This is a genomic window from Selenomonadales bacterium 4137-cl (assembly GCA_032334055.1).
In the GTDB taxonomy this organism is placed as follows: Bacteria; Bacillota; Negativicutes; order Sporomusales; family UBA7701; genus Anaeroselena; species Anaeroselena agilis.
Window position 1 is genome coordinate 799,441 of the sequence record JAUOZS010000001.1, and the last position, 40,560, is coordinate 840,000.

The following is a 40,560-nucleotide window of genomic DNA, read 5'->3' on the forward strand; positions in this document are numbered from 1 at the left end:
GATGAAAAAGCAAACTCTCTTTGTGATAAACCAAAGAGAGTTTTTTTGGCATAAGCCCTTCCGTTGGTTGCTATATCTCGATCTTGGCACCGAGAATTTTGGTCAGCGTGCTCAGCCATTGGGGGTGGTCCCACCAGCCTCTGTGCTTCCGTGTTCTGTTTGAAGGTCAGGAAATGCGGCGACACCATATGGTTCTGCCATATCTGCCTGCTCTCCCGGCTTTCGTAAATCAGGAAGGGGCGGAATCATCGATGGAGGTGTGCAGCCGGTACTCCAGGCAACCTTCCTCGGCACGTGTGGCGTCCACCAGGCCGACGAGTTCCCGCTGCACCTTTTTCTCCGCTCCGGGCAGGCTTTTAACCGTTGCTACGATCGTAAGCTTAGACAAAGTAAACACCCCCAATCCGGTCAATTACCATGTGTCGTAATGGACCCGGCTTCGGTCATACCGGTTGCCGGCTTCGGGAAATTCGTCGGGATAACCGATGGAGACGACGGAAAACGGCGTGATCGCCGCCGGCAGCTTCAGCAGTTGCTTAATCTCCTGCACGTTCTGCCGGGGATGGACACCCAGCCACACCCCGCCCAATCCATTAGCGACGGCGGCGGTAAGGATATTTTCTGTCGCTGCCGCGCAGTCTTGCACCCAGTAGTGTTTGAAATCTCCCAATTCCTCGGTTGCACAAACCACGATAGCCAGCGGAGCTTGGTTCAACATGAAAGCGTAAGGATGAACTTCGGCGATAGACGCCAGGATGTTCCGGTCCCTCACGACTACGAAATGCCACGGCTGCTGGTTGGCTGCGCTGGGGGCGGACATTGCCGCGTGCAGCAGGTCGCGGACGATTTCGTCGGCTACCGGTTGCGACGTGTATTTGCGGATACTCTTTCTCTTTAACAGTGATTCCATACGTTTCTCCTTTTTGATTTGATTAACAAAGCGCTTTGTTAATGCTATAATATTACTGTATTATTCCAGCGGCAAGTATGCACTAATTTGTGCAGTAGTATTATTATGGGAACCATGGAAAGCGGGGCTAGCGATGATAAAGCACCTAAAGGCAAAGTACGACGAGGGGAAGTTCGCCTGCGAAGTGGAACTGGTCCTGTCTGTCATGGGCGGCAAGTGGAAACCAATAATACTGTGGCATCTGGGGCAGAGCGGCACTCTTCGCTATGGGCAGCTGAAAAGATGCATAAAAAAAATAACTCCCAAAATACTGATTCAACAGCTCCGGGAACTGGAACAAGACGGCATAGTGGCTAGAAAAGAATATCACCAGATTCCGCCGAAGGTTGAGTACTCCCTCACATCCGAGGGGGAGGAACTGATTCCGATCCTCACGGTGCTGTGCGAGTGGGGTAAAAAGCGCATCCTCGGCGAGGAACCGGCTTCGTCATGCAATGCGATAGTGTGAGCGAGGATACAGATAACAAACTGACTTTGCGAGGGTTATGGCCGCAAACTGTAGATTATTTTCTTCACCCGTTCGCGCTCCTCGAAGAACATTGAGTGCGTGGCGTTGATAGAACGGGAGTGGTTGGCTTCGAAAGGTTTGCGGGCATTTAGGAAATTTGAAGAGTGCTCCGTCCCGTGAGATATGGGGACGAAGCACTCTTTAGTTTGGCTGCGAGCCTCTCGCCGGAGGCGGGGCTGACGGAGAAGCCGGAGCGGCTAGGCGCATTGGCACGACTAGGCGCTTGGTTTCATATTATAATAAAAGCGGATTTGGCCTCGTAAGGAGGAAAAATGAAAGTAATTGCTTTTAACGGCAGCCCCCGCAAGGAGGGCAATACCTATTACGCGATGAGCCTTGTCGGCGAAGAGTTGCTGCGGGAAGGAATCGGATTTGAGGTCGTTCAGGTCGGCGATCAGTGTGTGAGAGGCTGCATGGCTTGCAAAAGGTGCATAGTGAATCAAAACGAACGCTGTGTTATTTGTTCCGACGATGTAAATGACTGGATTCAAAGGATGAAAAGAGCCGACGGCGTACTGCTAGGATCGCCGACATATTACGGCGGCGTTGCGGGACCGATGAAGTGCTTTCTGGACAGAGCCTTTTACGTTATCGGCGCCAATCAGTCGCTGACTCTGCTTATGTGGTATAAAGTCTGGGCGGCGGTGGCGGCTATGGGACGGGCCGGAGGGGTTGCGGTCTATGACAATCTTAGCCGCTACTTTAGCGGTTACAAATGGGTTTGCCCAATGCCAACTGGTTTTCCTGTGATTTTTGGCGATGAGCCTGGTGACGCTAAAAAAGACGCTCGTGGAATCCAAGTCATGCGGATATTGGGTAAAAGCATGGCTTGCCTGCTAAAAGAAGTATCAGCAGCGGTGGAAGGACGGCCAGGATAGCAGACCCAGTTGATAAGGCTATAAGCAAGCGGGAATGCGCTTGGGCCGATGTGTCGCTGCTTCCGGAGTTGTCGCGAATATTTGGTGTCGACATTGAAGAAATACTGTCCGGGGAAATGACAGTAAACGCCCCATTAGGTGTATGTATTACTTACCCTTTAGGCTAAGCTGGAACCCCCTGATGGTTGAAAAAACGGCCGCCGCCCCATAGAACGCAGCCAACATGTTCCACCTCTGGGAGCGCTTTAAAGCCATGTTCAGACCCTCTTCTCATTAGGAATCTCTCGTTTTGTATATTATGCTATGCTAAACAGGATAAGTCGGTAACTCATATCAGAATAAGAAGGGAGAGACCGGTTAACGGTCTCTCCCTTCTTCCATTTCCGCTGCTTCTTTCTCGTTCCGGGGGCTACGGGTATGGCCGGTGTCGTCCGGGATGGAATCCGCCAGATCCACGATACCCTCGTGCTCGTTGCTATTGGGCCAAAGCGCCTTGTAATTGTAAGTGCCCGGGATGTCCTGGGGAGTGTCCGAGCTTCCCCATCTAAGGACTGCCTGAAGAGCGTCCTCGCCGTCGAAACCGACGAAATCCGACTGCACAGTATCCAGGAATGTCCGATGAAAAGGGGGCGCAAGGATTTCTTCTTCCAAAGGGCGGGGAGTGGGGTCGCCGTTACCGTCGGTTTCCTGCTGACAACAAATGCAAAGGGAAGCCCACGGGACCGCGTCCAGCCGTTCCCGGCCGATGGCGCGGCCACATTTCTCGCAGGTCCCGTAAGTGCCGGCGGCCATTTTGTCGAGCGCCGTTTCGACCCGCTCTAGAAGGATATGCTCGTTGTCGCGGAGGGCCACGTCCTTGCTGCGTTCGAACATAACGTCGCCGAGATCGGCGGGATGGTTGTCATACATTGACAGTTCTCCCACCGAGTCGGACATCGTATCGCCGATGCCTGTTTCTTCCAGGCGGCTTATCATATGCGTCAGCTTATCCTTTTCGGCAAGAAGTTTTTCCCTGGTTTTTTCCATGCTGTTTTCCACAAAAGCATCCCTCCCCGAGGTTAGCATGCTTAAAAAGCTGCCGCGCAATAAGTGGCATTTTCTATCAGGCATGTCTTGTATGCGGCCGCAGAAACTAGGCTTAGAAAAGGGGGGACGACAATGACAGACGAAAAGCGCATCGCCGATGCCAGAGTAAACTATCCGGTAAAACAGGGGACGAAGGTCACGGCGACGCCCGGGCTGCCGAGCGAGAGGCCAAAGCCGAAGTAGTTATCTGTAGGCAAAAAGAACAGGATTTTCAACGCATTATCAAAGAAGCGGATGACCAAGCTATAATCAGGTTCAATTATGTATCACGAGGAGGGCGAAGCGATGTCTAGAAGCCGTCAGGTTGTGAATCCTGCCGCCGAACAGGCGCTCGACCGTCTCAAAGAGGAAACGGCAGCCGAATTGGGGCTGCAAGATTACGGCAACCGTTACAAAGGCGCCATCACTTCAGCCGACAACGGCCGGGTCGGGGGGCATATGGTACGGAAGATGATCGAGTCGTATGAGAATACCTTGTCGAGCGGTACAACCAAGTAATTGAAGTAGGCGTAATATCCGGAGGGGGTCTGAAACGTAGGGGTTCAGACCCCCTCCGGATATTACGGACTAAGAGGAGGCCGGACTGCCGCCTCAGTCTACACTGTATTTCGGGCGTTCTTCATAGTAACGAAGCAGTTCGCTGACGGTCAAAAACTCGTAGCCCTGCTCCTTCAGCCGGTCGATTATGAGGGGGAGGACTTTACTCGTGGGCAGGGGCCCAATTCCGTCATGGAAGAGAATTATGCCGCCCGGTCTGGTGTTTCTGAGCACGGACCTGACGATTCCCTCGCCCGAGGAGTACCAATCGTGGGAATCCACCGACCACAAAACGATGGTGTAATCTCGTCGCGAGGCCTCGTCGAGAAGGGTGTGGTCGTAGCCCCCTCCGGGCGGCCGGAACAGCGTGCACTTGATCCCCAGAGTTTTCGCAAGCAGTCTGTCGGTTCGGTCGAGTTCATTCAAAAGTTTTTCTTTGTTTATATGGCTGAGTCTGACATGGGTAAAGGTGTGGTTGCCGACTTCGTGGCCTCCGGCGAACTCGTCCCGAACATATTGCGGATATTTCTCCACCATTTCGCCGACGACAAAAAAGGTGGCCCGCACGTTCCTGGCCCTTAGAATCGAGAGAATTTCCGGTGTCTTTTTGCCTGGTCCATCATCGAAGGTGAGGGCGACAATTTTGTGGGTGGTTGGTATGTATTTTACGACCCGGGCGTTGTCGGCCAGCGTTTTTTCTACTTCGCTTCCCAGTAAGGCGAGTGCCGCCAGCCCGATGCCCAATAGAAGCTTCTTCTTTACTATTGTTATTACCATTACCCGCTTGCCCCCCGGTAAGAGATTCTAATATATATGATTACGGAGGGCAGATGATACGCTGAGCGGCAGTATGAGCCGGTCTCGCTTTTTTGGCATAGCGGTAAAGTGATTTGGAAAAACTTATCTTACCAAAAGCGAGGGGATGAGCATATGTCAGGGCCTATTGGGTTGGATATGCAAAGAAAAGAAGCCTGGGATAAGGTGACGGGTGCAGCCAAGTACACGAACGATTACGTTGTGCCGGGGATGCTTCACGCCAAGCTTGTCACCAGTCCGCATGCCCATGCCAAAATTGTCGCGCTGCATTCCGATGAGGCTCTGAGGGCTCCGGGTGTCGTGGCCGTCCTGACCGGTGAGACCTATCCGGTCTTATGCGGTTCGGTACTCGCCGACCGACCTCCGATTGCCAGGGGCAAAGTCCGCTATTTCGGCGAACCGGTGGCCATGGTGGTGGCGACCGGTGAACCTGAAGCCATCAGGGCGGCGAAGCTGGTCAAGGTCGAGTACGAGTGTCTTCCGGTGATCAATTCCGTGCAAGCTGCGGTGGCGGAGGGTGCCCCGCTCGTGCACGAGGACCTCGCCGGCTACGAGCACGTTATCAAAGAGGTTTACCCCAAGCCGGGCAGCAACATCTGTCATCACGTTCAGATCCGCAAGGGGGATTTTGCCCAGGGATTTGCTGAGAGCGACGCGATTGTGGAGGCGTCCTATTTCCTCCCGCAGTCAGACCATGTCGCCATGGAGACCAGAACCGCGCGGGCGGAAATTCTGCCGAGCGGCCAGGTCGTGATAACGACGTCTACCCAGGCTCCCTTCTCGGTTGTGAAGATGATCAGCAAGAATTTCCAGCTCGGCGAGCAGGAAATCACGGTCAAGACGCCGCTGGTGGGCGGAGGGTTCGGGGGCAAAGCATCCGTGCAGTTGGAGATTCTGGCTTATATGGCTTCGCGGGCCGCCGGCGGGAGACTTGTCAAAATCGCCAACACCAGGGAAGAAGACTTCGTAACTTCTCCTTGCAAGCTTGGGTGTGAAGGACGCGTCAAGCTGGGCGCGACCAAAGACGGGCTGTTCAAGGCCGTGGAGCTGGAGTTTCTCGTCGACGTGGGCGCGTACGCGGACACCGGCCCGCGAATGACGGAGGCCGCCCTGGTCGACGGAACGGGCCCGTACAAAATAGAAAATGTATGGGGTGATGGGTACTCCGTCTATACGAATCATCCCTATGCGACTTCTTACCGGGGGTTTGGGCACATCGCCGCGGCGTTCTGCATCGAGCGGACGATTGATAAGCTGGCGAAAACCCTTGGCCTCGATCCTTTGGTTATCCGGGCTAAGAATGCCATCATACCCGGCGAGACCACGTCCACCCAAGTCGAGGTTACGGCGAGCAACGCGGGCAATTTGGCCGAGTGCCTGGAAAAGCTTGGACAGGCGGTCAACTGGCAGGAAGGGACCCGGATCGACGTCGGCAACGGGAAGATAAGGGCGAGAGGCATAAGCTGCTTCTGGAAGACCTCCAGCAGTCCGTCAAACGCGTCCGCCGGCGTGATACTGACGTTCAACAATGACGGCAGCCTAAACTTAAACACCGGGGCCGTCGAGTTCGGGCCGGCGACCAAGACGACCGCGGCCCTTATTCTCGCCGAGAAGCTTAAGATGGATGTCAGCCGCATCCGTATTTTCACGGAGGTCGACACGTGTGTGTGCCCTCATTATTGGAAGACGGTCGCCAGCAAGTCGACGTTCATGATCGGCAACGCCGTGCTGGCGGCTGCCGACGATTTGATCAGGCAGGTCTGCGACACTGCGGCGGTAGTGATCGGCTGCACGCCGGAGGAGCTCGATGTGGCCGAGGAATGGGTGTTCATGAAGAACGACCGGCAAAAGTACCTTGCCGTTAAAGATGTCGTTCACGGCTATAAATTTCCGAACGGGAATGCCATCGGAGCACAGGCGATCGGCAGGGGCAGCTACATCATGCCTGAGCTCACGCCGCTGGACCCCATAACCGGCAAGGGGAAACCCGGCCCGTATTGGACGCCTGGCGCCCAGGCGGTGGTGATCGAGTATGACCCCAAGGACAATACCTACCGCTTTATAAAGGCGGCCACCGTTATCGACGCCGGCCGGGTGATTACGCCGAAAACGGCCCGGGGCCTTGTCATGGGAGGGATGAGTATGGGGCTGAGTCTGGCCAGCCGGGAGGAGTTCATCTTCGCGGACGACGGAACCGTCACTGATACGAGTCTGCGTACTTACAAGACAATCCGCTTCGGCGAAACGCCTGAATACATCGTCGATTTCGTGGAGACTCCATGCCTTGACGGGCCTTACGGTGCGCGCGGCTTGGCCGAGCACGGGATAATCGGTATGCCGGCTGCCCTGGCGAACGCCCTGTCGATGGCGGCGGAGGTCGAACTCGATTATCTTCCGTTAGTGCCGGAGTATATTTGGCAGTCCAAAACCGGGGGACAGGTGTAACGGCCAGAGCCGCAGTTGCCGATAGCAGTTGGAGTATGGCTTGCACTTAGCGATAAGGATCTATGACAGGGAGGTGTGAATTTGTTCGATCGAACTGAAATTTCATATTACATTATGGCCGCGTGGATCATCGGCTTGGCTGCGATGACGGTGTTATTTAATTTTGCCATTCCCCACCGGGAAATGAACAACAGAATCGATGCCTTGACCAGCCAAATCGAGGTCGGCGAATGGCAAACCGCCGCCAATGAAGTGGAAGTTATCAAGATGCTGTGGGAGAGGAATAGGTTTATTATTCAACTGGCCAACGCCAGTGAAGAGATGGTGGTCTTTGAAGAGCGCCTGGGGGAACTGGGGCAGGCTGTAAAACATAGAAATTCGGCAACTCTGCCGTCGGCAGGGGCGCTGAAAAAAATGGCTGCATCGGTAACGGACCCCTTTCCGGGGCCGTAGAAAGAGAGGGAATTTTGGACGATTTTCTATCCTACACCGTCAGAGTCATTTTGATATTTGCTTTTACCTATTTCGCCGGCAGGATATTGCCTAAAAAGGCTATTGCCCAAATGACCGCTTATGAGTTCACGGGCGTGATGCTGTTCACAACCGTGGCCGCCGAACCGCTGGTCACGAAGGTGACTGTCAAAGCGGTGTACGGGCTCGGGTTGATAATTACGTTGATGTTGTTGGCGGCGCGGCTTTCGTTATGCAATAAACTGGTCCGCATAATGGAGCACCAGCCGTCGGTAATCATAAATAACGGGCAGATAGACGCTCGGGCGATGAAAGAAACCAGTATGTCGATGAACCAGTTGATGGGCTTGCTTCGCCAAAAGGGTTACGATAATGTGCAGAACATCGCGGCTGCGGTGATTGAACCGCAAGGCAATCTGTCCGTCATTCCCAAAGCCGGATTCAGGCCGGTCCAGCCTGACGACCTAAATCTTACCCCACAGCCTGCAGGGATGTGTCTGCCGCTGATTATGGACGGGCAAATAATCCAACCTAACCTGAAGTATAGCGATCTCACGGAAGACTGGCTGGTCCAACAGCTCGCCAGACAGGGGGTTGTGGATTTTAAAAGCCTTCCGCTCGTGCAGTTAGATCCTTCGGGCAAAGTGCTGGTCATTAGGTCCGATGCCGTTGAAAGGCAATAGCAGGACTAACCTCCTCGATGCCGCCTTCTTGAAAAAAACATTTCGGCACGCGTTAAAAATACAAGGACCGACTGGCTTCAGTCGGTCCTTGTTTTCTGCCTGCCCGTTAAGCTTGCGTTTCCGTTCGGAGGACGGATAAGAATTTCTGGCTGTACGGTATAGGGGCAAACGGGCAGATACGAGGCAGGGCAGGTTTTTGCAATGCATGCAGCGCCGGGGAATAACGATGCGGGGAATTTTGCTGGTAGCCGATCCTCCTTGTTGCCGCCGCTGGCGGCCTTATCCGCGAAGTGGTATAATGAGTCTAGCTTTTGGCTTAAGGAGAAAACGCACCTTGATGAAAAACGTCTATGACGAGGTAAAGCACTTTTTTGAGGAGGAAATGGCCAACAGTCCGGCGGTAAGACGCGACTGGGTCGAGGGCTTTCTGCGCCAAAAGGCGTGGGGGGGCGCCGGGGAAGACGGGCTTAGGGATAATTGGACCAACCTCCGGATGTTTTTTCTTTACCTGGACCATACCGGGGCCGTCGACATCGAGGATATTCCCCGCAGGGAATATAGTCGGGTGATAAAGTGGCTGGCGGTCCACGTAAAGGGATTCAAGGCCACTCTGAAACCTGTGCGGCGCTTCTTCAGCGTGCTGATCGATTTCTATCGTTATCTGGCTTTGAAGAAGCATGTGACCGATACGAGCGGGCTGGAGCAGGCGGCCGAGGAAATTGCCGGCGGCAAGAGGATTAAACTGGAGGACCGGAATACGGTCATGCGCAAAGCCGTCGATACTCTTGGCGAAGAGCTCGACCAGGTTGTTAACGATATCGTAGAGGGACTGATGCTCAAGCTGGGCGCGTTTTTCCAGCAAAAGGAGTTTAACGACGACTTTCAGCGGGCGCTGTTCTTGTTTGCCGGGCCTTTGAGCACCCTGCCGGACACGGAACCGGGGGAATTCAATCTTTTTTGGCAGGAGTTCTGGGACTTTTTCCTGTTCGATTACCGTCTTCTGGCGAGCGACGAGACGCCGATCAGGCATTTTGCCGCTGCCCACCGGGATGTGTTCAGCGGTGAAGAACGACAGATAATGGACGAATTGCTGAACGCCCGTTTTACCGTTTTTACCGTGCATCGCGTTCTGTCGCCCGAATGGGTCGAGTGTGTCAATATTTTTACCGGCGATAAGTTCCGACTGCCTCACCCCGAGTTCGACTATAAGACGATGAAAAGACTGCTTTTCTTCGGGCATGTTTTTGCGCGTGACACCGTTATGGTAAACTACATCACCAGTGTCGAGCTTAGCGCTAATCTCCTCCGCCGCATCAAGGGGGAAGCGGAGCAACAGAAGGCGATCTTCGATATCCAGCAGCCTGGGGCGAACTGGGAGGACTTTTTCGACCGCCACGCCCTTGCTTTTCGCCACACGGTCGACTCGCTCATTACGTTGGCCAGGGTTAATGTCACCCCTTTTTCCCAACTGGAACGCAAGTTTCCGCAGATCATAGCCAAGCGGGAGCCTGATGCGCGTGTGAGCCGCCTGTTTGCGAAGCTAATGCCGGAATACGGTTTTTCGAAACACGACCGTGATCTCGCCCAGCGACTTTGGCACGACTATAGTCAGCTGGCGGTTAACGTGATCCGCAAGCCCGGTGCATGGGCGGCCGCCGTAGTGTATGCGTACGCCCAAATCAATTCTCCCCAGGGAATAGCGGCCGAGCAGCTTGCCGCCGACTTCGGCGTGTCGACCTCCAGCGTCTACGCTAATCGGGACAAGATTTTCCGGGTGCTGGAACTGGCGAAGTTCGATCCCCGTTACCTCAATGAAGAAGGGTTCGTATATTCCTTATTCATGTCCTGACGGGAGGGATTAAGATGAAATGTTCGATCTGCGGCCGGGATATTGCGCCGGACGAAAGCGCGTGCCCGTATTGCCGGGAAAGTGACGGGCAGGTCAAGGTGCTAACCTCGGCCGAGCGGGAGAGCTTTCAGGGGGTCACCCTGGACGACGGCCCGTCGGAGGAGGAGCGCCGGTACCAATACGAGCGCGGCGGCCAGCGAATACATGTCCGTCAGTTTTCCTTTGGCGGCAAGTCGAGTTTACTGACCAAGCTAATCATTCTCGCCGTCATCGGTGTAGTTGTTTTTGTCGTTTTGCCGGTGTTTTTCCTCTTTTTCGCCGCCGCAGGCTTGCTCTGGTTCATCGTCAGCCTGTTGCGCCGTTAGGGAATCGTATAGGGACCTGAAACAAAAGCCGCCCGGAGGGCGGCTTTTATGTCGGGTCAGAACGAGCCTGTATTGTTGTAGGTGGGGGTCGTTTTATTCTTGAAAACCTCGAGCACTTCGTCGATGTCGGTTAGAAGCTGGGCTTTGTCGTGGGGCAGCGTCCCGGCCAGGGGCAGGAAGTTCGATACATGATTGCTGCGGAAGATGCAGGGGCCGGTGACGTCGATATGCTCCATCATCAGCTTTAGTTCCTGCAGCAGGCCGTAAGGGGAGAGGGGCCGGAAATCGCCCCGGTCGGCCGCCGCTCGCAGGGGGGTTCCGTCATGGAGCATAAGGGTGAGGGCGCTGAGCATCGTGGGGCTGATGGCGCTTGCCACCCGGGCGGTGCCGAGGGCGTGTTCACGGGTGCGCTCTTCGCCGCCCAGGCCGAGGATGACCATGACCGACAGCTTGATACCGGCCTCGAGAACCCGGCGTCCGGCGGCGATCATTTCAGCGGCGGTGCCGCCCTTGCTGACTTTCTTGAGTACTTCGTCGTCGCCGCTTTCGACGCCCAGATAGATGATTTGCAGGCCGGCCGCCTTGAGGGCCGCCAGTTCGTCGGGCTTTTTGCGCAGGATATCCTGCGGCCCGCCGTAGCAGGTTACGCGGGAGAGTTTGGGGAAGGCGGCGCGCAGTTTGGCAAGGATGGCGAGCAGGCGGTCGGTTTTGAGGACTAACGCGTTGCCGTCGGCGAGGAAGATACGCCTTGTCTCCGGCCAGTAGCGTGACGCTTTGTCGATGAGGGACGCAACTTCTTCGTCGGGGCGGGCCCGGAATTGCACCTCACGGTACATGCCGCAGAAGGAGCAGGCGTTATGGGAACAGCCGATGGTTACTCTCAGGATGAGGCTGTTGGCTTCGGAAGGGGGGCGAAATACCATGCCTTCGGCGTTGTCGAAATACATTGGTTTATTATCCTCCGGAATTTGTTTACATTCTTAGCGGGTGGCGCCGAGGAGTTTTTCCTTAAGTTTGTGGTAGGCGGCCGTGAAGTGCGGCCCGTTCTGGGCTTCGCGGTGGTCGAAGCCGTAAGCTCGACGGCTTACTGCGAGCACCGGCGGCGCCTGGATGCGCTTGGCAACCGCCAGGCCGGTGTAAAGCCGCCACCACTTTTCGAGGTCGGCGATGAATTCAGCCGCCGATGGGAAAAGGCGGGCCACCAGGCCGTTTTCGCAGCCGAGTTTCGCTTCAAGTTCGCCGGCTGCATACCAGGCGAGGATGTCTTCGGGAGTCGCCCTGTCCCACCATTCCATGAACGACCGGAAAAGATAGTCATGGTAGGGGTATACCAGCGGGTCGCCCTTGCCCTCGTCCACCGCCTGTTCGGGGGATAGCTCGGCGCTGGGGACAAGGCGGAACACCGACGCCGGGATAACTTCGCAGCCGTAGACGACATCGTTGATGTATCCGGCGACGGCGTAAACCTGATGCTTCCAGAGATCGGCGAGCGCGGCCAGGAAGCCTGCCTGGTCGCCGTAGAGAGTGGCGTAGCCGACGGTAAGCTCGCTCTTGTTGGCGTTGCAGGTGAACCCGCCACCGAAAGCCGCCGCCAGGCCGGCCAGGACACGGGCTGAACGGTCTCGGGCCTGAATGTTCTCGGTCATAAAAGGAGTGACGGTCAGACGGGAACTGCTGCCATCCCGCATGTTTACGATTTCCGTTTGCCTGAACTGATTTACGGTGAAATCGACCGCGTCCTGGATGGGCACTACGGCGTACAGGCAGCCGAGGTTCTTCGCGAGTTCTTCGGCAAGGTTTTTGGTGGTGGCGGAGTTGTAGACGCTGGGAAGATTGACGAGCAGTACATTGCTCGGACCAAGAATGTTGGTGTAGAGAGCGGCGGCAAGGGCCGAGTCGATGCCGCCCGATACGCCGATTACGACCTTTTTCAGCCCGACCTGGTCCAGGAACTTTGCGGTGCCGTAACGGAGCGTCTGGAAGACGATAGGGATCCCCTGGTCGTCGGGAACCGTTGTCACCGGCGCCAGGTTTTCGCCACTTATGTCGAGGTCGAGGTCGACCGTCATCATGGCGGGAGCAAAAGGCGGACAAAAGGCGACGATCCGGCCGCAACCATCGTAGACGGTACTGAAGCCGTCGAAGGTGTACACCGTTTTGCCGTTGTTCTGGAGGCCGACATTGTTAACATAAGCCAAGGGGATGCCGTTTTCCTGCGCTTCTTTCGAAAAGACGCGGTTGCGCTTATTGTTTTTGCCGAGAGTGAAGGGTGAACTGGAAATGTTGACGATCAGTTCGGCACCATTATTTTTTAGGGCTGAGACCGGCTTGAGGCCGTAGTCGTCACTCCAGCCGTCCTCGCAGAGGATACAGCCGATATTGACTTTTCGGCCGCCGATGGTTACGGCGACCGGCCGGAGAAGTTCGGCAGGCTGCCGCCCGAGGTCCAGGGCCAGTTTGCGCAGGCTGTAGAAATGGCGAGAGTCGTCGAATTCCCGGTAATTTGGCTGGAGGGATTTGATGCGAAAAGGATAGGGAAAGTGATCGCCGCCGAGCAGTTCGCCGTCCTGGGCGACGAAAAAGGCGTTGTATTTTCGCACCCGGCCGTCGTCGCCGCGTTTAGCCCAGTCGAGGCCGACGTTGCCGAACATGACGCACAGACCGCGGGAGGCGGCGACGATGCGGCGGCCGTATTCCTCGCAATCGCGGAGAAAGGCCTGCTGCTCCCAAGTATCGCCGAGAAGGTAGCCGGGCACGGCCATTTCCGGGAAAACTACTATTTCGACTTTTTTTGCGCGGGCCTCGTCGATCATCGCCAGCATCGCCGCGCTATTCAGGTCCGGCCGTCCCGGGACTACTTCCATTTGGGCCAGGGCTATTCTAATCAAAAAAGGTCACCTCACGTGTTGACGATCAGGAATTTTCCGCCGGGATAGTAAAAGACAGGAATGTTGGCTGCCGTTGTGGAAATGCTTTTATTATCATTCTCTGCCGGCAGGTTTATTCCTTTCGCCCCGGGCAAAATGCGCCCGGAGTCTGCCTGCGGGATACAGTGAAGGGTCGGGGTCCGGCCCAAAGGAGATGACAAGATGTTTGAAAAAGTGCTGGCCGCGGCCGGGCGGATCGATGGAGTGGCCCACCGTACACCGGTTATGACATCGAGGCTTTTGAACGAGGTTGCCGGCAACGCCGTCTTTCTTAAGTGCGAGAACTTTCAGCGGATGGGCGCCTTCAAGTTCAGGGGCGCGTACAACGCGGTGACGGCTTTACCGTCCGACGAACGTGCACGGGGCATCGTAACTTATTCCTCCGGCAACCACGCTCAGGCGATAGCCCTTACCGGCAGCTTGCTGGGGATTGCCACCACCGTCATCATGCCTTCGGACGCGCCGGCGGTCAAGTTCGCCGCCACAGAGGGGTATGGGGCGAAAATCGTTAAGTACGATAAGGAAAGTACGACGCGGGAAAAGGTGGCTGACGAATTGATGGCCCAATACGGGTATACGCTGATCCCGCCTTTCGATCACGAGGATGTCGTGGCCGGACAGGGAACGTCCGCCAAAGAACTTATCGAGGACGTCGGCGGCCTGGATTATGTTTTCTCCCCGTGCGGCGGCGGCGGATTGCTTTCCGGCACTGCCGTCAGCGCCAAGCATCTTCTGCCCGGATGCCGGGTTATCGGTGTCGAGCCGGAGTTGGCCGACGATGCCGTTCGCTCGTTCAAGACAGGCGAACTGCATTCGGTTAAGAACCCGCCCACGATCGCCGACGGGCTGCGCACGCCGTCGCTGGGGAAAATCACTTTCCCGCTCGTGCGCAAGTACGTGGACGATATGGTAACAGTCAGCGAGGAAGAGATAATCAGCACGATGTACTACCTGTGGACCCGCCTTAAGATCGTCGTAGAACCCTCCGGGGCCGTAGGCCTCGCGCCGCTTTTCCACCGTAAACTGCCCTTTACCGGCAAACGGGTCGGCGTTATTCTCAGCGGCGGCAACGTCGATGTGCGGGAGGCCGGCAAGTTGTTTGCCGCGGTGCGCGACTGACGAGGAAAAATTTGTGGTCATTGGGAAGAATTACAGGGAAAAGCTTTATGGCGGCGAACAATAATGTTGTGGCGGATTGATAAGGCAACGCCATGTCCAAAGGGGAGATTTCTTCGCATGCGACGTTTTTTGCTCGCTCTTGTGGTTGTTTCGGTCTTGAACCTCTTGTCCGCGCCGCCGGCGGTCTATGCGGAAGAGGGGGTAATTTTCCACAGACCGACGGTTGCTATGCTGCCGGTAATCAACAACTCCGGCCAAAAACGGACCGAGTACATTACTGAGATCGTCACCGAAGCTTTGTACGCCAAGTTCGGCTCCGGTCGTTACCTGTTGGTGGACGGCCAGACGCTGGATGATGCCCTGCGTCGTCAAGGCATCGACGATATTCATGCGGCAAGCGACGCCGCTCTCTTTGGTGCCTTGAGGAACCTGGGAATCGATTACGCCGCCAGGGCTGAGATTCACCCGCTCATCGTCCGGCAACGGGTTCACTTTCCCGATGTTTTCTTGCTTATGAAGGCCTGGTCGGCTTCGGTGCCGGTAACTTTCGCGGTCACTAACGTCCGTACAGGCGGCTATGCGTACGAGGCATATTTCAACGAATATGCCAAACACGATTTCTTTATCGGCTTTGCCGACCGCCACCAGGCGATTCGCCTCGCTCTCGACAAGGTTGTGGAGAAGTTCGCCCAGGAGCAGATCAGCCTAGAATAAGGATATGAGGACGGATTCCCCTGGGTAAGATTTGACTGAAACGACGGACGGTTGGTATAATAACACAGAATATTATACGGTTGAGGTGCCCCCGTGCTCAGCGGGGGATAATAGGGAAGTCGGAGCATGTCTCATGTTGCCGCGCGGTCCCGCCACTGTACCGGGGAGAGCCTGCATTGCCACTCGCTGAGGGGAAGGCGCAGGATCCAGGAACCGGGAGCCAGGAGACCTGCCTTTGCCGTCGGTACGAACCTTCGAGGAAAGGTGAGTAATCTCCCGGTCGTTTTCGGCTTTTTGGGGGTTATTCACCCCTGAGAAGCCTTTTGCATTTTAAGGAGGTATTTCATGAAGTTGCTTGAGGAAACATTGGCGGCGATCGCGCCACCAGACGCCGGGGTGATGGCCAAGGTTCAGGCGAGGCTGGACAGTCTGACAAAACCGCCGGGCAGTCTCGGCAGGCTTGAGGATATCGTGCGCCAATACGCCGGCGTCACCGGCGAGGAGCGGCCGGCCATACCCAGGAAATGCATGGTGCTGGCGGCCGCTGACCACGGCGTCGCCCGGTTGGGGCTCAGCGCTTACCCGATAGAGACCACCATTCACATGACCAGGAACTATCTTGTTTCCCGGGGGGCCGGCGCCAACGCACTGGCTAAATTCAGCGGCGCCGACCTGGTCGTCGTTGATGTGGGGATAGCGGGCGATATGTCCGATGTTCCGGGGCTGTGGCATCGCAAGATTGCTTACGGAACGGCCGATTTTACCCAGGGGCCGGCCATGACGGGGGATCAGGCGGTCGCAGCGCTCGAAGCCGGTATCGAAATCGTTGCTGATCGGGTCGGTAAAGGTTATCGCTGCTTCAGTATCGGCGAGATGGGTATTGGCAACACGACCTCAAGCGCAGCCATAGTAGCCGCTTTCACCGGGATAACCCCCGAACAGGCCACTGGCCGGGGCACGGGAATCTCGGACAGTCGCCTGGCCACCAAAATAGACGCTGTCCGTAAAGGGCTGGCAGTCAATAAACCCGACCCAACCGACGGTCTCGATGTCCTGGCCAAGGTGGGGGGGTTCGAAATCGGCGCCCTGGCGGGCGCGATCCTCGGCGCGGCCGCCAAACGCTGCCTGGTCGTGATCGACGGCTTTAACGCCAGCGCCGCTGCGCTTATTGCCACTTCGCTATCGCCCGTCGCCCGCGAGTACCTCCTGGCGTCCCATCTCTCGGCCGAGCCGGCCCACACGAAAATGCTTGAGCGTCTCGGCCTTGAGGCATACATCGATATGGGTCTCCGCCTTGGCGAGGCGACCGGAGCGTCATTGGCCATGGATCTTCTCGATGCGGCGATCATGATGCTGGCCGGGATGGCTACTTTCGCCGAGGCGGGCGTCTGCGGCGACAGTCGGGAGGTCTGTAAATCATGCTAAAAGATACGATTGCTGCGATAGGCCCTCTGGATGAGACGGCGATGGCTGACTGCCAACTGCGGATCGACAACCTGACCAAGCCCTTGGGAAGTTTACACGGCTTAGAGCGTCTCGCGGTCCTGATGGCCGGCATCACCGGACGGGCGAGGCCGCGGGACCTTGTGAAGCACATAATCCTCATGGCTGCCGACCACGGGGTGGCCGCCGAAGGCGTCAGCGCTTATCCGCGGGAAGTGACCCCTCAGATGGTGATGAATTTCTGCAACGGCGGCGCGGCCATCAATGCGTTCGCCCGCCATGCCGGGGCGCAACTGATACTTGTGGATATCGGCGTTGCCGTCGAACTCCCACCGATGCCCGGTCTTTACCGCGAGAAGGTCGCTCCCGGCACTGCCAATATCGCCCTTGGCCCGGCAATGACCCGCGAGCAGGCGCTAAGGGCGATCGACGTAGGCATAAGGATGGCCCGGGTTGCCGTGAGCAAGGGAGCGGGAGTCATCGGCCTGGGCGAAATGGGGATCGGCAACACTACTCCCAGCACGGCGATAATTGCCAGCTACAGCGAAAGACAACATACCGAGCTTACCGGCCGCGGCACCGGGTTGTCGGCCGCCGCTATCGCTCACAAGGCTGACATCATCGCCCGCGCCCTGGCCGTGAACAGGCCCGACCCCGCCGATCCGCTCGATGTGCTCGCCAAGGTGGGCGGCTTCGAGATTGCCGGACTGGTGGGCGTTATCCTCGGCGCCGCCGCCGGCCGGGCGGCGGTGGTTATCGATGGCATAATCACGAGCGCGGCGGCTCTACTGGCGGTGAAGCTGGCCCCCGCCGCCGGGCGGTACCTGGTCGGCTCGCATTTTTCCTGTGAACCCGCCCATCGAGAAGCCCTGAAGCTTATCGGTCTTGATGCTTACCTCCATCTCAACATGCGGCTGGGGGAGGGGACGGGGGCGGCTCTCGGCATGAGGCTGATCGACGCCGGGCTGCATGTGCTCAACGACATGAAGACGTTCGGCGAGGCGGCGGTAGCGGTCGCCCAGGACGGCCCCGGGGCGCTCAGGCAGAGCGCTGATATCGTATAACTAAATAACAAAAAAAAACGCTCGTCTGGCGACGGGCGTTTTTGGTTACGTTACGGCAGTACGACCTCTGTAAGGGCGCACAGATTGCTCCAGACGCGGAAGGTGCCGCCGAGCACAGTGAAACCGCCGGGGAAGACCGGGCCGAAGACGGTGACGAAGCCGAGGAAGTAGAAAGGCGGGAAGAAGGTGGTGGCGGTGCTGATGACCGAGATGAAGTGACGGCTGACTTCGCCCAGCTGGCCGGCGATGATCCAGCCGCCGAGGGTGGCGATGGCGACGTTCTGACCCTCGAGTTCCTCGAGTTCGCAGAACAGTTCACGCTGCGGGCGTTCGCCGGCTTCGTCCGCACGGACGCTCATGGCTAGAGGCGGGCCGGGGGGGACGGCTGCGTCGAGAACACCCTGCGGGGGGAAGGGAGCGGAGAGAGGCGGGAAGAGGAACGGTCCTTCGACGATGTGGGCAAGGTTGCAGACATCCACGTACAGTTGATTGACAAGCAGCGGGAAGGCCAGGGTGGGGTTAGGGGGACGGTACTGGACGAGGGTGAGGCCGCCGATGCCCACCGGGGGAACCATGCTGATGATACAGTCGTCGATGCGGCCTACCCGGCCGAAAATGGCCGTGCCGTCGATGAGCAGCAAGAGAACGTTACGTTCCCTGAAATCGGCCAACTCCTCCAGAATCTCCCTATTACAAAAATGATGTAACGGGGTATTTGCCATTCGATAAACCTCCTTCACGATAGCTCATGGCGATTTCTAATATAGGTTATGACAAATTGACCGAATGTGTTCCAGAAAGGCGCTACGTACGGGCTTGCAACGGTCCGCGCCGTCAATGTGTCCCGGGATTCACGGTCTTGTGCAGAATAATATATACAAAGCGTAGCCGGCAGGGGAAAAACCTCAGCCCGCGGGCTGAGGTTCGACAGTTGGCGTTGCCGGCCGCGGACTGTTTTTTAACTGGTAGTAGGGCAAAATGTGTTGGCGGCATTGTCGACGCAGTCCCCGGACGGTCCGATGGCGATATCTTCGGCGTTGATTCTCACCAGATCGCCTTCGTCGAACAGGGTGGGTTCGATCGTTACCCTCTCACCGGTGGTGGTGATCAATTCCGGGGGGCAGCTTAGGAGGACGTAAATAAAGCGGTTGTTGTTCGGCGTAAAAGGCGCGGGGGGGAAAACCGGAGGCGGAGGCTGAAGCAGTCCCTGGTAAACGATTCTATTGTTGGTTACAACTCTAACGCCAGTTGGCAGGGGTTGACGATTTTTTACTTTGGCCATCTAGTATCACTCCTAAAGAATTATAATCGGGCTATATTACTATGTTATGAAACTCGTTATGTAATAGTTACTTGTTTGATTGAGCCCATCTTGGCCAAGCAGGAAATATATTTTAGGGCGAGAAATAAACCGCATATGTCTGGGGGTGTTGAAGTGAGCGGAGTTTTTCGGCAACAGCCTGATAGTTTGCAGCGCCTGGAAAGGCGAACCGGTCAGGCGGTAGTGGTGCGTTCTGACGGGGGAGAGACAACGGTGGCCGATTTTGTCGCCTGGGAGCGCCGAGGCGATGAGTGGCAGCCTTTTTTGGCGGCGGCGGCGGTCATTGGCCGGAGCGGGTTTATTTCGGCGGCCGGCAAACATGAGGGCGACGGGGGCACGCCGACTGGCGTATACCCCCTCAGTCTTGTTTTCGGCTATTCGGCAACAGCCGCCACAGGGATGCCATACCGCCAGATAACCGCAGATGACTGCTGGGTCGACGACCCTGCTTCGCCGCAGTACAACACCTGGGTGAGCGGCAAGCCTCAGGCCGCGTCGTGGGAAAAGATGCTCCGGGCTGACGGTCTATACCGCTACGGCGTCGTCGTGGAATATAACACTCGCCCCGTAATCGCCGGTAAGGGCAGCGCTATTTTCGTCCACCTCTGGCGGGGGCCGGGAGAGCCGACAAGCGGCTGTGTCGCCGTGGCCGAGGTCGATTTGCTGAAGCTTATCGCCTGGCTGGCGCCTGAAAAGAATCCGGTGATTGTAATCGGTGATTGACAAACAAAATCCCCGTCCTACGAGGACGAGGATTTGGCCAGCAATTGCTTACAGAGTGATTGTGATCGGAACTTCGCAGAAGGTTGCACTCGGACCGGCGTAAAGTATGTTTTCGACGTTAATCGCCAGGCAGGCGCCAACAGGGAAGGTCGTTCCCAATGCGGCCAGGGTGACTCCCGTTACTGCTCCTCCGGTAATTATGCAGGTAACGGAACTCAAGCTCGCCGCCGCCGCCGTTCTTGTGAGCTCCAGCAGGAGAAACTTGGTATCTTCTTCGATTTCCACATCGACGTCAACTTTGGGCGGTTCGCAGCACTTAGGCTCTTTGTGGTCCTTGTCGTCTTTATGGCCTTTCTTGAAGGGGTCGCCGCTCATGTCTTTGATATAGTCGTCCCATGTGAAGCGCTCGCCCAGAACTCCTCTGATCCTGCCTGTAAGAGTCTGAAAATCGCGAAGAACCACTGTTACTTCAAGGCAACCAGTGAAATCCAACCCGTGCGGGAAACCTTTTGGTTTACTCATGTTTGTCGCTCCTTTTTTGCTTATTCAGCTCGCGCCTAATGCATAATATGCAAGTTGTTATGGAAAGGTTACCTAAAGAGTTTACCTGGCGGGGACGGTGGGTGGTCGCCGGACTCGTTTGCCGGAAAAGAGTTTTGGATGCTGCTTGCTTTTTTTGGTATATTGTGATATGATCGTTTTCAACAACCATACAGCGTAAAAACCGTGAACAGGAAAAGTAGGCGTGGCGCCTTGTCGCAGAGAGCCGGGGTTGGTGGGAGCCCGGTACGGGTAAAATGCCGAAGTTCTCCTGGGAGTTGCAAGCTGAAGCCCGCACGGGTGGTAGGTGATGCCGGGAACCTTCGCCGTTACAAGAAGGGGGGTATCGGTTTCGGCCCGTACCCTCGGAGGTGACCCGCCGTTTGGCGGGTAACAAAGGTGGTACCGCGAGTTAAGCCCTCGTCCTTTACGGACGAGGGCTTTGTTTTTTTCCAGTGCAGGATCCCGATCAGTACTGAAGGAGGAGATCACAGTGTCAATAATCAACGCTTTGCCGGCATCCGAGCCCACAGTCGCCTACCTCGGTCCCCGCGGCACTTTCAGCGAGGAAATCGCGCTCAGTTTTTACCGGGGAGTTGAGGGCTGCTTTACGCCGTACGAGAGAATCGATGCGGTGATTCGGGCCGTGGCCGACGGTGAGGCGGCCGAGGGCATAGTACCGGTGGAGAATTCCCTTGACGGCTCAGTAAACATTACCCTCGATACCCTGGCCCATGAAGTCGATCTCCGCGTCGTCAAGGAGATGGTGCTGCCCATCAGACACAATTTGCTGGCAAGGGCCGATACCAAGCACATCAATGTTATCCTTTCCCACCCCCAGGCGCTTGCTCAGTGCCGCAACTACCTGCGCGAGCACTACCCCGGCGCCGAGCTGGTCGCGGTCGAGAGCACGGCGGCGGCCGCCTATCAGGTGGCCAGCGGCGCTAAGAATACTGCCGCCATCGGCAGCCTGCGGGCAGCAAGGCTTTATAATCTCGCGGTGCCGGCGGTGGACATCCAGGACAACCCGAATAACAGTACGCGCTTCATCGTTCTCGCGCGCGACGCGGCGGCTCCGGCGGGGCCGAATTGCAAGACTTCCGTAATATGCCAGATAAACGGCGAGAAGCCGGGTAGTTTGTACGAGATTCTCGGTGAATTCGCCCGCCGCCAGGTCAATCTGACGAAAATCGAGTCCCGGCCCGCCCGTACCGGCCTCGGATTATATATTTTCTTCCTGGATGCCGAAGGCAGCCTGGAGGACGGGAACGTCCGCGCCGCGGTCGAGGCGGTCCGCGAGAGAAGCATTTGGTTCAAGAGCCTCGGTTCGTATCCTATATGCCTGGTGAAACATAAGGCCGAGTGAGGAGGATTGCCATGGTAATCGTAATGAGACCCGACGCCGTCGACGGTCAAGTCCGCCACGTGGTCAACCGCATTGAGGCGGCCGGTCTTGCAACCTGCCTGTCGCGCGGACAGGAGAGGATACTGATCGGCATCGTCGGGGATAAACGGCTGATCGCAACTCTGCCGGTGGAGGTTTTTCCGGGCGTGGAAAAGGTTCTGCCGGTTACCGATAGCTATAAGTTGGCCAGCCGGCAGTTCCGCCCCGCATCGACGGTTATCGATGTCGGCGGTGTGGAGGTCGGCGGTGGACGCCTGGTGGTCATGGCCGGGCCGTGTGCCGTGGAAAGCCGCGCGCAGTTGCTCGAAGCGGCCGAGATAGCCCGCGAGGGCGGCGCTCAGTTCCTGCGGGGCGGGGCGTTCAAGCCGCGCACATCGCCGTATTCGTTCCAGGGGCTGGAGCGCCAGGGGCTGGAGTATCTGGCCGAGGCCCGGGAGGCTACCGGCCTGAAAATAGTAACCGAGGTCGTTGACGTGACCTCGGTGGCGATGGTGGCGGAATATGCGGATGTGCTGCAGATCGGCGCCCGCAACATGCAGAACTTCAAACTGCTGCAGGCGGTCGGCCAGGCGGGCAAGCCGGTGCTCCTCAAACGGGGGATAGCGGCTACCATCAGCGAATGGCTGCACGCCGCCGAATATATCCTCAGTGAGGGTAATTACCAGGTCATGCTCTGTGAACGCGGTATCCGCACTTTCGAGGAATACACGCGCAATACCCTGGATTTAAGCGCTGTCGTGGCTGCGAAGAAGCTCAGCCATCTACCGGTCGTGGTCGACCCAAGCCACGGCACCGGTCGCCGCGAACTCGTCGGGCCGATGGCGATGGCCGCCGTGGCCGCAGGCGCCGACGGTCTGATGGTCGAGATGCACCCCAATCCGGCGACGGCTCTTTCCGATGGGCCTCAGTCGCTAAATCCCGAACAATACCGGGAACTGATGGCGGCGGTGTTTTCGCTGGCCGATTTTCTCCGCCCGGCGGTGTAACTAGCGGATTACGTGATGGATGCGGAGCTCGGGGTCGTCGGCCAGGTCGAGGACTGCGCCGCTCGTAAGCTGAACGATCGAGCGCGAGGGCGACACCGAATTGAGGTATACGACCCGGGCTTCGCGGCCGTCGTTTAAGGCGACGATATTGCCGGAGAGGAAGTTGAGCATTCGGCCGGAGAAAAGCAGGCATATTTCCGGGTCGGCCCGGTGCTTGGCGTCGTTTATCATTTCCAGGCCCGAATAGGGACTGTAAACGGTGGACGGTTCGCGGTTAATGGTGAGGGCCTCGTCGTAGATGTCGGCGACGGCGACGATTTTGGCATATGGATGGATTTTTTCCCCCGGCAGGCTGAGAGGGTAGCCGCTGCGGTCGTTGCGCTCATGGTGCTGGGCGATGCCGGCTTTCACGCTGTCCGCGAGGTCGAGGCTCTTGACGAGCTCGAAGCCGTAGCGGACATGCTGTTTGTAATGGTCGTAGTCATTCGGTGGCAGCAGGTTGGTGCGATGAAGAATTGCTTGCGGGAGCTGGGATTTGCCGACGTCGTGAAGCAGGCCGGCTAAGGATACGGCGTTGACCACTTCCGGCGGATAGTTCATCCAGGTGGCGATAAGGGCGGCGATGACGCCGACGTTGACGCTGTGCTGGAAGGTGGCGTCGTCGCAGGGAGGCAGGTCGTAAAGCCGGTCGACGACATTGCCGGCAGCCTGCACGCCTGAAGCCAGTTCGTCGGCGGTGGCGGTGAACGCTTCCAGGGGGACTTCCTGATTGTCGCGCAGGGTTGAAAACGCCCGCTGCACAACACTGACCGACTTATTGTAGCTGTTGACGAATTGCTCGACTTCCCTGCTGATGATAGGGTTGACTGACGCTTCGCTGACTATATTGACAGTTGTGATTTGCCAGTTTCTCAGCTTGTTGATGGTGTGACTGCTGACAATGGTGCCTGCTCCGGCCAAAACGGCGCCGTCTCCTGAGACGAGGTCCTGGGAGAGTTCCATTCCCGGAACGAGCTGGTCGACGTGAAGTTGTACCGTCCGGCGGGTGGTCACCCTTTGCGTCATTCACATTTTCCCTTCAGAAAAAATGCCTGTTTATGGTAAATACGACGGTGATGCGATTTTTTCCTTTTGTTGTTCCTGGCGGAAGGTTAATTTTTCGTGAAGATATGACAAATTCATCTTTAGGTTGGTTATCCTCTCTGGCAGGGATTATCGCGCATGGAAAAGAAGATAATAAGAAATATTAGGTAATGCGTCAAAATAGTTCAGGGAGGTGACGGTAATGACCAACTGCTCGACGATTATGGCTATTCTTCAGGAGAATCGCGTCGAGACCGCCCCGAAGGTACAGGATGTTCTCACCGAATTCGGCTGCTTTATCAGGGTTAGGCTCGGGTTGCATGACGCCGCTCTCGACAAGTGCACCAACACCGGCCTCATCCTTCTCCAACTGTGCGGTGAGGACATCCCGGTGCAAGACCTGGAGAACAAGCTCGGCGCGATCCCGAACGTCAAGGTGAAGACGATGAGCCTGGATTTCTAAGTTGCCCCAGCCGCCGGAATGCCGCGGGTACATGTGCCCGCGGCTTCTCGCTGTGGACGGTTGAGCCGCCTTGACAAATGCAGGAAGAGTATATATGATTTGGAGAAAACAGAAAACAAACGCGAGGTGTTCAAATTGACTGCCAAAGTGTTTTTTCTCCCCGTGACCGACGGTCTGCCGGTGCCTGAGCAGGCGGCTGCCATGGACAAAGTCTACCGGGCCGCCGGTGCCGAGACCGCCATCGCCGCCAAGGATTTCGTAGCCATCAAGCTTCATGTCGGCGAAAAGAAGAACACGACCCATATCAAGCCGGAGCTTATCAAGCTGCTTGTCGACAGGGTCAAGGATAAAGGCGGCGTCCCCTTTCTCACCGAAACTTCGACTCTCTACAAAGGCGAGCGCGAGAACGCCGTCAAGCACATCCTCCATGCCCACCGCCACGGTTTCGGCATCGACAACGTCGGCGCGCCCTTCATAATGGCCGACGGGTTGACCGGCAACACCGAATACGAGGTGGCGATTGACGGCGAACTGCACAAAAGCGTCAAAGTGGCGCGCGAAGTGATGAGCGCCGATTCGCTCATCGCCGTGTCCCATCCCACCGGCCATCCGGCCGCCGGTCTGGGCGCCTGCATCAAGAATCTCGGCATGGGTCTGGCGAGCCGCATGGGCAAGATGCGCCAGCACTCGGCGATGCTGCCAGAGGTGCTGACCGACAAATGCCGTTTCTGCGGCAAATGCATAAAATGGTGTCCTCGCGAGGCGATTATCGAGAAGGATGGCAAAGCGTACATCATGACGGAAAAATGCATCGGTTGCGGTGAGTGTCTGGCAATGTGCCGCTTCGACGCCGTCAGCTACGACTGGGGCGCGGAATCGGGCTTCATGCAGCGCAGCATGGCCGAGCACGCTTTCGGCGCCATCGCCGGCAAAGCGGGCAAGTGCTTCTTTTTCAACGTCATGATCGACATGACCAAGGATTGCGACTGTTTTAACGTAGACCAGCGCAAGTTCATCCCCGACATCGGCATCCTCGCCTCCGAAGACCCGGTCGCCATCGACAAGGCTACCCTTGATCTTACCGCCAAGGCCCACGGCCAGTCGCTGGCAAAAATGGCTTATGCCAAGCATGACGCTATGATCCAGATCGAACACGCCGCCAAGATTGGCATGGGTTCCCTCGAATATGAACTGATTGAGGTTAAATGAGGCTGCCAAAATGAAAACCAACGCCGCCCGGATTCTGGACGGGCTCAAGCTAGCCTACAAGCTCATAGAATATCCAGTGGACGAAAGCGACCTCAGCGCCGAGAGCGTAGCCGCGAAGGTCTGCATGCCGCCGGAGCAGGTATTTAAGACGCTCGTGGCCAGAGGAGACCGGTCGGGCGTGATACTGGCCTGCATTCCCGGTTCGTTCGAGCTCGACTTAAAGGCCCTGGCCGCGGTCAGCGGCAACAAAAAGGTCGAGATGGTGCCGCTGAAGGAGGTTCAGCAGCTTACCGGCTATATCCGTGGCGGCGTGTCCCCCATCGGTACCAAGAAACGGTATCCCACCTTTTTCGACGAGACCATCCTCGTCTGGCCGGAGATATCGGTGAGCGCCGGCGTGCGCGGCTGCCAGATGGTGCTGACTCCGGAGGACGTCCTGGCGGCGGTGGGCGGCAAGACCGGCGTAATCGCCCGGGCGAAAACATGACAGGGGGAGCCAGGGCATTCCCCGGAAATAGAGGTGTGATATGCTGTATCATAGTACCCGCGGCGGCCGGGAGAAACTGACGGCGGCGGCGGCAATCAAGACCGGCATCGCCCCCGATGGCGGCCTGTTCGTTCCCGAGGCCTTGCCGCAGACCGACAACAGTTATCTCGCGACGCTTACGCAGCTCGATTATCGGCAACGGGCCGTAAGCATTCTCGAACAGTTTCTCGCCGATTATTCGCGCGAGGAGATAACCGCCTGCGTGGACGCCGCCTACGGGGCGGCCAAGTTCGATCACCCGGCCGTTGCCCCGGTCGTCACGCTGGACGATAGCACGCACATGCTCGAACTTTGGCATGGGCCGACCAGCGCTTTCAAGGATATGGCGCTGCAAATCCTGCCCCAACTGCTGACGCGCGCGCTGACTAAGACCGGGGAAAGGGCCGAGATTGTCATCCTTGTGGCCACCTCGGGCGACACCGGCAAGGCGGCCCTTGAGGGTTTCCGGGATGTGGACCGGACCCGCATCGTCGTTTTCTTCCCCCACGAAGGGGTCAGCGAGATGCAGCGTCTGCAGATGGTCACCCAGGAAGGCGGCAATGTCGCCGTTGTGGCGGTGCGCGGCAATTTCGACGATACCCAGGCGGGAGTTAAGCGGATTTTCGGCGACCGTTCGGCCAACGAACAGTTTGCCGCCCACGGCTTCAAGCTGTCCTCCGCCAACTCCATCAACTGGGGACGGCTGCTGCCCCAGATAGTCTATTACTTCAGCGCTTACGCCGACCTGCTAAAAATGGGGTCGCTCTCCGCCGGGCAGCTAGTGAACTTTGTCGTACCCACCGGCAATTTCGGCAATATCCTTGCCGGTTATTACGCCAAGCTCATGGGGTTGCCGGTGAACAGGCTGGTTTGCGCGGCCAACGCCAACAACGTACTCACCGATTTCCTCCGCACCGGGGTATACGACCGCCGGCGCTGTTTCCATAAGACTCTCTCCCCTTCCATGGATATCCTCGTGTCCAGCAACCTGGAGAGGCTGCTCTACCACGTCACCGGCGGCGACTCCGCCCAGGTTTCGGCATGGATGGGACAACTGAATACTAACGGCGTTTATCGGGTGGAAGGAGAGGCGCTGGCCGCCATTCAGGAGACCTTCTGGTCAGATTGGGCCGACGACCGGGACACGACCGCCGAAATCAAGGCGGTATACGACCGGTATCGTTATCTCGCCGACCCCCATACCGCGGTTGCCTGCCGTGTCCTGAAATCTTACCGCCAAGCAACGGGCGACGAGAATGCCGCCGTCGTTGTTTCCACCGCTAGCCCGTTCAAATTTAACGATAGCGTTCTCGCGGCCCTCTCCGGCCCGGAGGCGCTTGCCGGCAAATCGGCCTTCGCGGCCGCCAGGGAGCTTTCCCGGCTGACCGGCAGCCCTATGCCGCCATCTCTGGCCGGGCTCGAAAATAAGGCGGTCAGGCATACGGACGTCTGTGATCCGGCTGGCATGAAGGCGATGGTCGAAAGGGCATTGTTGCAGGAATAGATAGAAGGAAGATAGGGGAGACGGAATGGATTACGATCAAAAGATGCTCAGTAAAGCCGGCAAGGTGAACTACAACCTGCCTGTGGCGGTGCTGGCGGAGCGCACGCTTTTAGCCGGCGAAGGCATGCTGACCGCCAGCGGCGCCCTGCGCGTCGCCACCGGCAAGTACACCGGCCGCTCGCCCAACGACAAATTCGTCGCCGACTCGCCGGCGACGAACGGCGAGATCGACTGGGGCAACAACAAGCCCATCAGCGCCGACAAATTCGCCCGCCTCTACGAGCGGATGCTCGACTACGCCGCCGGCCGCGAGCTCTATGTCTTCGACGGCTTCGCCGGCTCGGGCGGCGAGCGGATCGCCGTGCGCTTCATCAACGAACTCGCCTGGCAGAACCTGTTCGTCCACCAGCTGTTCGTGCGACCCGACGCGCCGCCGGCCGACCCCAGGCCCGACTTCACCGTCATCTGCCTGCCGGGCTTCAAGGCCGACCCCGCCCGCGACGGCACCAACTCCGAAGCCTTCATCATCCTCGACTTCGCCGCCCGACTCGTCCTTATCGGCGGCAGCCAATACGCCGGGGAGATGAAGAAATCTGTCTTCACCTACATCAACTACCTCATGCCCAAGAAGGGCATCCTGTCGATGCACTGCTCGGCCAACATCGGCGCCAAGGGCGATACCGCCCTGTTCTTCGGCCTGAGCGGCACCGGCAAAACGACGCTGTCGGCCGACCCCGGCCGCAGGCTTATCGGCGACGACGAGCACTGCTGGCATGACGGCGGCATCTTCAACGTCGAGGGCGGCTGTTACGCCAAGTGCATCAAGCTCAAACACGAAACCGAGCCGCAGATCTGGGAGGCTATCCGCTTCGGCGCGGTGCTGGAGAACGTCGTCGTCGACGAGGCGACCCGCGAGGCGGACTTCGACAGCGAGGCGATCACCGAAAATACCCGCGCCGCCTACCCTGTCGACTACATCCCCGGAGCGGTCATCCCCGGCGTGGGCGGCCATCCCAAGACGATCGTCTTTTTGACCGCGGATGCGTTCGGCGTGCTGCCGCCGGTGGCGAAGCTTTCCCCCGAGCAGGCGATGTACCATTTCCTGTCAGGCTACACGAGCAAGCTGGCGGGGACGGAGCGGGGGATAACCGCGCCGGAGGCGACCTTCTCGTCGTGCTTCGGGGCGCCTTTCCTGCCGCTGTCGCCTTTGGCGTACGCCAAGCTTTTGGGCGAGAAGATCGCCGCGCACGGCACAGGGGTGTTCCTGATCAACACCGGCTGGTCGGGCGGACCGTACGGGGTGGGCAAGCGGATGTCGCTGCCTTATACGCGGGCGATCGTGACGGCGGCTATCGAGGGCGCGCTGGACGAGGTGGGCTACGAGCTTGACCCGGTGTTTAACGTGCAGGTGCCGGTTAGCTGCCCGGGGGTGCCGGCGGAGGTCTTAAAGCCGCGGCAGACGTGGGCGGATAAGGCGGCGTACGACAAGACGGCCGCGGAGCTTGCCGCGCGGTTCGTGAAGAATTTCGTGAAGTTCGGCAAGGATGTGCCGCCGGAGATTACGGCGGCCGGGCCGCGAGGCTAGGTATACGAGGCAAGACGAAAGACCCGCCGGGTTCCGGCGGGTCTTTGTGCGGGGTTACAACGAAGGGAGCTTTTGCTTAAGAGTCAGCACCGGGGCGAACAGGTCCCCAAGCTGCCCGACGCGGTCCAGTACGTCGCCGGCTTCGAAGGTGAGCGCGGCGGCGTCGCGTTTTTCCCAGGCCGCCGTGACCTCGTCCCAGGTCACCGGCGTGGAGACGGTCGGCGTAGGCCTGGCCCGCAGCGAGTAGACGCAGACCGTGGTTTTGTGCTCGTCGTTCTGGCTCCAGTCCACCAGCACCTTTCCGGCGCGCAACGCCTTGGTCATCCTTGACACGACCCTGTCGGGATGCTGTTTCTCCAACAGTTGGGCCAGTGCGCGGGCGAAAGCCTTGGTGTGGTCGTAATCGGTCGGGGTGTTGAGGGGGACGTATACCTGCAGCCCTTTCGAGCCCGAGGTTTTCGGCAGGGAGGTCAGCCCGTAGCGGTCGAAAATATCTTTTATCCATAGCGCTACGCGGGCGCAGTCGATGATTGTCGCCGGAGGTCCAGGGTCGAGGTCGAAAACCATCATCGTCGGTGTGGCCACCGCGACGGCGAGCGACAGGGACGTATGCAGTTCGAGGGCCGCCAGGTTGGCCGCCCAAACCAGGGCGGGGGTGTCGGCCAGCAGGCAGAAGTTGATGTTGCGGTTGTTGCCTTCGCTCCACACCGGCGCGGTCGGCACCCATTCGGGGCGGTGGGAGGGGCATTCTTTTTGGTAGAAGAAGTCGTCGTCCGCCCCGTCGGGGTAGCGCTTGAGCGTCACCGGTCGTCCGGCCAGGTGGGGAAGAAGGACGGGCGCGACGCGTATATAGTAGTCGATCATTTGCCCTTTGGTGAACCCGGTGGCGGGGTAGAAGACTTTGTCCAGGTTTGACAGCGTCAGTTCATGGTCGGCAATCTTTACGAGCGTCTTAGCGGGCACTTGCCCTCTTCCTCCTTTCCTTTACCGGCGGTTTCTTCTTTACGGCCGCCAGGCTGGCTTCCAAAGCCGCCATCAGATCGATGACCTTGGCCCCTTCCTCGGCGGCCGGGCGGGCGACGATTTTCTGGCCTTCGGCTTTGCGTTCGATGAGATCCATCACTCGCCGGTAGTACTCGTTGCGGTATTTTTTCGGGTCGAATTCGGCGGTAAGGGATTCGATCAGTTGGCCGGCCATTGCCAGCTCCCTTTGGGTCGGGGTCGTTTCCTCCCCCGGCAGGCCGGCGAGTTCCTCCTGGGGGATAATCTCGTCGGCAAAATGCATGGTTGCCAAGCTAAGCGTCTGGCCGGCCGGTCTGAGGGCGGCGAGGTATTCCTTGTTGCGCAGGACGAAGCGGGCAACTGCCACCCGGCCGGCGTCGCGCATCGCCGTCATCAGCAGTTTGTAGGATTTGGCCGCCCCCTTATCGGGCACCAGGTAGTAAGACTGTTCGAAATACAGCGGATCGATTTCCTCCAGGCGCACGAAATCCTCGATTTCGATGCTGCGGCTAGCCTGCGGGTAAAGTGTCTGCAGTTCCTCGGCCGATACGGTTACGTAACGGTCGGGGGAAATTTCGTAGCCTTTGACGATGCTATCGGGAGGCACCTCGGTTCCATCGGCGGAGCATACCTTTTTGAGCCGGATGCGGCAGCCGTCCTTGGCGCGCAGTTGGTGGAAGCTGACCGTTCTCTTCTTGACAGCATTATACAGTTTAACCGGGACATTGACCAGTCCGAAGCTTATCGTTCCGCTCCAGATCGGGCGCTGCATGTTATTCCTCCTTTCATGGCGAAGGTTCTTTTACTACGGCGCTCGCGTCCTTGTCCGTCCGCAGGCCCTTGAAGGACGGGTGGCGCAGCGTGTTATGCGGGGTCCATTCGGTGAACTCGAATTCGCCGACCAGCAACGGATCTACGAAGACCGCGCCCGCCACCGGCGGTCTGGCGGCGAAGGGGCTGTTGTCGCGGCGAAGGGGGGTAAGCTTGGCGGCGAGGTCGGCCAGCGTGCGGGAGGAAAACCCGGTGCCTACCTTGCCGGCGTAGACGAGGCGGGGGCTGGAGGATGTGCGGGTTTTGGACGGCGGGCGGTCCCAGTAGCCGACCAGCAGGGCGCCGATGGTGCCCTGGCGTTTCCCGCGGCCAGGTACCCAGCCGGCGATTACGAGTTCCTGGCGGCGCTGGTTTTTGATCTTGAGCCAGGCGCCGCTACGTTTGCCGGTCTCATATTTGCTATCAAGCCGTTTGGCAAGGATACCCTCTAGTCCCACTTCCCGGCTGGCGGCCAGCAGCTCCGGCCCTTCGCCGACTTTGTGGGCCGGCGTCTGCCACGCGCGCCCCGACGGGGACAGCTCCTCAAGAATGTGGCGGCGTTCACTATAGGGGAGATCGACTAGCAGGCGGCCATCTTGATATAGGACATCGAAAATGATATAAGTGGCCGGTATTTCCCGGCTGAGTTTGGCGATGGTCTGCGGGGAAGTGAGTCCCATGCGATGCTGGAGGCGGGAGAAAGAGGGCCGTCCGTCCGCCCCGAAGGCGACGATTTCGCCGTCAAGGATGAGACGGCTGCGGGGCAGGGAAGAAGCCAGGGCGGCAAGTTCCGGATACTGGGCGGTAATGTCCTTGTGATTGCGGCTGAGAACGCGGATCTCGCCCTTGTCGAGGTACACGATCGCGCGGAGGCCGTCCCATTTTATTTCGAAACCCCACTGGGCGGGGTCGGCCGGCATTTTGCCGGCTTTGGCGAGCATCGGCGGGATGATTTCGGGCATCGGTTGGTCAGGCATCGGATCACCCGTTTGTGAAAATGTCGATAGTTTAGTGTTGCACGACCGGGGCGCCGTCATCCGGCGGCAAACGAAAAATCGGCCGGACAGGGCCGGCCGAAACCGTCGGGCACCGGGCTATGATCGGCATTTAAGCAGGGCGACGGCTACCGCAGGCCGATTGGTGATGACCGCCTGGGCCCCGATGGCCGCGAAATAGCGCAGGTAGAGCGGGCGGTCGACTGTCCAGGGGATGGTGAACAGGCCTGCATCACGGGCGGCGTTGCAGAGGCGAGCGTCGGCCAGCCGGAAGTAGGGGTGGAGGGCTTCGGCGCCAAGGTCCTGTGCGTAGCCGATAGGATCGGTCAGAGGGCTTTCATAAAGCAAACCGGTTAGGATTGAAGGAGCGCTAGTTTTAATTTGCGCCAGAGCCATATGGTCGAAGGAGGAAACAAGGGTATACCGTTCCAAGTGAAGGGTTTTTATTAACCCCAGTACTTGGGCGGTAAGCTCCGGCGCGTCGCCGTCCGGCTTAAGCTCGACATTAAAGAAAATCCGTCCCGTCCCCAGCCCCAGAACGGTGGCTAGAGCCGGCACGCCGTACCCCTCAAGCATCGTCGCCGTCAGTTTGCGGACCAGACCATGACCGCGGGTGGTGCGGTCGACAGCAGCGTCGTGGATGACCATCGGCACGCCGTCGACTGACAGCCTGACGTCCAGTTCTAAAAAGTCAGCTCCCTGGGCAGCGGCGGCAACGAAGGCCGCGGTGGTATTCTCGGCAAAATCGGCGCTTGCCCCACGGTGGGCGCCCACCAGCGGCCGGCTTGCTCCCGCAAGGGCTTCGCAGAATGAAACGGGCGGCTTAGCCATAATTATCCTCTATTTTCGCATAGTAATTGTAATCCGGCGTAGGGCTCGGATAAGAAAAAAATAGACCCTAGCTTTTGCTAGGGTCATTGCGGTTATTAGTATGAGCGCTTGGTAGCCTGGAAACAGTCGCGGCAGTATACCGGACGGCCGGCGGTGGGGTTGAAGGGAACCTGGGTCTCGATGCCGCAACCGCTGCAGGTTACGGTGAACATTTCCCGGGCCGGACGATCGTTGCGGTTCTGCTTGCGGGCCGCGCGGCAGGCCGGGCAACGGGACGGGTCGTTTTGGAAACCTTTCTCGGCGTAGAAAGCTTGCTCGGCGGCGGTGAAAGCGAAGTCTGCGCCGCATTCCTTGCAAGTGAGAGTCCTGTCTTCGTACATTACTCTTGACCAACCTCCTTAAAGATATCACTAAAACAAATGCCAGTCGGTTGGTAAGATTAACCTGCGAATATGGACCGGAACATTTTGTCTAGCTTACTATATAATAACCATTAGTTAACAGATATGTCAAGATTCACTGAGTATTTTCTCAAGTTCATCCAGTAACGAGGAGAATTTTTGCAGTGTTACTTCAATGGGTTTTGGAGTTGACATATCGACCCCGGCCCGTTTGAGGATTTCTATGGAGTAATCGCTGCCACCGCTTTTGAGGAAGTTGATGTAACGCTGCTGGGCGGGGTGGCCTTCTTTTTGGATCTGCTCGGCGAGAGCGGTGGCGGCCGCGTAACCGGTCACATACTGGTATACGTAGAAGTCCCAGTAAAAGTGCGGGATGCGCGCCCATTCGACGTTGATCTCCTTGTCGACGACAATATCCGGGCCGTAGTATTTTTCATTGAGTTCCTGCCACATCGCGTCGAGGAGGTCGGCGGTCAGCGTTTCCCCTTCCTCTGCTTTCGCGTAGATCATCTTTTCGAATTCGGCGAACATGGTCTGACGGTAGACTGTCGCCCTTACCGCCTCCAGGTACTGGTTGATGAGGTAGAGGCGCACGCGTTTGTCGGTGGTGGTTTTCAACATGTGGTCGATGAGGAGGATTTCGTTGGTCGTCGAGGCGACTTCGGCGGTGAAGGTGGTGTATTGGGAGGTGGCGTACGGCTGGCTCTTGTGGCTGTAGTAGCTGTGGATGGCGTGGCCAAGTTCGTGGGCGATTGTGGAGACGTCGTCATAGCGGTTGTGATAGTTGAGGAGTACGAAGGGGTGGGCGCCGTACACGCCCCACGAGTAGGCCCCGGTTTGTTTGCCCTTATTTTCGTAGACATCCATCCATCCCGATGTGAAGCTTTTGTCGAGAATGCCGGCGTATTCCGGACCCAGGGGGGCGAGGGCTGTGTGAATGACTTTGAGGGCCTCGTCGTATTCGTAGGTCAGCTTAACGTCGCGTATCAGCGGCGTGTAGAGGTCATACATATGCATTTCGTCGACAGCCAACGCTTTTTTCTTGAGGGCGACGTAGCGGTGCAACGGCCCAAGGTTGGCGTGTACTGTGGTGATGAGGTTATCATAGACGGCCTGGGGGACATTGTCGGCTTCCAGGGAAGATTCAAGGGTGGTCTTGTACTTCCGGGTTTTGGCGTAGAATATATTCTTTTTCACGTTGCCGCCGAGGGTGGCGGCGAATGTGTTGCGGTACTGGTTGTAGGTGTCGAACAGCCCCTTGAAGGCTTCTTCCCGCACGTTGCGGTCGGGGGACATGATGAAGGAACGGTAACGTCCTTCGCTGAGCTGCACCTTTTTGCCGTCTTCATCGGTGACTTCCGGGAAGCGCATATCGGCATGAGCCAGCATGTTGAAGGCGTTTTCGGCCGCCGAGGTTGCTTCGGTTGAACGCGAGAGTATCTCCTCTTCAGCGGGAGACAGGACGTGTTTTTTCTGGCGCAACAAATTATCGAAATAGAAAGAGTAATCCTTCAAGCCCGGTTCTTGCTTGCGGTAATCCGCCAGTTTGGCCTCGGGAATAGCCAGGATTTCCGGCTCGATATAGGCTGTCGCTGCCCCGGCTTCGGCCAAAAGGGTCTCGATCTTGCCCGTCATACCCTGGTATTTGGCGTCGGCGGTGTTTTCGTCCCGGTGCATGCGGGCGTAGGCATACAGTTTGCCGGCCGTGACGCCAATTTCATCCCTCTTCTTCAGGCAGGCCGCCAGGTCGCTGGCGGCGTTGCCGAGCTTGCCGCGGAACTGGGTTATCTCCGGCAACTGTGCTTTGAGTTTTTCGAAGTCGGCCTGCCAGGAGGACTCGTCCGCGTAAATGTCGGTGAGCCGCCACTTGAACTCTGCGGATATTTCGCTTCGTTCGGGAACTTTGCCGCCGGCCGGCGGACCGGCTTCAACGGTAGTGCTGCTCAGCAGCATTGTGCCGAGGAAAAAGGGTAAAATCGCCATCGCTAATATTCTCACTCCTAAACCCCTTCTGCTGTTTATTGTTATTCTATTTATTTATATTAGCAGAAGTGGGGCAAACTTCCTGTTTATCTTTCCCGGAAATTTGTACCTTTTATACCATGCGGGGCAATTAAAAGCGCATCTGCGGCGCGCGGGCGTGGCGGGCCGCAGATACCGGGCTCACCGCAGACTTTTACGGTAGGTCCGTCGAACTATACCTTGAAAAACTTGACGATTCCCGCGAAGATGCTTTCGGCGGCTTTGTACCGGCCGTCGACACTGGCCAAAAGCAGTTCCTCCTCAGGGTTGGAGATGAAGGCTACCTCCACCAGGATGGCCGGCATATCGGTGTAGCGGATCACGTAGAAGCTGGCGAAGCGGCTGCCGCGGTCGCGTGTGCCGAGTTCGTCGATGAGGCATTTTTGTACGTGCCCCGCGAGACGGGCCGATTCGGCGTCGCCGTAGTGGAAGGTGGTCGTGCCGGCTGCGGAGGGATTGGTGAAAGCGTCGTTATGGATGCTGACGAAAATATCGGCCGCCGATTCGTTGGCGATATCGACTCGCGCGCCCAGTTCTTCGTCGGCGGACGAATTCGCGTAGGATACGTCCTTGTCGGTGTCCCTGGTTACTAGCACCGTAGCCCCGTTCTTTTCCAGCCGGTCGCGGAGGAGGAGGCTGATCGCCAGGGTGTTGTCCTTCTCCATGGTACCGGTGGGACCAACGGCGCCGGAGTCGCTGCCCCCATGGCCCGGGTCGATGCAGACGGTCTTGCCGAGCAGCCGGGTGCTTTCGATAGGCTCGGCGGTCGTTTGGCGGTCGGGAATTGGTGTCGGCGGGCTGGAACTTTTCGAATTGATATAGACTACTTCCTTGGCGGCGTCGTAAAAAATACCCCAGCCAAGCATCTTGGACATGCTTTTAAGCATTGAGAGGATATCCTTGGAGACCCGGGCCTGTAGCGGCATCCGTTGTCCGTCTATGATGATGCGCATAAATCCACTCTCCTTCCCCTGTACCTCTCTTATAGTATGCTGAAGCGGCGCGGGCGGTGAATTCCCGGTCAAATCGCCGGGGAGGAGGGATAGTGAGGTTCGGGGGGGAATAATACCTTCGGGTGATGTCTGTGCAGGTTTTGTTGGCAACTCTCAACGCCAAATACGTTCACTCCGCGCTGGCGCTGTACAGCCTGCGGCGATACTGCCGCCAGGTCTGCCCCGATATTGCCGTCCGGGAATACACGGTGAACAACGAACTGCTCGTTATTCTCGGCGAGCTTTACCGGGAGAAACCGGATGTGCTCGGATTGGCCTGTTATATATGGAACATTGATGCCACCCTGGAGCTAGCCGGTCTTGTCAGAAAAGTGCTGCCCGCCACTGTCATCGTTCTCGGCGGGCCGGAGGTTTCCTATGATCCGGCTGGGATTATGGAGACTAATGATGCGGTAGACTATATCGTCCAGGGTGAAGGCGAGGAGACGCTGGCCGCTTTGCTGGCCGCCCTGGCCGAGGGGCGCGTGCCGCGGGAAACCCCCGGCCTGGCCTTTCGCAGCGACGGGGCTGTCATGGCCGGGTTTCCGCAGGTGGTGCGAGATTTGAAGACAATCCCCTTTCCGTATGATGACGATGACATGGCCGGCCTGCGGGGCAGGATCGTCTATTACGAATCATCCCGCGGGTGCCCCTATTCTTGCCAATATTGCCTTTCGAGCGCAACTGCGGGCGTCCGATTTCTCCCCGTGGAACGAGTGCTGGACGAACTGGCTTTCTTCATTGCCCAGGGAGTGAAGCAAATCAAATTCGTTGATCGCACCTTCAACGCCCGCCGCGAACATTACCTGCCGATAATCGAATTTCTCGCCGCTCAGGACACGTCCACCAACTTTCACCTGGAAATCGCCGCCGACTTGCTTGACGACGATGTATTGGCCGTGCTCAAGACCGCGCCGCCGGGACGTTTTCAGCTCGAGATCGGCGTCCAGTCCACGAATGAGGACACGCTCACTGCGATCACGCGCCGCAATGATTGGCCGCGGATCGTGGCCAACGTCGGCTCGCTTCGCGCCGCCGGCAATATCCATCTCCATCTCGACCTCATTGCCGGTCTGCCTTACGAAGATTACCGGCGATTCGGTCAGTCTTTCAATGATGTCTATTCACTCAAGCCCCATATGTTGCAGCTCGGCTTTCTCAAACTTCTAAAAGGGTCCGGCATGCGGCGGACGGCGGACGATCACGGCTACGCATTCATGGACTGCGCTCCTTACGAAGTGCTAGCCAATAAATATATTTCCTACGGCGAAATCCGCAAACTGAAAATTTTCGAAGAAATGTTCAACCAACTGTACAACAGCGGACGTTTCCCCGCCACGTTGGACTGGTTCGTGGCCACCAGCGGCGGCGCCTTCGCTCTCTACGAAGCGATAGCCGCCTACTGGGAAAAGCACGATCTTCATTTAATTGCGCCCGGCGCCAGGGGGCTTGCCCGCCACCTCGACGGTTTCTGCCGGGAAGCTTTCCCGGAGCAGACCGCTATCTGCCGCCAGTTCCTCAAATTCGACACCCTCGGCAGCGACCGTGACTCCGGACGGCCGGACTTCCTTCCTTGGGACGGCGCGGACCGGGAAGAAGCAAAGTCCGCTTTTTGGCGGGACGAGGCCGCCGTCCGCCGTTATTTGCCCGGCTATGTCTTCACGAGCTGGCGCGAGGTCAGAAATAATCATCATATCGAGTTCTTCGACATCGATATACCGGCCTGGCTTGACGACGGATGGTTCGTTAAACGCCCGACCGCCGTACTTTTTACACGTTCCCGGGGAACACCTTCCTGGCAAAAGGTAGAGCCGGGCGATTTACTGAAGGGACGTGCGGTCTGATGCGTTATCGGGTCTACTCCGAATATCTGCGGCAACGGTACGGGGAAAAAGTCTACAAGCTGCCGGTCAGCCTGCCGGTAACCTGCCCAAACAGGGATGGAACCTGCGGTGTTTCCGGCTGCGCGTTTTGCGGCGAAATCGGCGCCGGTTACGAAAACCTGCCGGCCGAGATGACCGTCGAAGAACAGCTAACCGCCAACATCGCCCACATCGCTCCTAAATATAAGGCACAGAGATATATCGCTTACTTTCAGAACTATAGCAATACCTACCTTACGCCCGCCAGGCTGGGCGACTACCTCAGCCGGGCCTGCCGGCCCGGAGTGGTGGGGCTGGCGGTGGCGACAAGGCCGGACTGTGTCGGCGACAGGCACCTGGAAATCATGGCCGGGGTGCGGGCGGAGCATAACGTGGATACATTCCTTGAACTCGGCCTGCAAACGGTGAACTACCATACCCTTGTGAAGGTCAACCGCGGGCACACCCTGGCGGAGTTCATCGATGCGGTCCTGCGGGCCAAGCGGTTCGGGATTGAGACTTGCGCCCACATAATTCTCAACTTGCCGTGGGACAACGCCGACGACGTGATTGAAAATGCCAAGGCGCTGTCCGCCCTCGGCGTCGAACAAGTTAAACTCCATGCCCTTTATATTGTCAAAGGAACGGCCATGGCCGACTGGTACACCAGGGGAGAAGTAAACCTCATCAGCAAAGAGGAATATGTGGAACGCGTGGTAACCTTCCTCGAATATCTTCATCCCGATATCGTCATCCAGCGCCTCATCGGACGGGCCCCGGCCAGTCACACCCTTTTCGCAAACTGGCAATCGGGCTGGTGGACCATCCGCGACGACATCGAGAGCCTCATGAAAGACCGGGACACCTGGCAGGGCAGGCTATGTCGGTACTTAGGCGGGGCGGCGGCCGGCAAATTCCTGTAGCCCGCGAGGCCAACCATCGGTTATAATTATGTATATACTGTAATTACAGACTTGGCGGGAGGTCGGCGTGGAAGTACGGAAAGTGTTCAAAGCGGGTAACAGCTCGGTCGTATCTTTGCCTTTCGAAATGCTCAAAGCACTGGGGCTCAAGGATGGGTCCCACGTATCGGTGGAGCTTAACCGCGAGAAACGGGAACTTGTCCTCAAACCGGTTGTCGTAAAAAGCGGCACCGTTTCGCTCGATTTTGTCCGGCTGGTCGACAAACTCCTTATCGATTATGATTTTGTATTGAGGAGGCTGAGCAAATAATGCGCTACCTCAGCATGGAAGAGGTTATCTACATCTATTCAGAGATTGTCCAGCGCACCGGCGCTCAGCCGGGAATCAACGACGACAGCCTGCTCGACAGCATCCTGGCCAAACCGCTGGTCGCTTTTGAAGGGGAAGAGCTTTACCCTGACATCTTCACCAAAGCGGCTGTCCTCATGTATGCCATGGTTAACTCCAAGCCTTTCGCCTCGGCCAACAGAGCGACCGCGCTGATGTGTTCCCTTTTTCTTTTGCGCGCCAACGGATACAATATAATAGCCGCTCAGGACAGCCTGGTGGAGCTCGCCGAAGGGACCGAGACGGGAAAATACAAGGTCGACCACCTGGTAAACTGGTACAGGAAGAACGCCGTTCCTGCATAATAATCAGAAATAACTTGCTCTTCTGCGTTTTTAATAACCTATTTACAAACCGGCCGGCCATTGTTAATATCGTACCGAGACTAGTGCAAGGAGGTATCGACGATGGCTAAACTGGAACTCTTCAAACGCATTCAGAAGCTTGCTACCATCGTTCACGGTGGTGTTGAATCTTATGAACTGTCGGATGAATGCATCATGGAACTGCGTCGCACGCTGGACACCCTTACCGAAGAATACATCGCCCGCTACTGCGAGACATCGTATTAATATACGGTGTCTCGCTTGACATCGACTGGCGGGTGTGCTATCATAATCTTTGTCACGGTTAGAGGCGACTAAGCTCGCTCGTGAGGAAACTCAGAGCGTTTTTTAATGCCCCTCCGTGGCGGATAAACCAAAAAATGCATATTGACATGACCTGAGAGTTATGTTAGTATAACAAAGTCGCCGCAAGCGGGCTGGACGAAAAGGCCAGCCGAGGCAAGCAGCGGCAAAGATGGAAAAAAATGAGTGTTGACAGAGCCGATGAGGATATGTTAACATAAAGATCCGGTCAAGCGCCGGACAGTGTTCCTTGAAAACTGAACAATGTAGGTAAAATTAAGCCAGATGTGCGGGCTGCGCTTCTTCGGAAGCGTAGTCAAAAAAGACACAATCGATTCAAACGAGCCATCAAAGGCTCCAAAGAATACAATTTTTTGGAGAGTTTGATCCTGGCTCAGGACGAACGCTGGCGGCGTGCTTAACACATGCAAGTCGAACGGGGAGTTAGCAATAACTCCTAGTGGCGAACGGGTGAGTAACGCGTA

Annotated in this window: 43 protein-coding genes, 1 rRNA gene, 1 riboswitch and 1 other annotated feature (2 of these 46 cut by a window edge); of the genes, 26 read left to right on the plus strand and 18 right to left on the minus strand. The window is 57.6% G+C overall.

The genetic code is table 11. From position 1 onward, the window contains the following. The 3 genes from Q4T40_04145 to Q4T40_04155 form a co-directional block, all read right to left on the minus strand. Positions 1 to 119, minus strand: the 5' portion of a protein-coding gene (locus Q4T40_04145; protein MDT8900433.1) for a hypothetical protein. Its footprint begins 88 nt before the window's first position; 119 of the gene's 207 nt are visible here — the first part of the coding sequence; its start codon is at positions 117 to 119; its stop codon lies beyond the left edge, outside the window. A gap of 110 nt (positions 120 to 229) precedes the next feature. Beyond that, a complete protein-coding gene (locus tag Q4T40_04150) occupies positions 230 to 388 on the minus strand; it encodes an antibiotic biosynthesis monooxygenase (GenBank protein MDT8900434.1) in 159 nt (52 codons plus the stop codon). A 24-nt stretch (positions 389 to 412) separates the two neighbouring features. Next, positions 413 to 910 (minus strand): nitroreductase family protein, encoded by a 498-nt coding sequence (locus Q4T40_04155; GenBank protein ID MDT8900435.1) that lies wholly within the window; start codon positions 908 to 910, stop codon positions 413 to 415. A 133-nt stretch (positions 911 to 1,043) separates the two neighbouring features. Here Q4T40_04155 and Q4T40_04160 point away from each other — a divergent pair, with 133 nt between their 5' ends. Continuing rightward, complete coding sequence (locus tag Q4T40_04160; GenBank protein MDT8900436.1) at positions 1,044 to 1,418, plus strand: helix-turn-helix domain-containing protein; 375 nt, start codon at positions 1,044 to 1,046, stop codon at positions 1,416 to 1,418. A 332-nt stretch (positions 1,419 to 1,750) separates the two neighbouring features. Continuing rightward, positions 1,751 to 2,356: a flavodoxin family protein gene (locus Q4T40_04165; GenBank protein ID MDT8900437.1), complete on the plus strand. Its 606-nt coding sequence runs from the start codon at positions 1,751 to 1,753 to the stop codon at positions 2,354 to 2,356. Between the two features lie 357 nt (positions 2,357 to 2,713). On the opposite strand, the gene Q4T40_04170 is transcribed toward Q4T40_04165, so the two are convergent. Then, on the minus strand, positions 2,714 to 3,394 hold the full coding sequence (locus Q4T40_04170; protein MDT8900438.1) for a TraR/DksA C4-type zinc finger protein: 681 nt from the start codon (positions 3,392 to 3,394) through the stop codon (positions 2,714 to 2,716). Between the two features lie 333 nt (positions 3,395 to 3,727). On the opposite strand from Q4T40_04170, the gene Q4T40_04175 reads away from it, so the two are divergent. Beyond that, a complete protein-coding gene (locus Q4T40_04175) occupies positions 3,728 to 3,940 on the plus strand; it encodes an alpha/beta-type small acid-soluble spore protein (protein MDT8900439.1) in 213 nt (70 codons plus the stop codon). Positions 3,941 to 4,033: 93 nt separating this feature from the next. Here Q4T40_04175 and Q4T40_04180 read toward each other — a convergent pair whose 3' ends face one another. Next, complete coding sequence (locus Q4T40_04180; GenBank protein MDT8900440.1) at positions 4,034 to 4,756, minus strand: polysaccharide deacetylase family protein; 723 nt, start codon at positions 4,754 to 4,756, stop codon at positions 4,034 to 4,036. A 153-nt stretch (positions 4,757 to 4,909) separates the two neighbouring features. Here Q4T40_04180 and Q4T40_04185 point away from each other — a divergent pair, with 153 nt between their 5' ends. The 5 genes from Q4T40_04185 to Q4T40_04205 all read left to right on the plus strand — a co-directional run bounded on the left by Q4T40_04185 (position 4,910) and on the right by Q4T40_04205 (position 10,608). Then, entirely contained in the window at positions 4,910 to 7,240 is a 2,331-nt protein-coding gene (locus Q4T40_04185; GenBank protein ID MDT8900441.1) for a xanthine dehydrogenase family protein molybdopterin-binding subunit, read from the plus strand. Positions 7,241 to 7,321: 81 nt separating this feature from the next. Then, a complete protein-coding gene (locus Q4T40_04190; GenBank protein ID MDT8900442.1) occupies positions 7,322 to 7,693 on the plus strand; it encodes a hypothetical protein in 372 nt (123 codons plus the stop codon). A 14-nt stretch (positions 7,694 to 7,707) separates the two neighbouring features. Beyond that, complete coding sequence (locus tag Q4T40_04195; GenBank protein ID MDT8900443.1) at positions 7,708 to 8,394, plus strand: DUF421 domain-containing protein; 687 nt, start codon at positions 7,708 to 7,710, stop codon at positions 8,392 to 8,394. A 334-nt stretch (positions 8,395 to 8,728) separates the two neighbouring features. Continuing rightward, positions 8,729 to 10,243 carry a hypothetical protein gene (locus Q4T40_04200; GenBank protein ID MDT8900444.1) on the plus strand — a complete coding sequence of 505 codons (1,515 nt, stop codon included), beginning with the start codon at positions 8,729 to 8,731 and terminating at the stop codon, positions 10,241 to 10,243. A 14-nt stretch (positions 10,244 to 10,257) separates the two neighbouring features. Further along, positions 10,258 to 10,608, plus strand: coding sequence for a hypothetical protein (locus tag Q4T40_04205; GenBank protein MDT8900445.1), 351 nt, complete (start codon positions 10,258 to 10,260; stop codon positions 10,606 to 10,608). Between the two features lie 56 nt (positions 10,609 to 10,664). Here the strand turns inward: Q4T40_04205 and Q4T40_04210 are convergent, their stop codons facing one another. Both Q4T40_04210 and nadE read right to left on the minus strand, forming a co-directional pair. Further along, positions 10,665 to 11,555 (minus strand): radical SAM protein, encoded by an 891-nt coding sequence (locus tag Q4T40_04210; GenBank protein ID MDT8900446.1) that lies wholly within the window; start codon positions 11,553 to 11,555, stop codon positions 10,665 to 10,667. Between the two features lie 33 nt (positions 11,556 to 11,588). After that, a complete protein-coding gene (gene nadE, locus Q4T40_04215; protein ID MDT8900447.1) occupies positions 11,589 to 13,496 on the minus strand; it encodes an NAD(+) synthase in 1,908 nt (635 codons plus the stop codon). Positions 13,497 to 13,697: 201 nt separating this feature from the next. On the opposite strand from nadE, the gene Q4T40_04220 reads away from it, so the two are divergent. From Q4T40_04220 to cobT (Q4T40_04235), 4 genes are all read left to right on the plus strand, one after another. After that, positions 13,698 to 14,654 carry a threo-3-hydroxy-L-aspartate ammonia-lyase gene (locus Q4T40_04220; protein MDT8900448.1) on the plus strand — a complete coding sequence of 319 codons (957 nt, stop codon included), beginning with the start codon at positions 13,698 to 13,700 and terminating at the stop codon, positions 14,652 to 14,654. A gap of 117 nt (positions 14,655 to 14,771) precedes the next feature. Then, entirely contained in the window at positions 14,772 to 15,368 is a 597-nt protein-coding gene (locus tag Q4T40_04225) for a hypothetical protein (GenBank protein ID MDT8900449.1), read from the plus strand. A gap of 66 nt (positions 15,369 to 15,434) precedes the next feature. Further along, a riboswitch (cobalamin riboswitch) is annotated at positions 15,435 to 15,620 on the plus strand. Positions 15,621 to 15,713: 93 nt separating this feature from the next. Then, positions 15,714 to 16,793 carry a nicotinate-nucleotide--dimethylbenzimidazole phosphoribosyltransferase gene (gene cobT / locus Q4T40_04230; GenBank protein MDT8900450.1) on the plus strand — a complete coding sequence of 360 codons (1,080 nt, stop codon included), beginning with the start codon at positions 15,714 to 15,716 and terminating at the stop codon, positions 16,791 to 16,793. Then, positions 16,787 to 17,875 carry a nicotinate-nucleotide--dimethylbenzimidazole phosphoribosyltransferase gene (gene cobT, locus Q4T40_04235; GenBank protein ID MDT8900451.1) on the plus strand — a complete coding sequence of 363 codons (1,089 nt, stop codon included), beginning with the start codon at positions 16,787 to 16,789 and terminating at the stop codon, positions 17,873 to 17,875. The genes cobT (Q4T40_04230) and cobT (Q4T40_04235) overlap by 7 nt, the downstream gene beginning before the upstream one ends. A gap of 50 nt (positions 17,876 to 17,925) precedes the next feature. Here the strand turns inward: cobT (Q4T40_04235) and Q4T40_04240 are convergent, their stop codons facing one another. Together Q4T40_04240 and Q4T40_04245 are read right to left on the minus strand one after the other, a co-directional pair. Continuing rightward, entirely contained in the window at positions 17,926 to 18,597 is a 672-nt protein-coding gene (locus Q4T40_04240) for a hypothetical protein (protein MDT8900452.1), read from the minus strand. Between the two features lie 236 nt (positions 18,598 to 18,833). Next, a complete protein-coding gene (locus Q4T40_04245; GenBank protein ID MDT8900453.1) occupies positions 18,834 to 19,157 on the minus strand; it encodes a hypothetical protein in 324 nt (107 codons plus the stop codon). A 153-nt stretch (positions 19,158 to 19,310) separates the two neighbouring features. Between Q4T40_04245 and Q4T40_04250 the strand changes: the two genes are divergently transcribed. Further along, a complete protein-coding gene (locus tag Q4T40_04250; protein MDT8900454.1) occupies positions 19,311 to 19,919 on the plus strand; it encodes a L,D-transpeptidase family protein in 609 nt (202 codons plus the stop codon). 48 nt (positions 19,920 to 19,967) lie between these two features. Here the strand turns inward: Q4T40_04250 and Q4T40_04255 are convergent, their stop codons facing one another. Continuing rightward, positions 19,968 to 20,441, minus strand: coding sequence for a hypothetical protein (locus Q4T40_04255; protein ID MDT8900455.1), 474 nt, complete (start codon positions 20,439 to 20,441; stop codon positions 19,968 to 19,970). A 195-nt stretch (positions 20,442 to 20,636) separates the two neighbouring features. Further along, positions 20,637 to 20,890: a binding site (T-box leader), on the plus strand. A gap of 62 nt (positions 20,891 to 20,952) precedes the next feature. Here Q4T40_04255 and pheA point away from each other — a divergent pair. Together pheA and aroF are read left to right on the plus strand one after the other, a co-directional pair. Continuing rightward, complete coding sequence (gene pheA / locus Q4T40_04260) at positions 20,953 to 21,825, plus strand: prephenate dehydratase (GenBank protein MDT8900456.1); 873 nt, start codon at positions 20,953 to 20,955, stop codon at positions 21,823 to 21,825. Between the two features lie 11 nt (positions 21,826 to 21,836). Next, positions 21,837 to 22,850 (plus strand): 3-deoxy-7-phosphoheptulonate synthase, encoded by a 1,014-nt coding sequence (gene aroF / locus Q4T40_04265; GenBank protein ID MDT8900457.1) that lies wholly within the window; start codon positions 21,837 to 21,839, stop codon positions 22,848 to 22,850. Here aroF and Q4T40_04270 read toward each other — a convergent pair whose 3' ends face one another. Beyond that, positions 22,851 to 23,915: an HD domain-containing protein gene (locus Q4T40_04270; protein MDT8900458.1), complete on the minus strand. Its 1,065-nt coding sequence runs from the start codon at positions 23,913 to 23,915 to the stop codon at positions 22,851 to 22,853. Positions 23,916 to 24,135: 220 nt separating this feature from the next. Here Q4T40_04270 and Q4T40_04275 point away from each other — a divergent pair, with 220 nt between their 5' ends. The 5 genes from Q4T40_04275 to pckA all read left to right on the plus strand — a co-directional run bounded on the left by Q4T40_04275 (position 24,136) and on the right by pckA (position 29,220). Beyond that, positions 24,136 to 24,396, plus strand: coding sequence for a hypothetical protein (locus tag Q4T40_04275; protein MDT8900459.1), 261 nt, complete (start codon positions 24,136 to 24,138; stop codon positions 24,394 to 24,396). 99 nt (positions 24,397 to 24,495) lie between these two features. Beyond that, complete coding sequence (locus Q4T40_04280) at positions 24,496 to 25,605, plus strand: DUF362 domain-containing protein (protein ID MDT8900460.1); 1,110 nt, start codon at positions 24,496 to 24,498, stop codon at positions 25,603 to 25,605. Between the two features lie 10 nt (positions 25,606 to 25,615). After that, positions 25,616 to 26,092: a Cys-tRNA(Pro) deacylase gene (gene ybaK, locus Q4T40_04285; protein ID MDT8900461.1), complete on the plus strand. Its 477-nt coding sequence runs from the start codon at positions 25,616 to 25,618 to the stop codon at positions 26,090 to 26,092. A 40-nt stretch (positions 26,093 to 26,132) separates the two neighbouring features. After that, positions 26,133 to 27,635 carry a threonine synthase gene (thrC, locus tag Q4T40_04290; protein MDT8900462.1) on the plus strand — a complete coding sequence of 501 codons (1,503 nt, stop codon included), beginning with the start codon at positions 26,133 to 26,135 and terminating at the stop codon, positions 27,633 to 27,635. A 25-nt stretch (positions 27,636 to 27,660) separates the two neighbouring features. Further along, entirely contained in the window at positions 27,661 to 29,220 is a 1,560-nt protein-coding gene (pckA, locus tag Q4T40_04295; GenBank protein MDT8900463.1) for a phosphoenolpyruvate carboxykinase (ATP), read from the plus strand. Between the two features lie 54 nt (positions 29,221 to 29,274). Here pckA and ligD (Q4T40_04300) read toward each other — a convergent pair whose 3' ends face one another. From ligD (Q4T40_04300) to Q4T40_04330, 7 genes are all read right to left on the minus strand, one after another. Continuing rightward, the gene (gene ligD / locus Q4T40_04300) at positions 29,275 to 30,183 is read right to left on the minus strand and encodes a non-homologous end-joining DNA ligase (protein ID MDT8900464.1); all 909 of its coding nucleotides are present in this window, start codon (positions 30,181 to 30,183) and stop codon (positions 29,275 to 29,277) included. Continuing rightward, on the minus strand, positions 30,173 to 30,994 hold the full coding sequence (locus Q4T40_04305) for a Ku protein (GenBank protein ID MDT8900465.1): 822 nt from the start codon (positions 30,992 to 30,994) through the stop codon (positions 30,173 to 30,175). The genes ligD (Q4T40_04300) and Q4T40_04305 overlap by 11 nt, the downstream gene beginning before the upstream one ends. A 13-nt stretch (positions 30,995 to 31,007) precedes the next feature. Next, complete coding sequence (ligD, locus tag Q4T40_04310; GenBank protein MDT8900466.1) at positions 31,008 to 32,009, minus strand: non-homologous end-joining DNA ligase; 1,002 nt, start codon at positions 32,007 to 32,009, stop codon at positions 31,008 to 31,010. Positions 32,010 to 32,126: 117 nt separating this feature from the next. After that, a complete protein-coding gene (locus Q4T40_04315) occupies positions 32,127 to 32,858 on the minus strand; it encodes a glycerophosphodiester phosphodiesterase family protein (protein ID MDT8900467.1) in 732 nt (243 codons plus the stop codon). 95 nt (positions 32,859 to 32,953) lie between these two features. Further along, positions 32,954 to 33,238, minus strand: a complete 285-nt coding sequence (locus Q4T40_04320; GenBank protein ID MDT8900468.1) for a zinc-ribbon domain containing protein — start codon at positions 33,236 to 33,238, stop codon at positions 32,954 to 32,956. Positions 33,239 to 33,367: 129 nt separating this feature from the next. Continuing rightward, entirely contained in the window at positions 33,368 to 35,257 is a 1,890-nt protein-coding gene (pepF, locus tag Q4T40_04325) for an oligoendopeptidase F (GenBank protein ID MDT8900469.1), read from the minus strand. Between the two features lie 197 nt (positions 35,258 to 35,454). Then, the gene (locus Q4T40_04330; protein MDT8900470.1) at positions 35,455 to 36,234 is read right to left on the minus strand and encodes an N-acetylmuramoyl-L-alanine amidase; all 780 of its coding nucleotides are present in this window, start codon (positions 36,232 to 36,234) and stop codon (positions 35,455 to 35,457) included. Between the two features lie 125 nt (positions 36,235 to 36,359). Between Q4T40_04330 and Q4T40_04335 the strand changes: the two genes are divergently transcribed. From Q4T40_04335 to Q4T40_04360, 6 genes are all read left to right on the plus strand, one after another. Continuing rightward, positions 36,360 to 38,117: a B12-binding domain-containing radical SAM protein gene (locus Q4T40_04335; GenBank protein ID MDT8900471.1), complete on the plus strand. Its 1,758-nt coding sequence runs from the start codon at positions 36,360 to 36,362 to the stop codon at positions 38,115 to 38,117. Next, entirely contained in the window at positions 38,117 to 39,058 is a 942-nt protein-coding gene (locus Q4T40_04340; GenBank protein MDT8900472.1) for a TIGR01212 family radical SAM protein, read from the plus strand. The genes Q4T40_04335 and Q4T40_04340 overlap by 1 nt, the downstream gene beginning before the upstream one ends. 67 nt (positions 39,059 to 39,125) lie before the next feature. Further along, positions 39,126 to 39,368 (plus strand): AbrB/MazE/SpoVT family DNA-binding domain-containing protein, encoded by a 243-nt coding sequence (locus Q4T40_04345; protein MDT8900473.1) that lies wholly within the window; start codon positions 39,126 to 39,128, stop codon positions 39,366 to 39,368. Then, positions 39,368 to 39,751, plus strand: a complete 384-nt coding sequence (locus tag Q4T40_04350; protein MDT8900474.1) for a type II toxin-antitoxin system death-on-curing family toxin — start codon at positions 39,368 to 39,370, stop codon at positions 39,749 to 39,751. Before Q4T40_04345 ends, Q4T40_04350 begins: the two co-directional genes overlap by 1 nt. A 102-nt stretch (positions 39,752 to 39,853) precedes the next feature. Then, positions 39,854 to 40,018 (plus strand): hypothetical protein, encoded by a 165-nt coding sequence (locus Q4T40_04355; GenBank protein ID MDT8900475.1) that lies wholly within the window; start codon positions 39,854 to 39,856, stop codon positions 40,016 to 40,018. A gap of 428 nt (positions 40,019 to 40,446) precedes the next feature. Beyond that, positions 40,447 to 40,560: ribosomal RNA gene (locus Q4T40_04360) — 16S ribosomal RNA — on the plus strand (it continues 1,440 nt past the right edge of the window).

Bases quoted from the DNA above. Each gene is read 5' to 3' on its own strand.
- Q4T40_04155 (MDT8900435.1), bottom strand. From the start codon at position 910: ATGGAATCACTGTTAAAGAGAAAGAGTATCCGCAAATACACGTCGCAA.
- Q4T40_04165 (MDT8900437.1), top strand. From the start codon at position 1,751: ATGAAAGTAATTGCTTTTAACGGCAGCCCCCGCAAGGAGGGCAATACC.
- Q4T40_04185 (MDT8900441.1), top strand. From the start codon at position 4,910: ATGTCAGGGCCTATTGGGTTGGATATGCAAAGAAAAGAAGCCTGGGAT.
- pckA (MDT8900463.1), top strand. From the start codon at position 27,661: ATGGATTACGATCAAAAGATGCTCAGTAAAGCCGGCAAGGTGAACTAC.
- aroF (MDT8900457.1), top strand. From the start codon at position 21,837: ATGGTAATCGTAATGAGACCCGACGCCGTCGACGGTCAAGTCCGCCAC.
- Q4T40_04340 (MDT8900472.1), top strand. From the start codon at position 38,117: ATGCGTTATCGGGTCTACTCCGAATATCTGCGGCAACGGTACGGGGAA.
- Q4T40_04205 (MDT8900445.1), top strand. From the start codon at position 10,258: ATGAAATGTTCGATCTGCGGCCGGGATATTGCGCCGGACGAAAGCGCG.
- Q4T40_04350 (MDT8900474.1), top strand. From the start codon at position 39,368: ATGCGCTACCTCAGCATGGAAGAGGTTATCTACATCTATTCAGAGATT.
- ybaK (MDT8900461.1), top strand. From the start codon at position 25,616: ATGAAAACCAACGCCGCCCGGATTCTGGACGGGCTCAAGCTAGCCTAC.
- Q4T40_04180 (MDT8900440.1), bottom strand. From the start codon at position 4,756: ATGGTAATAACAATAGTAAAGAAGAAGCTTCTATTGGGCATCGGGCTG.
- Q4T40_04315 (MDT8900467.1), bottom strand. From the start codon at position 32,858: ATGGCTAAGCCGCCCGTTTCATTCTGCGAAGCCCTTGCGGGAGCAAGC.
- Q4T40_04255 (MDT8900455.1), bottom strand. From the start codon at position 20,441: ATGAGTAAACCAAAAGGTTTCCCGCACGGGTTGGATTTCACTGGTTGC.
- Q4T40_04245 (MDT8900453.1), bottom strand. From the start codon at position 19,157: ATGGCCAAAGTAAAAAATCGTCAACCCCTGCCAACTGGCGTTAGAGTT.
- Q4T40_04275 (MDT8900459.1), top strand. From the start codon at position 24,136: ATGACCAACTGCTCGACGATTATGGCTATTCTTCAGGAGAATCGCGTC.
- Q4T40_04305 (MDT8900465.1), bottom strand. From the start codon at position 30,994: ATGCAGCGCCCGATCTGGAGCGGAACGATAAGCTTCGGACTGGTCAAT.
- Q4T40_04175 (MDT8900439.1), top strand. From the start codon at position 3,728: ATGTCTAGAAGCCGTCAGGTTGTGAATCCTGCCGCCGAACAGGCGCTC.
- Q4T40_04330 (MDT8900470.1), bottom strand. From the start codon at position 36,234: ATGCGCATCATCATAGACGGACAACGGATGCCGCTACAGGCCCGGGTC.
- cobT (MDT8900450.1), top strand. From the start codon at position 15,714: ATGAAGTTGCTTGAGGAAACATTGGCGGCGATCGCGCCACCAGACGCC.
- Q4T40_04220 (MDT8900448.1), top strand. From the start codon at position 13,698: ATGTTTGAAAAAGTGCTGGCCGCGGCCGGGCGGATCGATGGAGTGGCC.
- Q4T40_04320 (MDT8900468.1), bottom strand. From the start codon at position 33,238: ATGTACGAAGACAGGACTCTCACTTGCAAGGAATGCGGCGCAGACTTC.
- ligD (MDT8900466.1), bottom strand. From the start codon at position 32,009: ATGCCTGACCAACCGATGCCCGAAATCATCCCGCCGATGCTCGCCAAA.
- Q4T40_04225 (MDT8900449.1), top strand. From the start codon at position 14,772: ATGCGACGTTTTTTGCTCGCTCTTGTGGTTGTTTCGGTCTTGAACCTC.
- Q4T40_04160 (MDT8900436.1), top strand. From the start codon at position 1,044: ATGATAAAGCACCTAAAGGCAAAGTACGACGAGGGGAAGTTCGCCTGC.
- Q4T40_04240 (MDT8900452.1), bottom strand. From the start codon at position 18,597: ATGGCAAATACCCCGTTACATCATTTTTGTAATAGGGAGATTCTGGAG.
- thrC (MDT8900462.1), top strand. From the start codon at position 26,133: ATGCTGTATCATAGTACCCGCGGCGGCCGGGAGAAACTGACGGCGGCG.
- Q4T40_04270 (MDT8900458.1), bottom strand. From the start codon at position 23,915: ATGACGCAAAGGGTGACCACCCGCCGGACGGTACAACTTCACGTCGAC.
- Q4T40_04335 (MDT8900471.1), top strand. From the start codon at position 36,360: ATGTCTGTGCAGGTTTTGTTGGCAACTCTCAACGCCAAATACGTTCAC.
- Q4T40_04210 (MDT8900446.1), bottom strand. From the start codon at position 11,555: ATGTATTTCGACAACGCCGAAGGCATGGTATTTCGCCCCCCTTCCGAA.
- Q4T40_04355 (MDT8900475.1), top strand. From the start codon at position 39,854: ATGGCTAAACTGGAACTCTTCAAACGCATTCAGAAGCTTGCTACCATC.
- cobT (MDT8900451.1), top strand. From the start codon at position 16,787: ATGCTAAAAGATACGATTGCTGCGATAGGCCCTCTGGATGAGACGGCG.